The organism is Nonomuraea typhae (genome assembly GCF_009760925.1).
GTDB lineage: Bacteria > Actinomycetota > Actinomycetes > Streptosporangiales > Streptosporangiaceae > Nonomuraea > Nonomuraea typhae.
Genome location: NZ_VRLV01000018.1, coordinates 110,629 through 166,291 on the forward strand (window position 1 = coordinate 110,629; position 55,663 = coordinate 166,291).

A 55,663-nucleotide genomic window follows, 5' to 3' on the forward strand; every position below is an offset into this window, starting at 1 on the left:
CATCGACCGAGAGCTTCACCGGGATGATCCCGGGATCAGTGACCGTCGCCTACGACGGGCCCGGCCACGTCATGTACCTGTCGGGCAAGAAGTGCCCTATCCAACACGCCACCACGTACTTGACCGACCTGAGGCTGCCCAAGCCGGGTACCACCTGCCCTGCCGAATGACAGCCATGAGGAGGCGCGCAGGGTGATCGAGTGACGCAGACAGCTCTCACAAACGAGGGTTTGTGAGAGTGCGGTCAGTGCTCGCGTATGCCTTCGAGCGCGATCGCGAGCAGGAGGCCGGCCTCGGCCGGGCCGTCGACGTCTTGCTCGGTGGCCAGTGCGATGGCGCCGACCAGTTTCAGCAGCCGGCCGATAGCGATCTCGGGTCGCACGGCGCCAATCGCTTGGGCACGGAGAAGGAGGGCTTCTCCGGCGTCAGTGATCATTTCGTGGCAGGTCTTGCCCAGCACGGGATCGGCGTCGCGCATCAGCGAGGCCCCGAGGCCCCGGTTCGCGACGGCGTGCGCGCCCACGGCATGCAGCCAGAGGGACAGCGCCTGGCCCGGATCGGGTTCGGCGAGCAGGTCGCCGGCCTTCGCGCACAGGGCTTCCACCCGGTCCTTGAAGACCGCCTCCAGAAGTGCCTGGCGGGAGGGGAAGTGGCGGTGCAGGGTGGCCGAGCCGACTCCGGCGCGACGGGCGACCTCTTCCAAGGAGGCGTCGGCGCCGTGTTCGGCGATGAGGGCACCGGCGGCGGCCACGATCCGATCGTAGTTACGGCGAGCGTCGGCGCGCATTGGCCGGACCGATCCGGTGGGGTCCTTGGGCATGGCTTCTCCCGACGACTTGCCAAATGGGGTGGTCCCCCATATCGTAGCGGACGCTAACCGGAGGGCCACCCCACTTGTGGGTGGGGAGGCGGCTGTTCCGCATAGACCAGATGGAGAGACTGTGACGCCGAAGAACACGACAGCCGTGGTGGTAGGAGCAACCGGCCTGCAGGGTCGAGCCGTGACGGCGCATCTGCTCGCCGACGGCTGGCGGGTACGCGCACTGACGCGTGACCCCGACACCGCCGGGGCCCGAACACTGACGCAGGCGGGCGCTGAGCTCGTCCGCGCCGACATGGACGACGTCGCCTCGCTGGTGGCGGCGGCCGAGGGCGCCGACGGCCTGTTCAGCGTGCAGCCGACCGTCGGCTCGCCGGGAACCCCTGCGGGTTTCTCCGCCGACGACGAGGTGCGCTGGGGATGCAACGTCGCCGACGCGGCGCACACTGCCGGAGTGCGGCACCTGGTCTACGCCTCACTGGCCGGCGCCGGCCGCCACGACACCGAGACGTTGCCGCAGAACGTGGTGAGCAAATGGCGGGTCGAACAGCACATCACCCGGCTGGGCCTGCCTGCGACCTTCCTGCGCCTGGTCTCGTTCATGGAGAACTACACCGGCGGCTATCACCTGCACGACGGTACGGTGGCCACCGCGTTCGCCGCCGAAGTGCCGCAGCAGATCATGGCCGTCGACGACGTCGGCGCCCTGGCCGCGCTGGCCTTCGCCCGGCCGGGCGAGTGGATCGGGCGTGCGGTGGACGTGGCCGGTGACGAGCTGACCCCGCTCCAGATCGCCGCGGCCATCTCCGAGGCGATCGACCGACCGCTCCCCTACGTCCAGATCCCGATCGAGACACTGGCCGCGCTCGGCGCGGAGTTCGCCGCCGCCTACACCTGGCTCAACCAGCGCGGCTGGCGTGCCGACGTGGCCTTCACCCGCGAACTGCACCCCGGCGTGATGGACCTGCGCACCTGGCTGGAGCGGACCGGAGCAGCCCAGATCACCGCATTCCTGGACTCCGCACGCACCGTCGGGCAGCAGGCGTGAGCGCCCGCATGCCAGTACTGGGACGCGTCGGGATCTGGGCGGGCGACTTCGACACCCTTCCAGCAGCCGGTATCCGCCACGCGGCGGCCACGATCGAGGACCTCGGCTACGGCGCCCTGTGGCTCCCCGAGCTCATGGGACGTGAGGCCATCGCGCAGGCCGCGATCTTGCTGGCGGCCACCCGGAGGATCACCGTGGCCGCCGGCATGACCGACATCTACGCCCGCGATGCGGTCACGGCCGCCGCCGCGCAACGCACCTTGGATGAGGCATTCCCCGGACGGTTCCTGCTCGGACTGTGGGACAGCCACCCGAGTCTGGCCGAGGAGATCCGCGGGCACCGCTTCGGCGCGCCCGTGGCCACCATGCGCTCCTACCTCGGCGCACTCGACGCCGCCCCGTTTGGCCCACCCGCCACGATGGCCTTACCCGACCGCGTCCTGGCCGCTCTGGAGCCCGGCATGCTCGCCCTGGCTGCCGAACGCGCTCAGGGCGCGACCGTGCAAGGCATGCCCGTCGAATACACCCGCACCGCCCGCAAGGCACTCGGCGACGACCGTCTCCTGGCCGTCACCCAGCTGTGCGTGCTGAGCCACGACCGCGAAGCCGCCGCAGAACTGGCCCGCACCACAGCCGCAGCAGCCCTGCCGAACCGCCGTGACCTACTGCGGAGGCTCGGATACGAGGCCCCGGAGGCGCTCGACGCCCGGCTGGTCGACGCACTCGTAGCCCATGGTCGTGCTGAGGACATCGCCCACCGAGTCCAGCAACACCTCGATGCCGGAGCCGACCACGTCAGTCTCCACCTTGTGGCGATACCCGGATCCCCATCCGAACCACAGTGGCGGCAACTCGCCACGCATATCCCCCGTTGACCTTTCACAGCCAGCTCAGTAGCGGCCACGAGGTCGATGTCCCCGCCCTTCTGGGAAGGCGCCCGTCTTCCCAGCACACGTCAGATCAGCTAGTGAAGAAGACTTCGGGAATCGGTGCAGAGGACTTCGGAAAGCGACAGTCTCGGAGGATGGCCGGAGGCTTCGAATTTTTCTCACAACTCGTTCTCACTCAAGTTCCTGATCGAGGTGGTTCTGAGAAATGTTTGTGAGAGGGTTCCGGGGCATGGTCGACTCCCCCAGCCCCGAATGGGCGCCGTATCCGGTACCGCCGACAACGTCACCTGTAACGCTGATGAGGTCGAACGTCACCCTGTCCGCGATGCGACGCCCAGCCCGGATCGCCCTGCCGGTCATGGTCCGGCGCCCGCACCTATCACACCGGCCGCTTCACGGTTCCCCGGCTGGCCAGCATGGTCGCCATGACTCAGCAGACAGCCGCCCCCCTCGACGTGCCACCCCGGCCTGGCCGAGCTCGTCGCGCGCATCCAGCCGCACGCCCGCAGGCCGACATCCTGGTGGCGTCACGGCCGAGCGTGGACCTGCTCACCGCGGCCGAGCGGGCCGGCTCACCCGACGGCTACACCCGCCACACCCTGCACACCGAGGTGACGTTTTCGGTGTCGGCCGTGGTGTGGCGCGGCGAGCGCCTGGTCGAGATCGGCCGGCGGCAGCGGCCCACGGGCTCGGTCAGCGGCGTCGCCCCGCCCGACGACATCCACCGGGTCCGCAACACCCGTGACATGATCGCGATCACGCTGCACGTCTACTGCGCCGGCCTCAGCAACGGCACCAGCGTGCGCCGCGCCTACGAGCAGGGGTCCGCGTAGTCAGGCAGCTTCGGCGGGTGTTTCCTCATCGCCAACGACCCCGACCGGGCAGGGTTCAGGTGCCCGAGTGCCACCGGGATCTGACTGTCTAGTCTTCATGGATCGCTGGAGCGTCGGTCCTCCGGTCGGCGATCAGGGCTTGGATGCCCGCCAGGATCCGCTCCAGCCCGAACTCGACGTCGTTTGCGGGGAGTTCGTCTTCGAGGTAGTCCATGGTGGCCATCAGCCTGGCGGCTCGGGGGAAGCCACGCTCTGTCAGCAGCCTCTGCAGGAACCCGGTCGCCGCCGTCGCCGCGGCGTGCTCGGCCTTGAGCCATTCGGGCGGTGCTGCGGGCGTACCCGTCGAGCAGCAGGGCGCAGCCGAGCGTGTCCTGGTCGTTCAGGCCGGAGTCGGCCATGCCGTCCATGAAGACCTCCAGCCAGCCCACCAGGTGGGGCGTCAGGGGGGCCGCCTGGACGGGTAGGTCCAGCAGCCACGGGTGGACGCGGCAGCGCTCGATCATGGCGTGGGGTCCACTCGGTGGCGGCGGTCCGCCAGGTCGTGGCCTGCCGTACCGATTGCGGGGGCGGACCCCAGCCGGCTTCGGCGAGCAGCACGAGCAGTTCGTCCTTGGAGCGGACGTAGCGGTAGAGGGCGTTGGCGGTGATGTCGAGGCGGGCGGCGATCTTGGGCATCGACAGCCCGGCGAAGCCGTCCTCGTCGGCCACCTCGATCGCGGCCGCGACGATCCGCTCGGCGCTGTGCGCCGGTTTGGGGCCGCGTCGTCGTGTGGCCGGATGGAGGCCCCACGCCAGAGCGAGGCCGGGCGAGCTCTAGCCGTCCTTGGTCGTCGGTCAGCGGCATCGGGCGCCTGGATGGCGGGAGATCTGCGATGACGAGCACCGAGTTCACGCTCGTGGTCGGCCCCGCCGGCGCCACACCCGCGACCCCGGGGAAATCTAGGACAGAAGCGGTGGAGGATGTCGAGAATGCGGTTCCGGCTCCGTCCCCGGGATATCAGCGGCCACGAACCGGCCGCGTAATGAAGGAGAGCCGGCATGACGATCCAGCGAATGGACAGCGTTCTCATCGTTGTCGACGACCTTGACGCCACCATCGAGTTCTTCATCGAGCTCGGCATGGAACTGGAGGGCAGAGCGCCCATCGAGGGCCGGTGGCTGGAGCGTGTCATCGGGCTGGCAGACGTCCGGGAGGAGATCGCGATGTTGCGAACCCCCGATGGCCACAGCCGGATCGAGCTGGCCATGTTCCACACGCCGAAGGCGATCAGCGCCGAGCCGAAGCACGCGCCGGTCAACACGCTGGGCCTGCGCCGCGTCACCTTCGCCGTCGACGACATCGACGACGTCGTGGCCCGCCTGCGCCCCCACGGCGCCGAGCTCGTCGGCGAGGTGGCGCAGTACGAGGACAGCTATCTGTACTGCTACGTCCGCGGCCCCGAAGGCATCATCATCGGGCTGACCCAGCAGCTCAGCTAACGAGGCCGCGGACCGGCCATCGCAGACGGTGAGCTTCGTTCGCACTTTCAGTCACCGCCGTCGAGCACAAGCCGGCGGATCAAGAAACGACCACGGAGATGACCGTGCTCAAGAACGACGTCACCGAGGTTTTGCACCGGCCGCTCTGCCAGGAGTTGCTGGCCCGTGACGTGACCCGCCTGGCCTACGTCGCCAAGGACGGCACGCCCCGCAACATCCCGATCATCTTTCCGAGATCACCTTCGCCGGCGACGTCGCCGACGTGGCGGGGCTGCTGGAGCACCTGGGCCCGGCGCACCTGTACGGCTTCTCCTACGGCGGGCTGATCGCGCAGGCCATCGCCCTGGACCGGCCCGCACCCTCACCCTGGCCAACACCCTGCACAGCCCGGAGATGTGGCAGCTCGACCACGCCAACATCAACCGGGAACTGGCCACGCAGCTGCCCGAGGTGTGGGAGCGCATCCAGACGCTGCGCCGGCGGGGACTGCGCTCCACCGACGAGCGGCTCCGGCAGGAGTTCGCCAAGGCGGCGGCCCTGGTCAGGTTCTACGACCCCGGCAACGCCGCCCTGCTGGCCGATGAGCCCGGCGCCAGGAACCACGAGCTCTACCCAATCTTCTGCGGCGGCGACGTCGACTTCATGATCGGCGGCGAGGCGGCCAGAGTCCCGGACTTCCGGCCCCGCCTCAACGAGATCGACATCCCATGATGGTCCTGGCCGGCCGGGACCGTCCACGCGCTGCTGCGCGACTTCTGGCAGCAGGCACGATAAGCGCCCTGCCGCAGGCCACCGGACCCATCCGGGCGACGGCACGACGCGACTTCGGGCTGCTGTGGGCGGGGCAATCCACGTCATTGGTCGCCGATCACTTCATGACGCTGGCGCTGCCTCTGCTCGCGGTGACGGTCCTGGGCGCGACCCCGACCCAGGCAGCGCTCGTGCCGTTCGCTCTGTTCCTGCCCTTCCTGCTGATCGGTCTGCCGGCAGGGGCCATCGTGGACCGGCTGCCCGCACGCTCATGCTCGCCGCCGCCGTCTCGGTGCTGGGCATCGCGGCCATGCCCATCTTGGGGTCACCCGGCGGGCTTGGAGCCGTCGGCCTGATCATCGGCAGCATCGTGCGCTGCGCGGGCAAGGGCGCGTTCAGCCCCACCTCGCTGACGCTGCGCCAGACCCAGACCCCGCCCGAACTCCTGGCCAGGGTGGCCGCCGTGCAGCGGTTCCTGCTTTGGGGCGCGATCGCCCTGGGATTCCTGCTCGCCGCCGCCATCACCACCCTGGGCGGGGCTGCACACAGCGGTGTGGACCGGCGCCCTCGGCACGATCCTGTGCCTTCCCGCTGTCCTGCGCCGCGGCATCCGCACCGCCGCTCTCGGCCGCACCGGCTGATCAGGGGGCCAAGCTTGCGGCCGATGCGTTTCTCGTGGGGTGACGCGACGTCACCCGCGGTTGTCTTCGACGGGTTGGGTGGTGACGCTGTGTGAGTTCAGGATGGTGGCGAGGTGGTGGATGCCTTCCTCGATGTGGTGGGGCGTGAGCCTGCTGTAGCCCATCACGAGGGCAGGGGCTTGGCCTGGCGCCGCCCTGGATCGGTAGCGGTCCAGGGGCTGTATGAGGATGCCGTGCCGGGCGGCGGTGGCGGCGAGGTGGGTGGCGTTCGTGCCGTCGGGTAGCCGGACCAGGACGTGCAGACCTGCGGAGATGCCGGTCGCACGGTAGGCGGGCAGGTGCCGGCTTAGGGCCCCGATGAGCGCGTCGCGTCGCCGGCGGTAGCTGCGGCGGGTGCGCCGGAGGTGCCGGTCGAGGTCGCCGCGCTGGACGAACTCGGCCACGGCGGCCTGGATGACCGTGGAGGTGAACCGGTCGCTGCGAGCGCGGGCGGCGACCACCTCCTCGCGTAGCCCCGAGGGGACGACCAGCCAGCCGAGCCGCAGCCCGGGAGCCAGGCTCTTGGACAGGCTGCCGGCGTGGACGACGTGATCGGGCGCGACCCCTTGGAGGGCGCCGACGGGCTGGCGGTCGTAGCGGTACTCGGCGTCGTAGTCGTCCTCGATGACGTACGCACTCCGAGAGCGGGCCCAGTCGAGCAGGTCGATCCGCCGGCCGGCCGAGAGCACCGCACCGGTCGGGTACTGGTGGGCGGGCGTGACGAGCACCGCGCCCGCCCCGGACGCGGCCAGCCGATCCACGCGCACCCCCTCGTCGTCGACCTCGATGGGGTGGCAGGCGGCGCCGGCCCATTCGATCTGCTCGCGCCAGTCGGGGTGGCCGGGGTCCTCAACGGCGAGGCCCCGCCCGGCGAGCACCCGGGCCAGCAGGCTCAACCCGTGCGAGAAGCCGTTGCAGACCACGATGGCGTCCGGTTCGCAGGACACGCCGCGGACCCTGCCCAGATAGTCGGCCAGCGTCTCGCGTAGCGCCGGGAGACCGGCCGGGTCGCTGTAGCCGAGTGAGTGCGCGGGCAGAGAACGCATCGCCGTACGGCTCGCGCGGGCCCAGGCCGCGTGCGGGAACAGCCCGGCGTCCGGGGCTCCGGGCCGGAAATCATAGCGGACGGCGGGCGGCGGCGGGCGGTGGCGCTGTGGTCCCTCAAGAGTGGTGATCGCGTTGACGACGGTGCCCCAGCCCTGCCGGGAGGTCAGGTAGCCCTCGGCGGTGAGCTGGTTGTAGGCCGCGATGACGACACCGCGGGTGATGTGGAGGTCCGCGGCGAGCGCCCGGGACGACGGCAGCCGGACGCCGGGGCGCAGCCGACCCGCCCTGATGGCCTCCCGCAGGCTCCGCTCCAGTTGAGCGCGCAGACCGCGGGGACGGGAGCGGTCGAGCTCCACGAACAACTCAGGCGAACTGGTACTCATAACTTGTCCAAGATTGGAACTCTTATCAGCGCCACTCTATTCATACCGTTGGAAACGCGGCACGACGGAGATGCCGCACCGACTGATGAGGCGGCCATGACACTCCTGAAGCAGCCCCTGCCCACCGCGCCCCGGCTGGACCCGCTGGTGAGCGGCATCCGCGCCGCGCTGAACCACCGCGGCGACTGGCAGCGCACCGCCCAGCACGCCGCGAGCGAGCTGCGGCGCTACCTGCCCGCGCCCGAGATGCTGACCGGTATCCCTCCCGGCGAGCTGCTGCACGTCGAGCCGGACGGAACCTTCTCGATCCAGGCCATCGTGTGGCCGGCGGGCCGCATCACACGGATCCACGACCACGTGACCTGGTGCGTATTCGGCGTCATCCAGGGCGTACTGGACGAAGAACTGTTCACGCTCGATGGCAGCGGAGACTGCCTCGTTCCGGTGGGGCGCAGCACGAACGCGACCGGCGCGGTCAACGGCTTCGCCCCGCCCGGCGACATCCACCGGGTCGCCAACAACGCCGGCCGCACGGCCATCTCGATCCACGTGTACGGCACCGACCTGTCCCGCATCGGCTCCAGCGCGCTGCGCTCCTACGACCTTCCCGTCCGGCCATGAACGAAGCCCACACCCAGCAGCACAGCGGCCAGCCGGCGGACCACCACTCGCGAGCAGACCACAGGAGGCGACAGATGAACGACACCGAGCCGCAGACCGCAGGCGGGAAAGTGCTTTTCCACTTCGCGATGTCACTGGACGGGTTCGTGGCCGGACCCGGCCACGCGATGGACTGGATGACCGGAACGACCAGAGCGGGCCTGCAGGATGAATACATTCAGACCACCGGCGCCGTCCTGGGAGGCCGGGACGGGTGGGACGCCATGCCTGACGCTCGCCCCTACGGCGGCGCCTGGAAGGGGCCGATCTTCGTGCTCACCCATCATCCCGAGGACGCCACGCCCGCCGCCGACGTCACATTCCTGAACTGCGGCCCAGCCGAGGCCGTGCGGATCGCACTGAAGGCGGCCGGCGGCAAGAACCTCGAAGTGCTCTCGCCGACCATCGGGCGCCAGCTTCTCGACCTGGGGCTGATCGACGAGATCGATCTCCACATCATGCCGGTCATGCTCGGCCAGGGCATCCGGCTCTACGACGCCCCCGCCAGCGAGCCGATCAACCTGCACCACATCGGCCAAAGCGACCCCGCCACGACCATCAACGTGCGGTACCGGCCCACCACGACGACGAAGATCCCCGCCTGAAGCGGAGCCGGGCAACTGAGCGACAGCAGCCGACGCCGGGCCGCCCGCGCTGCCGAGATCGTCCGGCCTGATATACGCGGGTGATGGCGTCCTGGCGGATCGAAGCACTGTCGCCGGGCACGGTCGGAGTGGCGCTCATCGCTCGTTGATGCTCTGGTCGCGGCCGGCCTGATACACGCGGCTCTGACCTGAAGCGCGGGCGTTCATCTGGATGTTGGCCGCGCCGTCACCGGTAACGATGATCCCGCTGTTGTCCCCGCCGATGGCGACCGACCGCTCCCCCGCCGCCGCGACACCGGGCTGTTCCGCCTGCCCGCCCTCGCCAGCGGACCCGCCGGCGCCCGGATCCGGGTCGGGGGCCGACGCCCTGGTCAGCCGGAAGGTGACCAGCGCGGCTGCCGCGGCCACCGCTACGGCGATGCCGGTCCACGGCCAGCTCCAGCCGTCATCGGTGAGAACCTGGTTACTCGCCACCGCAGTGCCCACACCGAGCGGCACCGACAGCAGGAGCAGGATCCGCCTGCCCCACGCGCTCTTGGCCCTTACCCGTGCTGGTTCGCGCATATGGGCATCTTCGACCTCCACTCGGGATCGCGCAACGTCAACACCGGGCCAGGTCCGGCGGATCAGGTGTCGAGGTTCGCCCCGATGTCACAAAGCCTGTAACCGGCCTCGATCTCTGCGAGACGGGCCTTGAACTGGCCTGCGAGTAGGAGCGGGGGTTAGCGTCACATTCGTTGACAGTGAGTGTCTGAGCAAGCAAGTCTTGCACGATGGCGGAGTCTGGGGCGTGGCGGTCGTCCGAGCGGATGTTGAGCGGTTCTGCGCGGAACTGGTGGAGGTGGCGATCAGGCTGGCGGAGCTGCGGGTGACGCTGGAAGGCGTGGTGGCGGCGGCCCCGGCGCAGGCGATGGCCGATGCACGGGATGGGGGGCTACGGCGGATCGGCCGGCAGGTGGGGATGTCACACGAGCAAGTACGGCGGATGCCGGCCGAGCGGCCGTCCGCTCCGGGGCGTTCCTGAACCCCCGCTGGGGGGAGATCATGAACGCCGCGCCTGGCGCGAGTGCCTGCGCCGTCATGAGGTGTTCGTGCCCGGTGGGGCGGCCCCACCGCCGGGCTGCCGGCTGGCCCGGCGTGGGAGCGGGCCCGTGCCAAGGTGTGCCGCGACCTGGGCTTGCCGGCCGAGCCGGGCGCCGACACGCAACGGTGGGCGCACACCCCGGACTCCGCCTACAAGCAGCTGGCCGCGGGCCTGTCGGGCTCGGAACCGCTGGTAAAGCGCTTTCCCCCGGTTCGGAACAGTCTCGGCGGGAGACCTCTGCCCGCATCACCTCCGACCACGACGACACGGCCGCCGACATCAGGCGAGATACCTGCACCAAGCGGTGTGTTTCTGGCGTACCCCTTCCATGCCGTCAGGGGCGGTGGCTAGGGCGAGCCCCAAGAGGCTGGGGCCCGGTCGGGTGCAGGGCGTGTTCGGGCGCACGGTCCTGCGGGTTCGTGGTAGGTCGAGGGCGGACCGGCCACCAGACGGCCCGGCCGAGCAGTGCGGCGAGTGCGGGGACCAGCACCAGCGACACCACAAGCGCGGAAACCATGATGCCCAGCGTCATCGCGAAGGCGATCTGTTCGTTGCCCGAGGATGTGGCGAGGCTGGCGAAGGAAGCGGCTAGCACCACGCCGGCCGTCGTGATGGCCGGTGTCGTGTGCCGTACGGCACGGGCCACGGCGGCGCGGGCCGGACCTGGTCGCCGCATCTCCTCCCGGATCCGGTCGGTGATCAGGATGTTGTAGTCGGTGCCCAGGGCGACGACGAACAGGAACAATACGAGCGGGAGGGTGAAGCTGACGCCCGGCTTGCCGAGTATGTGCTGGAACAACAGGGTGGCGGCACCGAGGGTGGCGGCGAAGCCGAGCCCGACGGAGAGCATCAGGATCACCGGCGCGAGCAGGCTGCGCAGAAGTAGCAGGAGGATCAGCGCGATCAGCGCGGCCGCGACCGGGAACACGATCGTGAGGTCGTGCTCGACGGCCGTCGAGATGTCGGCGATGATCGCCGGGGTCCCGCCCACGTGTGCCGTCGTCCCGGCGGGCGTGTGCTGGGCGACCGCGGCCCTGATCGGTCCGGAGGCCAGGTCGCGGGCCTGCTGGCTCTGCGGGTCCGCGGTCGGATAGAGGTCGATCCTGGCGGCGCGGTGGTCCTTGTTCAAGACGGTCTTCGCGACCTGGCCCACACCCTTGACCTGGGTGAGCGCTCGCGATAGACCCTCCAGCCGGTCTGCGGTGAGGGTGCCGCCGTCCTTGGAGGTGACGAAGACGCTCGTCGGGTCCGACACGCCGGCCGGCAGCGTACGGGAGATCTCGGCCGCGGTGGCTGCGGCAGGGGTCTGGGTGCTGAGGCTGCCCTGGCCGTAGTCCATGCGGATGCCGATCCCCCCGGCGGCCAGTGCGGCGAGCAGGGCGACAGAGGCGGTCAGCATCATCAGCGGGCGTCGCGTGACCAGCTCACCCAAGCGGCCGGCACGGCCCTCGCGCGTCTCGCGGTGCAAGGCCGTGCTGGAGGGCCAGAACATCTTGCGGCCGGTGGCCGCGAGCAGCGCCGGCAGCAGGGTGAGGCTGCCGAGCAGCATCACCAGGATCGCGACGGCGATCGCGGGGCCCATCGAGCGAAACTGCCCGAAGGTCGCCAGTCCCAGCGTGGCGAAGGCGGCCACGATGGTCAGCGCCGCCGAGGTGATCGCGGTGCCCACCCGGCCGGAGACCTGCCCGGCCACCTCGCGGACTGACTGCTCGGGCCGGGCCCGCAGTGCCTCGCGGAAGCGGAACAGCAGGAACAACAGGTAGTCGATGCCAATGCCGAACAAGACCACGTTGATCAGTCCGGGGGTGCTCGCGTCGAGCTTGAGCCCGGTGATCATCGCGGCGCCGGCGACGGCGCCCGCGGCCACGAAGCCGATCAGGGCGACCGCGAGCAACGGCAGCAGGGCCGCCAGCACGCTGCGAAACACCAGCACGTTGAGCAGGATGATGAGCCCCATGATGAGCCCGCCCCCGACCGTCGTGGCGATCTTGCGGGAATCGACGGTGTCGACGGCGTCGGCGAGAGGCCCGGTGAAACCGGTACGCATCCCCGCCTCTGAGAACTGCGTCCGGGCGGCGTCCCTGAAGGTCCGGTAGACGCCCTGGACGCCCTTGTCCGCACGATTGCCGATCAGCTCGATGGAGAGCAGCTCGAAACTCCGGTCGGGCGCCGTCATCGCCGGGGTGATCGTGGGGGTCTGGGAGCGGTCGGGGACCAGGTACTGCTGCGGACCGTCGTCCTCCCTCGGCATGATCACCCGGCGTTTGGCCAGCTTCGCCGCCTCGGCCTCGATCCGCTTCTGATCAGCGGCGCTGAGGGCCTTGCCGTCGGCGCGGGCGACCAGCACCGTCACCGTGGTCGCGTCGGGATTCACCCCGAACCGCTCCTCGGCGATGTTCAGGGCGGCGGCCGAGTCGTAGCTGCGGGGCAGGAAGTCCCCGGTCTGGTTCTGGGTGACCCGGTCGAACAGGGTCGGGGTCAGGGCGCTCAACGCGACGCCCAGCACCGCCCAGAGGGCGATGACCTTCCATGGGTGCCTGGTGGAGTATCCGGTCAAGGCGCGGATCACGACGTGCTCCGGCGGACGGAATCGGCGCAGAGTGCGTTGTCGATCAGGCGGGCCGTGGCCTGGCCCTGCTCTCGCGTGCCGGGGTAGGTGGTCCGGGAGACGATCACGCTGGTACGGCCGTCCTGGGTGACGGCGTTGTCGGTGATGAACCCGGGGGTGCCGCCGGGGTGCGTCCAGGCCGTGACTCCGCAGCTCAGTCGTTGCTTGGCCATACCCAGCCCGAACTCCCTGCCGGGCACGCCGACGGGGACCGTGGTCATCATCCTCTTCAGCTGTTGCTGCGACAGCACCTGCCCGCCCAGCAGGGCACGCCAGAACCTGGCCAGGTCTTCTGTGGTGGTGACGGCCTCGCCCGCCGCGCCGGCCCAGCCGAGGCTGAGCAAGGTGGAGCGGAACGGGCGCCCGGTTTCGGCGTCCTCGGTGTAGGACTGCACGTGCGGCCTGGGCAGGAGCGGGGAGTCGCCGGGCAGGGTCGTGTTCCGCAGCTTCAGCGGCTTGATGATCCGGCGCGTCACCTCCTCGCGCCAGGAGTTCCTGGCGGCCTTCTCGATGATCATCCCGGCCAAGGTGTAGTTGATGTTGGAATAGCTCCAGCGGGAGCCGGGGGCGAACAGCGGCCGATGGCCGACGCTGAGAGCCACCAGCCGCCGCGGGCTCATGCGCAGGAACCGGTAGGTGCGGTAACCCCGCTCCGTGTGCATCTTCTTCTCGATGTCGCCCACGGAGTCGTGCAGGCCGCTGGTGTGCTGGAGCAGGTGCTTGACGGTGATCGCGCGCCCGTCGTTGCCGTTGCCGCGCACCAGCCCGGGAAGCCAGCGCTCGACGCTGTCGTTGACGGAGAGCCGCCCTTCCGCTTCGAGCTGCAGGATCACGGCGGCGACGAAGGTCTTGGTGTTGCTGCCCATCCGGAAATGCCCGCCGCTCGGGACCGGCGCCTGACGGCCCAGCACCGCCGTACCACTGGATGCGGCCAGATCGGCGCGGGGCGAGCGCACCCGAGCCTGCACGCTCAGCGTGCCGGCGTCGCGGATCGCGTCCAGGTCCGCTTGCAGGGCCGCCCGGTCGTAACCGGGGGAAGACGCGTGCGCCGGGCTCACCGCCAGCACCCCGGCCGACACGGCCACGGCCGCTGTCACCACGCCCGCATGGAATCGACGCCGGCCAACACTCATTTTTGCCTCCTGGCAGATGCACCTGGTGCCGGGGGTTCCCGGCAGGTATCCAGACCATCAGTCAGAAGAGCGGCAAACCTCCTGGCAGCGGATGATCCTGACCGGGGCCCTGAGACCTTCCCCCAGTCCGCCACCAGGACCCTGGTCCTAGTCCAGGTCCGCGCGGTGAGAGCATCGCGACTGCTGTGCAACCCTGGTTCGGGGGCCAAAGGGCCTGATACAGGGGGAAGTCAGACAATGTCCAGGAGCCGATACGTCGGGTCCGGCGATGCCCGGGAGCTGCCGTGGAGCCGTAACGACGCCCTCGTGACCGGCGGCGCCTGCGTGATGAACCTGCTCAGCTACGTGTTCTTCAACGCCTCCGACGGCCAGCACACCGTGAGCGTGACCGGGTTCCTCCTCGTCGCGCTGACAGCACTGCCGCTGCTGGCCCGGCGCCGCCACCCGGTGGCGGCGCTCGCCGCCGTCCTGGCACTCGACGCGACGGCCACCCTGACCGTGCCGCTGCCCCGGCACTTCGGCGCCGTGCTGGTGGTCGCCCTGTACTCGGCGGCCAGGGCCTGCCCCGGCCGCGTGACGGCGCTCGCGGCCGTCGCCACGGTAGCGGTGACGCTGCTGAGCCAGAGCAACGGCCGCATTCCGCCCTGGCAGGACGCGATCACCCCGCCCCTCACCACCCTGATCGTCGTCGGCGCCGCCATGGCGATGAACCGCTGGCAGCGGGAGGTGGACGCCAACCGCAGACTCCTCGCCGACCGTGCGGTGGCCGACGAACGCCGCCGCATCGCACGGGAGTTGCACGACATCGTGGCCCACCACATCACCACCATGCAGCTGATGGCCGGCGGAGCGCGGGCCAACCTCGCAGAACCGGAGGTGGTCAAGGACGCCCTGGTCACCCTGGAGTCCTCTGGGCGGCTCGCGTTGCGCGAGATGCGCCAGCTCCTGGACGTACTGCGGGACGGCGACGAACCGGAGGCCCCGCCGTCCCAGCCCCAGCCGGACGCCGACGACCTCGGCCGCCTGGTGGCCGAATCCCGCTCCGCCGGAGTGCCGACCGAGTTCAGCGTCCACGGGCAGCGGCGCCCGTTGCCCCCGACCGTCGGCCTCACGGTGTTCAGGATCGCCCAGGAGGCCCTCACCAACACCCGCAAGCACGCGGAGGCCGCCCGCGCGTCCGTGGAGCTGACCTACCGCCGGGATCGAGTCACCGTCGAAGTACGCGACGACGGCGGTGACGGCCCGCCGCAGGAGGGGGCGCGCGCCGGCGGATACGGCCTGATCGGCATGCGCGAACGCGTCGCCCTGCACGGCGGCACCCTCACCGCGGGCCCGCAGGCCGACGGGGGGTTCGCCGTGGTGGCCGACCTGCCACTGACCACGGACGAGGCGGCCGTCCAGCACGAAGGGGCGCACCGATGACCGCGCCGCCGATCAGGGTGCTGATCGTGGACGACCAGTTGCTGGTACGGCGCGGCCTGTCGCTGATCCTTTCCCCCGACCCGTCCTTCGAGGTCGTGGGAGAGGCCGAGAACGGCGCGGAGGCCGTCACCCTTGCCCGCCGGCTGCGCCCCGACGTCGTGGTGATGGACATCAGGATGCCCGTCCTCGACGGAGTCGCCGCGACCAGGGAACTCGCCTCCACCCTGCCCGGCAGCCGGGTCCTGGCCCTCAGCACCTTCGACATGGACGAGTACCTCGTGGGCGCCCTGCGCGCCGGAGCCTACGGGTTTCTGCCCAAGGACAGCTCGCCTGAGGACCTGAGCGCGGCGATCCGCACCGTCCACGCCGGCGACGCCGCCGTCGCGCCACGCCTGCTCACCCGGCTGATCTCCACCTACGTACGGGCGCCTCACGCCACCCGGCCGACAGCCACGGGCCTGGACGAACTCACACCCCGCGAGGTCGAGGTGTGGCGGCTGATGGCCACGGGCCTCGACAACACCGAGATCTCCCGCGCCCTCGGCCTCAGCCTCTCTACCGTCAAGAACTACATCACCAGCATCTTCGACAAGCTCTCCGTGCGCGACCGCGCCCAGGCGGTCATCGCGGCCTACGAATCAGGCCTGGTCACCGCCCGCCGGGTAACCGGGAACCCGCCCACCGGATAGCGCGGCCTCGCCCAGGGCACGCGCGTAGCCACTCCTCCGCCACCGGCGGGCGACGACGACTGCTGTCGGCGTTCTCACAAACGATCCATTCCCATGCTCCACTCTCACTCAGGAACTGCAATCCCAGATCGACGCCCCGGCCGCGCACGGCATCAGCCGCGACAAGATCTTCTCTGAGAAGATCAGCACCCGTCTGCGAGTGCGCCCGCAGTTCGAGGCCGCCCTCACCCTGGCCCGCCAGATCAAAGCCCACGCCCCGCACTGCCGCGTCATCCTCACCGTGTACGAGATGAAGCGCCTGCACGGCGCCCGCCCGCCGGTCATCACCGACGACATGCTGCACACCGTGCTGCGCCGCGGTCTTCCTCGTCGCCCTCGTGGTCACCGTCCGGGGCATGCGAGCTCGGAAGCGGCTCAGCGCAGTACGGCCGTCAGCAGGTCGGTACCCAGTGCCGTCAGATCGGGGAGATTGAGGGTGTGACGGACGTAACGACCATGCCGCCGGGCCGTCAGCAGGCCCGCGCGGCGCAGGACGGCCAGGTGGCGGGAAACCTCGGGGGGTGACAGTTCCCAGGCGTGGGCCAGCTCACCGGTGGTGTGCGGGCCGCGGGCCAGGGTGCGCAGCAGGCGCAGCCGTATCGGATGTGCGAGTGCCTCCAGCCGTAGCGTGACCGTTTCCAGCGAGACCGGCTCCGATGGGCTCGGCTCGGCCACGGGGTATTGGACCACCGGCTGCCATCCGGGCGCGTGGATCACCACCAGGTGCGGGCGGCCGAAGACGCTGGGGAGGAAGGTGATCCCGTTGCCGTGGGCGGCGATCGCGGTGTCCTGCAGCTTGTCGACGATGATGCGGTTGCCGTCCGGCGCCAGGGTGACGGCGCCGGAGATCGATGCGAGTGCCGCGCCGATGCCCTGGCGCTTCAGCAGGTCGTTCTTCAGGCGCAGGTCGGTGGCGAGGTGTACGGCGACGCCGGCCCAGGCGTCGTCGAAGAATGCCTCGGCGCACTGTTCGAGGGTGTCGCGCACCCGCGCCCGGACGGCGGCCGGGTCCGCGAGCAGCCGTTCCGCGAAGGCTTCTTGGCGCGCGCCGCGGGCCTGGGCCAGGTCCAGGGCCCGCTCGCGCGCGGTCGCGTCGGCGAGCGGCGACGGCGCGGCGAAGTGGACCCGGTTGCTGCCGCATGTGGTGATGAGCGCGGCGGTCACATAGGTTTCATCGTCGATCCGGTCTACGTCGTCCAGTTCCTCTGCGAGGGTGGGCCGGGGTCGAGCGGGGACCAGGAAGTCGGCTCGTGAGGAACGCCAGAGGAACTCCGCCTCCCTGAGCCGCTCGGCCAGCTCCGGCCGGAGCCCGGTCCAGACGTTCGCGGCCCAGCCGGCGAGCTGCGGGTGATGCCCGGGTTCGGCCAGCACGTGCAGCATCGCGGTCAGCTCGGCCAGCGGCGAGGCGGTGAACCGCAGCCCCTTGGACGGCAGGCCGGCGATGTCGATCCTCAACGTCATCCCTTCATCATCGCCGGACGGACGGCCGGCGGCCGCGTCGATTGACGGTGTCCGTCAACCGACACCGTCGGCCAGGCGGCCGGGCGCACTGTTGACGCCATGGCAACCACCACCAAGATCCGGCCGCGCGACCTCGTCCGTGCCTCCGGTGGCCCCCGCTATGCCGTCGCCCTGGCCGTGGACGCCCTTGGCACCGGCTTGCTGCGGCCCTTTCTGCTGCTCTACGGGGTGATGGTGCTGAGGCTGTCCGCGCCGGCCACCGGGATCGCCATGACGGTCGGCATCGTCATGGGTCTGGTGTGCATGCCCGCGGTCGGCCGATGGCTGGACAGGGGCGCACGCAGCACGGTCGTGGCGGCGTCGATGCTGGTGCGGGTGCTGGGCGTGGCGCTGCTGGTGGCCGCCCCGGCGGGAAACGTCTGGCTGTTCGCCACGGCGGCGCTCTTCCTCGGCATCGGCAACCAGGCGTGGCCGGCCGCCCACGCGGCCCTCGTGGCCACGGTGGCCCACGGCCGCGAACGCGACGCCGCCCTGGCGGCGGGCCGCGCCCTGCGCAACGCCGGCCTGGGCACGGGCGCCCTCCTCGCCACCGCGAGCCTGGCGGGCGGCACCACGGCATTGCAGGCCATGGCGGTCGTCACCGGGTTCGCCTATCTCGTCGCGGCGGCCTTGGCATGGTCGGTCCGCCTGCGCACGGATCCAGCCGCCGTCCCGGTCAAGGACGGCTCCGGCGGGCCCGCACCCCGGATGCGCGCGCTGCTGGCCGCCAACGTGGTCTACGTCTTCTGCCTCAACGTCCCCGAGATCGCCCTCCCCCTGATCCTGGTGACACAGCTGCACGCGTCCCCGGTGTGGTCGGCGGCCATCTTCGTGGCCAACACGGTGCTGGTGGTGACCCTGCAGGTTCCGATCACGGTGCTGATGTCCCGCGTCTCCCGGCGGACCGTGCTGGCTCTCGCCGGCGTGGTGCTCGCCGCCTCCTACCTCGGCTTCCTCGCGGCCACCTCGCTGGGACCCGGCTGGGGTGCTCCGGCGATCGCCGCGGTGTCGGTGCTCTGCACCCTCGGCGAGATCGTCTATGCCGGCAGCGCCACCGCGCTCGTCACCGTCCTCGCCCCGGCCCATCTCCTGGGACGCGCCCTCGCCCGCTTCCAGCTCTCCACGGGCTTCGGCCTGGCCGTCTCCCCGGCGGTCATCACCACTCTCGCCGCCCACGGCTCGGCCGCCCTCTGGGGCGGCCTCGCCGCCGCGACGCTTGTGTCCGCCTCCGCCGTCGCCACCGAGAAGGATCGGGGAACGCGGGTCAGTCCGTGCCGACCTCCATGGCGACCTGGTCGAGCAGTTCGTCGTCCTGCGTGGCCTGCCCGCGTGCCGCGATGGCCTCGGCACCGCCCTCGGTGAGGCTGCCGATGAGCTCGCTGGCCGCCGACTGCCCGGTGAGCGCCGGGTGCGCGTTGCCGACCATGCCGAGCCTGGCGTACTGCTCCAGCTTGGCCCGCGAGTCGGCGATGTCGAGGTTGCGCATCGTGAGCTGGCCGATCCGGTCGACGGGGCCGAAGGCGGGCTCGTCCACGCGCTCCATGGACAGCTTGTCGGGGTGGTAGCTGAAGGCGGGCCCGGTGGTGTCGAGGAGGGAGTAGTCCTCGCCGCGCCGCAGCCGCAGCGTGACCTCGCCGGTGACCGCGGTGCCGACCCAGCGCTGCAGCGCCTCGCGCAGCATGAGCGACTGCGGGTCGAGCCAGCGGCCCTCGTACAGCAGCCGGCCGAGCTTGCGGCCCTCGGTGTGATAGCTGGCCAGGGTGTCCTCGTTGTGGATGGCGTTGACCAGCCGCTCGTAGGCGGCGTGCAGCAGCGCCATGCCGGGCGCCTCGTAGATGCCGCGGCTCTTGGCCTCGATGACGCGGTTCTCGATCTGGTCGGACATGCCCAGGCCGTGCCGTCCGCCGATGGCGTTGGCCTCCAGCACCAGATCGACCGGGGAGGCGAACTCCTTGCCGTTGATCGAGACCGGCCGTCCCTGCTCGAAGGCGATGGTGACGTCCTCGGGGGCGATCTCCACCTCCGGGTCCCAGAACCGCACGCCCATGATCGGGTTGACGATCTCGATCCCGGTGTCGAGGTGCTCCAGGGACTTGGCCTCGTGGGTGGCGCCCCAGATGTTGGCGTCGGTGGAGTACGCCTTCTCCGTGCTGTCCCGGTACGGCAGGCCGCGCTCGAGCAGCCACTCCGACATCTCCTTGCGCCCGCCGAGCTCGCTGACGAAGTCGGCGTCCAGCCACGGCTTGTAGATGCGCAGAGAGGGGTTGGCCAGCAGGCCGTAGCGGTAGAACCGCTCGATGTCGTTGCCCTTGAAGGTGGAGCCGTCGCCCCAGATCTGCACGCCGTCGTCGAGCATGGCGCGCACCAGCAGGGTGCCGGTGACGGCGCGGCCGAGCGGGGTGGTGTTGAAGTAGGTGCGTCCGCCGGTGCGGATGTGGAACGCGCCGCAGGCCAGGGCGGCCAGCCCTTCCTCGACCAGCGCCGCGCGGCAGTCGACCAGCCGGGAGATCTCCGCGCCGTAGGCGGTGGCGCGGCCGGGGACGGATGCGATGTCGGGTTCGTCGTACTGACCGATGTCAGCGGTGTAGGTGCAGGGGATTGCACCCTTTGCGCGCATCCACGCGACCGCTACAGAGGTGTCGAGGCCGCCGGAAAAGGCGATCCCGACTCGTTCGCCGACAGGCAGGGAGGTGAGGACCTTGGACACGAGCAAATATATACACGGCACTGCATGGACATGCAAGGCGTTTCCATGCTCTGAGACGGGAGTGTGGCGGCGATGTCGAGAAATCCGCCGGTGATCCGACTCCCGGGTGACCTCACCAGAGCGAGGGAGCCTCGATGAAGTACCTGATCCTGATCTATTCCGGGCCCGAGACCGGCGAACGCCCCGACCCCTCCGCCGAACCCGGCGAACTCCTCTCCGCTGGCGTGCTGGCCGACCCGGTCAACACCCTGACCGTGCGCGTCGGGCGCGGCTCGGCCCTGGAGGAGCAGCTGACCGGCTATCTGCTGGTGGACTGCGACTCCCGCACCCGTGCCGCCGAGATCGCCGCGCGCATCCCCGGCGCGCGCTCGGCCACCGTCGAGGTGCGCCCGGTGATGGAGGCGGCGGGGCACGAGATGTGACGTGCCCCCCGCATCACGCACGCCGCCGATAGGCCCGTACGGCCAGCGGCGCGAAGACCAGAAGGATCGCGATCCCCCAGGCCAGCGAGGCCAGGACCGGCCCGCCGGCGGGGCCACCGATCATGAGCGCCCGGCTGGCGTCCATGACCTGCTCGACCGGGTTGACGCTCAGCCACACCTGCAGCCAGCCGGGCATCGTCCCCTGGGGCGCGATCATGCTGGTGCCGAACGTCAGCGGGAAGATCACCAGGAAGGAGAGCCCCTGAACCGACCCCGGTGAGCGCGCGATCATCCCGAACAGGACGAACACCCAGCTCACGCAGAAGGCGAAGAACATCGTCAGCAGGCAGGCGGCCACCGCGGACAGGAACCCGGTCTGCACCCGGAAGCCGAGCAGCGTGCCGAAGACCAGCATCGAGGCGGTGGCCACCACGTACCTGATGACGTCACCCAGCACCGAGCCCACCAGCGGCGCCGAGCGGCCGATGGGCAGCGCGCGGAACCGGTCGAAGACGCCCTTGTCGATGTCGGTGTTGAGGTTCACGCCGGTGGCCATGCCGGCGACCATCATGACCTGCACCAGCATCGCCGGCAGCAGGAACTGCAGGTAGGCGCCGGTGGAGCCGGAGACGGCGCCGCCCAGCAGGAATACGAAGATGACCAGGAACATCAGCGGCTGCAGCGTCACGTCGATGAGCTGGTCCGGCGTGCGCAGGGTCTTGGTCAGGCTGCGCCCGGCCAGCGCGAGGCTGTGCCGTAGCAGGCCGAACGGGCGGGGGCGCGTGCCCGTGGTCGTGGCCTTGTCCATGGTGAGCGTCATGCCGCGGCCTCCTTTCCGGTCAGTGTGAAGAACACCTCGTCGAGGCTGGGCAGGTGCAGCGACAGCTCGGTCGCGGCGATGCCGGCGGCCGCCAGCGTGGCGACGATCTCGGTGAAGGCCCGGTCGCCGTCCACGGCCACGCTCACCACGCCGCGGCCGGGGCGCTCGGGATGGCGGCCGGAGACGCGGGCCAGGACGGCCTCGGCCTCGGCCAGCCGCTCCGGGTCGGCCGGGCGCACCAGGACGGTCTGCCCGCCGACGATGCGCTTGAGCTGGGCCGGGCTGCCCTGGGCGATGACCCGGCCGTGGTCGATGACGGAGACGTCGTCGGCCAGCGCGTCGGCCTCCTCCAGGTACTGGGTGGTCAGCAGCACGGTGACGCCGTCCTGGACCAGGCCGCGCACGATGCCCCAGACGTCCTCCCGCTTGGCGGGGTCCAGGCCGGTGGTCGGCTCGTCCAGGAAGATCACGTCGGGGCGGCCGACCAGGCTGGCGGCCAGGTCGAGGCGGCGGCGCATGCCGCCCGAGTAGGTCTTGGCCTTGCGGTCGGCCGCCTCCTCCAGGCCGAACCCGGCCAGCAGCTCTACGGCGCGTACCTTGGCCTCGGCGCCGCGCAGGTCCAGCAGGCGGCCGATCAGCACCAGGTTCTCCCGGCCGGTGAGATCCTCGTCGATCGAGGCGTACTGGCCGGTCAGGCCGATCATCCGGCGTACCCGGGCGGCCTGCCGTACCACGTCGAGACCGGCGACGGTGGCGCGGCCGGCGTCGGCGTGCAGGAGCGTGGCCAGGATCCGTACCGCGGTGGTCTTGCCCGCCCCGTTGGGGCCGAGCACGGACAGCACGGTGCCCTGCCGGGCGGCCAGGTCGATCCCGGCCAGGGCGGTGGTGGTGCCGAAGCGCTTGACCAGCCCTTCGGCTTCGAATGCGTTCATGGCCGCCAGCGTGCCCGGCACCGCTGGCAGATCGAGCACAGAACGCTGTCAGGCGGCGTGCCGAACTGACAGCAGGCCGGCCGGCGGGCCGACGGCGACGACGGCGCCCGAGGGCGAGACCGCCTTTGACGTGCGCTCCGGTGATCGTGTTCTCGCGCTCCACCTTCCCGTCCGGCAGCCCCAGCTCGCGCAGCCGCCCGCCGCCGACCTGGTGCAGGCCGCCAGGGTGGCCAGCGCCAGCGTCCCGGCGAGGAGTTCACCTCGTGTCGTCGTCACACCTGCCCTACACCGTCGGGATGCAGAAGGTTCCAGGCGTTGTCCCGGACGCGGCCGAACTGCGCGTCGCCGAAGTGGATGCCGAACCCGATGGTGTCCGGGGCGGACAGTTCTCCGACCAGGCGCCGCCGGGCGAGGGCCGCCTCGGCGGGGTCGTGGCCGGCGACCGACGACAGCTCGGGGTGGGCGACCTGCACCGGCGAGTGCAGCGCGTCGCCGAAGGCGATCAGCCGCTGCCCGCCGGAGCTCAGCACGTAGGCGGCGTGCCCGGCGGTGTGCCCGGCCGCGAGCCTGACCCGCACCCCGGGGAAGATCTCTTCACCGTCGGCGACGGTCCGCACCTGATCGGCCAGGGAGGGCTCCGCGCCGTGCGCCCATTCCGCCTCCGACAGCAGCACCCGCGTGCCGGCGAAGGGCCGTGCGGCGTCGAGCAGCCAGCCGATGCCGGCCCCGCGTCAAAGGGTTCGTCAGGTCGCCAGAACTTACAACTAGAATCTTTCAAGCTGTAAGCTTTCAAGCTGAAATGATTTTTCTGGTACGGTGACCCGCATGAGCGAAGCCGACGAGGCGGAGCGGCGCGCGGTCGCCGAGCGCAACCTGTGCGGTCTGGTCAGCGGCCTGGCCCGGCGCATCGACGACCAGCTCAGGGAACGCGCCGCCACCCTGGGCCTGACCGCGCCCCAGGCCACCGCGCTGCGCGAGCTGACCGGCCCCATGACCATGCGGGAGCTGGCCGAGCGGATGAGCTGCGAGCCGTCCAACGCCACGTTCATCGCCGACAAGCTGGAAAAGCGGGGCCTGGTCGAGCGGCGGGCCGACGCGCGCGACCGGCGGGTCAAGCGCCTGGTGCTGACCCCGCAGGGCCTCGACCTGCGCGGGCGCCTGCTCGCGCTGCTCACCACCGGCTCACCGCTGTCCGGGCTGAGCACGCAGGAACAGGACCTTCTTCAGGGACTGCTCCAGCGGGCGATCTCCTGATCGCCGGCGGGCAAAGCCCGTCCCTGCTCCAGGCGTTCGGCCCGTTCACCCGGGCCTGCCCGCGCGGCGGAGCTGCCATACTCTTCCATGATCGGCAGCGCTCCCCGGCGTCGCTGACCAGCGTGGATAGCTGTTCCTGCATGACCGGATGACGAATATCGGTCTTGGACATCAGTCGGCATGATCTGGTCTTCTTTGGTGCGACATTTCGGGGAACGGGGAACGAGGGGGCACGAGGTGGGGATGACAGCCGGCCGGAGCGTGGCGAAGCTGGCGGGGGCCGGACTGGCGGCGGGGGTCGTCGCGGCGGGCCTCGCGGTCGCGCCGATCGGCGGCGCCGGGATGGCGATCATGGCGGCCACAGACGAGCTGAAGCCGGTGGAGCTCAAGGAGCCGCCGCTGGCGGAGAAGTCCACCGTGCTGGACGTCTCGGGCAAGCCGCTCGCCCAGTTCTACGAGGTCTACCGGGAGATCGTGCCGCTCACCGGCGTGGCCGAGGTGATGAAGACCGCGATCATCGCCATCGAGGACTTCCGCTTCTACGAGCACGGCCCGGTCGACATCCAGGGCATGGCCAGGGCGCTGGCCAAGAACCTGTCGGCGGGCGGCGTCAGCGAGGGCGGCTCCACCATCACCCAGCAGTACGTCAAGCAGGTCCTGCTCAACACCGCCGAGACGAGCCAGGAGAAGGACAAGGCCATCGAGGCCACCTACGCCCGCAAGCTCAACGAGCTCCGCCACGCGATGTGGGTCGAGGAGAAGTACACCAAAGACCAGATTCTCGAGAAATATCTGAACATCGCCTACTTCGGCGCCGGCGCCAACGGCGTCGAAGCCGCCGCCAAACGGTTCTTCGGCGTCTCGGCCGACGAGCTCACCCTCGTCCAGGCGGCCACGCTGGCGGGAGCCGTACAGTCGCCCAACAGCACCGACCCCGCGGTCGGCAAGGAACAGCGCGCACGGCTCCTCGAGCGCCGCAACCTCGTCCTGGACCGGATGGCCCAGCTCGGCAAGATCAGCCAGGAGGAGGCGGCCGAGGCCAAGGCGAAGAAGCTCGGCTACAAGGGGGTGCCGCTGCCCGGCGGGTGCGAGGCCAGCAAGGCGGCGTACTTCTGCATGTACGTGCGCAACGAGATCCTCAACGACCCCTCCTTCGGCAAGACCAAGACCGCGCGCAAGCAGTTCCTGGAGCGCGGCGGCCTGACCATCGCGACCACCCTCGACCCGCGCATGCAGGCCGCGGCCGACAAGGCGATCAAGAAGCGGGTCTTCGCCACCGACCACCCCGTGGCCGCCCAGGCGCTCGTCCAGCCAGGCACCGGGCAGATCAAGGCGATGGCGGCCAGCCGCGAGTACGGCAGCGACAAGAACGAGATGTCCTACAACCTCGTGGCCGACGTGGCCCACGGCGGCGGCATCGGCTTCCAGCCGGGCTCGACCTACAAGACGTTCACCCTGGTCGCCGCCCTCGAACAGGGCATGCGGGTCAACGACGGCATGACCGTGGGAGCCGGGTACCGGGCCTCCGGGTACTCCTCGTTCAAGAACTGCAAGGGCCAGCCCATCGGCGACCCCACCCACACGGTCACCAACGACGAGGGCTCCGGCGGCTACAAGACGCTCCAGACCGGGACCTGGGGCTCGGTCAACACCTTCTTCCTCGAGTTGGAGGCGCGCGTCGGACTGTGCGAGACCGTCAAGACGGCCAAGAAGCTCGGCAGCAAGCGGGCCGACGGCAAGCCTCTGGGCGAGTTCCAGACGTTCACGCTCGGCATCAACGAGAGCGACCCGGTCACCGTGGCCTCCTCCTACGCGGCGCTGGCCGCCCGGGGCAAGTACTGCGCGCCGATGGCCATCACCGCGATCACCGACCGCGACGGCAAGAAGACCGCCTTCAAGCCGGCCTGCCGCCAGGCCGTCGATCCCGAGGTGGCCGACGCCACCGCGTACGTGCTGTCCGGCGTGTTCACCAAGGGGACGATGCGCGGCGTGGGCGGCATCGGGCGCCCGGCGGCGGGCAAGACCGGGACCACCGACGACTACGCGGCCGCCTGGTTCGCCGGGTTCACCCCCGACCTGGCCTCCGCCGTCAGCATCGGCGACCCGCGCGGCGCCCAGCGGTACAAGCTGACCGGCGTCACGATCGGCGGGCGGTACTACAGCCTGGTGGCCGGGTCCACCATCGCCGGGCCGATCTGGCAGGAGACCATGGTCCAGGCGCTGAAGGGGACCCCGGCCACGCCGTTCACCCCGTTGAACACCGCCCGCTTCGGCGGCGGCGAGCCCCCGCCCGCCCAGGAGGAGACCGGCGAGCCCGAGAGCGAGCCCACGGGCGAGCCGTCGCAGGAGCCTTCCGGCCCGCCGGAGGAGGAGCCGACGGACATCCCGCTCGAAGAGCTGACCGACCTGCCCGAGGAAGGCCGCTGACCGCCTGCGAAGAGGGCCGCAGACCGCCTACGCGGCCGCCGGTTTGCGCCGCCGGGCCACCAGAAGCAGGACGCTCGCGATCACGCCGAGCGCCACGGTGACCAGCCCCGAGCCGCCGAGCGTCGCCTGCGGGCCCAGCGCGGTGGTCAGCGGCCCGCCGAGCGCGGTGCCGAGCGGCGAGGCGGTGAGCAGTACGGCGCTGCGGGCCGCGAGCATCGCGGCCAGGTGCTCCGGCGGCGACTTCGTCTGCATGAGCGTCACCGACAGCGCCACGAACGGCCCGTAGATCGCGCCGCCGAGCGCGAAGCACACGACGGTGACGCCCGTCGGCACGCCGAGCCCGAACGGCATCAGCAACACGCCCCACCCGATCACGATGGCCACCGTCACCGGCCAGAGCGGAAGCCGCTGCAGCGCGCCGACCGCCAGCCCGCCGAGCACCGCCCCGATGCCGAACAACATCCAGTACAGGCCCAGCAGCGTGCCCGGCGCACGCAGGTCCACGGTCACGTGCAGCGGCAGCGCGACCTCGACCGGGCCGTACAGGAAGTTGAAGAACCAGGTGAGTGTCAGCAGCCCGAGCAACTCCGGATGCGAGCGCAGCAGCGCCAGCCCGCCACGGGCCGCCGCCCGGTCGGTGGGAGAGACCCCGCCCGACTCCGGCAGCCTGGTGCGCAGGACGAGCACCGCGAGGAACACATAGGTGAGCGCGTCCAGCCCGAGCACCAGCGCCGAGCTGACATAGGTCACCAGCACCCCGGCGATCGCGGGCCCGGCGATCGTGGCGGCGAAGTTGAGCGAGCTGACCAGGGTGTTGGCCGCGAGCCGCTGCTCGCCGGGCAGCAGCTCGGCCAGCAGCGTGTACTTGCCCGCGCTCCCCCACGCGTGCAGCAGCGACGAGCCCGCCAGCAGCACCACGTACACCGGCGGCGTCAGCCACCCCGCCACCCAGGCGAGCGGCACGACGCCGAGCAACACCCCGCGCACCACGTTGTCGGCCAGCAGCAGCTTCCTGGCCGGAACCCGGCGCAGCCGCCGCCCGAACAGCAACGCCCCGGCCACACCGGGCAGGGTGTAGGCGGCCACCGCGCCACCGACCCACAACCCGGCACTCGCGGGCGGCGCCAGCTCGATGGCCAGCCACGCCACGGCCACAAAGCTCATCCCGTCCCCCAGGTAGGAGACGCCGAAGCCGAGAATCAGCCGCCGGAACACCAGGTTGGCCAGCACCGGCCGGTACGCGGCGGGGATGAGGCGCCTCGCGTGGTTCGTCACATTCATGGCCGATACGGTAGAGCCGTCCGGGGATCGGGCGCTTCTCGGAACCTGATCTATGCTGCCCTCATGGTGATCGCCGACACGACAGTGCCCTGGGTCCCGGTGGCGCATCGGTTCGAGACCGTCGTGTCGGCCGAGATGCCCCAGGCGGAGCAGATCACCACGGCCTTCGTCTTCGTCCAGGATGCCTCCGGCCGTACCCTGCTCACTTACGTGAACAGGCCGGGCCGTGGCTGGGAGGTCCCGGGCGGCCACGTGGACCCCGGCGAGAGCGTCGAGGCCGCCGCCGTGCGTGAGCTGGCCGAGGAGACCGGGTTCGAGCTTGCGCTGGTACGGCTGGGCCTGCTGGGCTTTCACCGGATCACGCTGGAGGAGCCGCCACCGCCGGGCTACCGCTACCCGGCCCTGGCCCATCTGGTCTTCTTCACCGCCACCCTCGACGGCGACGGCCCGGCCACCAGCCCGCCTCCGGGGTCGGAGAGCACCCACGCCGCCTGGCTGACCCCCGGCGAGGTGAAGCGGCACTGCGGGCACCGGACCTGGTTCCCGCTCCACCGGCACCTCGGACGTTAGGCCAAAGCGGGCACGGGATCCGTTGTCGCGCGGGCCAAAGGGCGGGCGCCGATCGGCTGGCGATACTGGCGGCATGGATCTCGAGAACGTCAAGCGCGAGGTGTCCGCGCTGGTCGGCCCCCACTCCCCCGGGCTGGCCGCAGGAGTGTACGTCGACGGGGCCGCGGTGCTCACGGCCGCGGCGGGTGCGGCGTGCGTGGAGTTCGGCGTGCCGGTCGACGAGCACACCCGCTTCGACATCGCCAGCGCCAGCAAGCAGTTCACGGCGGCCTGCGTGCTGCTCCTGGAGCGTGACGGCAAGCTCCGGCTCGACGACGACGTGCGCACGCACGTCCCGGAGCTGAACCTGGACAAGCCGGTGACCCTGCGGCAGTGCCTGCAGCACACCGGCGGGCTGCCCGAGTGGTACGGGCTGCAGGCGCTGACCGGCGTGCCGCTGGCGGAGATGACCGAGCAGCGGCTGCTGGAGGTGCTCGCCGGCCTGCGGCACACGTCCTTCGAGCCGGGTACGGCTTTCGCCTACTCCAACACGGGCTTCGTGCTCGCCGCGGTCGTCGTGGGCCGGGTGGCGGGCTCGTCGCTGGCCGCGTTCGCGCGCGAGCGCGTCTTCGAGCCGCTCGGGATGCGCGATTCGGTCTTCCGTGACGACGCGTCGCTGCCGCTGGCCAGGCTGGCGTACGGCTACGCGAACGCGGAGGGCGAGCCGCGCCGGGCCGACACCGAGGAGAGCGCGGTCGGCGACGGCGGCCTGGTGACCAGCGTGGCGGACCTGGCCCCCTGGTTCGGGTTCCTGGCCGACGGCCGGGTGCTGGGCGTGGACCTGCGTGACCGGCTACTGGAGCGGGGCGTGCTGGCCGACGGGACGGTCCAGCCGTACGCGATGGGGATTTATCACGGCGACGGGTGGATCGGGCATGCGGGCGGCATGCACGGCTACCGCTCGAACCTGCTGTATCTGCGGGAGCAGAACGTCGGCGTGGCCGTGCTGTGCAACCAGATCGCGCTCGACCCGGTCAGCCTGTCGCACCGGCTGGCCCGGGTGCTGCTGGGGCGGCAGGAGCCGGCCAGGCCCGAGCCGGGTCCGCTGCCTCCGCCGCGGCGGCTGCACTGGCACGAGCCGGTCGCGGACGGGACGCTGACGCTGCGCCCGGTGGCGGAGGGCCTCGAGGTCGAGGACCTGGGGACGTTCACGGCCGGCGCCGACGGACGCTGGTACGGGCCGGGCGAGAACCACTGGCTGGAGATCGACGGTGACCGCCTGCACCTGCGCGTCGGCCCGCTCTCGCGCCCGCCGGTCGTCCTGCACGCCACCACGCCGCCCGCCGACGCCCCGTTGCCCGACGGCGTCTACTCCAGTGCGGAGCTCGGCGTCACCGCCACCGTGCGCGACGGCGAGATCCGGATCGGCCGGTCGTTGAAGACGCCGGTGACCCCGGCTCCCGGCGGCGCGTGGACGGCCGGGCCGTTCACGCTGCGCGTCGACGCGGGCGATCTGCTGGTGAGCGGCGGCGGCCTGCGGCGGATGCGCTTCGCGGGCTGATTGGCCGGAAGGACGAGAAGGGCGCCGCCGGTTTTGGCTGCGGCGTCAGTGAACGGCGGCGGTCCGGCTCCTAGCGTCCACCTATCCCAGCCCGAACCCTTTCGAGGTGGCCCCATGAAACACGCGAAGGCCGCGACCGCCGCCGTCGTGCTCGCGCTCACCACCGCCTGTTCGTCCGCCGCAACCCCGGCATCGGCCCCGCGACTCCCTGATCTGGGCCACCGTCAGCCCGCCCAACAGCCTGGACATCGCCCACGGCTTCAACACCTCCTCCACCCTCATCCAGGGCGCGGTCGTGGACACGATGCTCGCCCTCGACGGCCGGGGCGCGCCCGCGCCCCGGCTGGCCACGGAGTGGACGCAGCCCGACCCGGCCAGCTACCTGTTCACCCTGCGCACAGGGGTGCGCTTCTCCGACGGCAGCCCGCTGACGGCCGAGGACGCGGCGTTCTCGCTCCGCCGCCACCTGGACCCGAAGGTCGCCTCGCAGGCGGCCAGCTACTTCACGACGGTCAAGAAGGTCGAGGCGGTGGGCGAGGGCCAGGTCAAGGTCACGCTGAAGCGGCCGAACCCGGCCTTCCTCGCCATGGCCGCCATCGCCTGGCAGGTGACGCCGCGCAAGCTGGCCGAGAAGCACCCCCAAGACCTGGGCAGCCCGGAGGTGGGCACCCTGGGCACCGGCCCGTTCACGGTGGCGAAGTTCTCCCTCACCTCGGGCGTCGTCCTGGAGCGCAACCCGTCCTACTGGGGTGAGCGGCCCGCCCTGCGCAGGGTGGAGTTCAAGACCATCGCCGACCCGGAGACGCTGCGGCTGGCGGTCAAGTCGGGCGAGGTGGACGCCACCAACGACCTCACCGCCCGCGACGCCCGCAAATGGACCGGCCTGCCGGGCGTCAAGACGATCTTCTTCCCGGGCAACAACCTCGCCTACCTCTCCCTGGCGGTGACGTCCGGCCCGCTCGCCGACCTCCACGTACGGCGGGCCATCGCGCACGCGGTCAACCGCCAGGCGGTCGCGGACCTGATGACCTCCGGCCACGGCGCCCCGGCGGCGGCCATGCTGCCGAGCCCGCAGCTCACGGCGTTGTACGGCGACAACCTCCCGGCCCTGCCCGGCTACCCCTACGACGTGGCGGCGGCGAAGGCGGAACTGGCCAAGTCCGGCTACCCGGACGGCTTCGAGCTGACCGCGCGCTACGCCAGCTCCGGTGACACCGGCATCGTCATGCAGGCGGTCGCCGCCGACCTGGCCAAGATCGGGATCAAGCTCACCCTGGAGCCGAACCCGGCCGACCAGTACCGCGCGCGGATGATGGCGCACGAACGCCTGACGATCCACTTCGTCAACCTGTTCTACGGCACCCCCGACCCCCTCGAGGTCCTGCCGGACATGGTCAGCCGTGCCGCCGCCGAGCCGCAGGGCTTCAACTTCGCCGGCTACGGCACCGCGACCACCGACAAGCGGCTGGACACGCTGGCCTCGGCCACCGGCCAGGCCAGGACCGCCGAGGTCACCGCGCTGCTGAGCGAGGTCGCCGAGCAGGTGCCCTACATCCCGCTCTTCCACACCGACAACGCCATCGCGCTGAGCGAGAAGTTCACGGGCACCTTCAGCACCTGGTCCGAGCAGTACTTCACCGCCATCCGCCCGGCCGGCCGCTGACATGGCCGTCCTCAAGCGGCTGGGCGCCGCCGTACTCCTGCTCGGGGTGCTGTCCGTGCTCACCTACGGGCTGCTGGCCGCGGCGCCGGGCGGACCCGAGCAGGTGCTGCTGGGCGGCCGGCCGTCCACGCCGGAGACCAGGGCGGCGATCCGCGAGCAGTACCACCTGGACGATCCCTTCCCGCTGCGCTACGCGCGCTGGCTCGGCGACGCGGTGCGCGGTGACTTCGGCACCTCGATCGCCTCCCGCGAGCCGGTCACCACGATGATCGCCGAACGCCTGCCGGTCACGGCCGGCCTGGCGGGCTACGCGCTGGTGCTGACGGTGGCCGCAGGCGTGCCGGCCGGGCTGGCCGCGGCGCTGCGCCGTGGCGGCCGGCTGGATCAGGGTGTCACGCTGACCTCGCTCGTCGCCTTCTCCGTCCCGCCGTTCGCGCTGAGCATCCTGCTGCTGTACGGCTTCGCCGTCGCGCTGGGCTGGTTCCCGGTCTTCGGCGCCGGCGAGACCGCGATGGAGCGGATCGTGCACCTGACCCTGCCCGCGGTCGCGCTGGCCACCGCGCAGGCCGCGATCGTGGTGCGGCAGATGCGCGCCGCCGCGCTGGACCTGGCCGCGCAGGACTTCCTCACGTTCGCCCGCGCGCGCGGCCTGCCCCGGCGGCGGGTGTGGATCAGCTACGCCCTGCGCAACGCGGCCCTGCCGGTGCTCACCGTGGGCGGGCTGCTGCTGGCGGCCAACCTGACGGGCTCGGTCTTCGTCGAGCAGGCGTTCGGGCTGCACGGCCTGGGCGCGCTGCTGGTCGGCGCGGTCGGCCAGAAGGACATTCCGGTGGTACAGGCGCTGGTGCTGCTCGGCGGCGCCGTCGTGATCGTCGTCAACCTGCTCATCGACCTGGCCTACGTGGCCGTCGACCCCCGGGTGCGGCGCAAGGGGGCGGCGGCATGAGGGTGATCCTGGTGGCCGTGCTGGGCCTGGCGGCCGTGGCCGCGCTGGCCGGGACGTGGCTGGCGCCGTACGACCCGTCCGCGCAGGACCTCGTGCTCGGCGCGGCGGGGCCGAGCGCGGCGCACTGGCTCGGCACCGACGACCTGGGCCGCGACGTGCTGTCCCGGGTGCTGGCCGGCGCCGGTTCCGCGCTGATGTGGCCGGTGCTCGTCACCTGCTGCACGACCGTGCTGAGCACGACGCTCGGCCTGCTGGCCGGTTACCGGCGCGGCTGGGTGGACGCGATCATGATGCGGACGGTCGACCTGGCGATCGCGCTGCCCGGCCTGCTCGTGCTGATCGTGGTGGTGGGCGTGATCGGCGGCGGATACGGCTGGGCGGTGCTGGCCATGGCGGTGCTGTTCACGCCGGGCGACGTCCGGGTGATCCGCAGCCTCACCCTGACCCAGCGCGAGCTGGCCTACGCCGAGGCGGCGCGCACCCTGGGCCTGCGCCCGTCGCGGATCATGTTCCGGCACCTGCTGCCGAACCTCGCGCCCACGGTGGTCGCCAACGCGCTCCTCAGCTTCGTGGCGGCGCTGGTGGCGCTGGCGGGCCTGTCGTTCCTGGGCATCGGGCTGCCCGCGGGCACGCCGGACTGGGGCCTGATGATCGAGGAGAACCGCGGCCTGCTGGATCTGAACCCGTGGGCCTCGATCGCGCCCGCGGCCCTGATCACGGTGGTCGCCTGCGCCGCCACACTGCTGGGCGACCAGGCGTTCGAGTCGCTGTCGAAGGGAGGCCGGCGATGAGGATCGCCGAACTGCGCATCTCCGGTCCCGGGCTCATCGTGGACGGCGTCGACCTGGAGGTCTCCGGCGGCGAGACCGTCGGGCTGGTCGGCGAGTCGGGCAGCGGCAAGTCGCTCACCGCGCGCGCCGCCGCCGGCCTGCTGCCCAAAGGGCTGCGCGCCACCGGCTCGGTCACGCTCGACGGCAGGGAACTGCTCGGCGCCCGCGAGCGGGTGTGGCGCTCGGTGCGCGGCACCCGGGTGAGCCTGCTCATGCAGGACCCGTTCGCCATGCTCAACCCGTTGCGTACGGCGGGCGCCCACGTGGCCGAGTCGCTGCGCGCCCGCCGGGACCGTGCCGAGGTGCTGCGCCGCCTGGCCGAGGTGGGCATCGACGACCCCGCGGTGGCCGAGCGGCACCCCTTCCAGCTCTCGGGCGGCATGCGGCAGCGCGTGGCGCTGGCCGCCGCGCTGGCCGCCGACCCCGAGCTGCTCATCGCCGACGAGCCCACCACCGCCCTGGACGCCACCACCCAGCACGACATCCTCATGCTGATCAAGGGCATCCAGCGGGCGCGCGGCATGGGCGTGCTGCTGATCACCCACGACCTGCGGGTGGCCTTCGAGCTGTGCGACCGGGTGGCGGTCATGTACGCCGGTCGCATCGTCGAGCAGGGTCCGCCCGCCGAGATCGGCAAGGCGCCCGCCCACCCGTACACCGCCGGGCTGCTGGCCGGGGTGCCGACCGTCGAGCGGCGCCTGCCCCGGCTGGTCGGCATCAGGGGCAACGTGCCCGCGGCGGCGGACGTGGCCACCTCGTGCGCGTTCGCCGCACGCTGCGACCAGGCGGCGCCCGAGTGCGGGCAGGCCCGTCCGCCGCTGCGCGCGCTGCCGCCGGACCGGTTCACCGCCTGCCTGCACGAGGTGCGCCCCCGGGCCCGCGCCGAGGAAGGCGCGGCCGCGCCGCGGCACGTCGCCGCCGACGAGGTGCTGCGCGTGACGGGCCTGGGCAAGACCTACGGCGCGCACGTCGCGCTGAGCGGCGTCTCGCTGGAGGTCAGGCGCGGCGAGAGCGTCGGCGTCGTCGGCGGATCCGGCTCGGGCAAGACCACGCTGGCCCGCAGCATCCTCGGCCTGGTCCGCCCGGACACCGGCACGATCGCGCTGGCCGACCCGGACACGCCGCGGCACCACCTGGTCCAGTGCGTCTTCCAGGACCCGACGACCTCGCTCAACCCGGCGCTGACGGTCGGCGCCACGCTGGCGGAGGCGGCGGCGCAAGGCCCGGCCGACGGCCGCCTCACCGTGGCCGAGCTGCTGGAGCTGGTCGGGCTGCCCCCGGCGTACGCACACAGGAAGCCGGTCGGGCTGTCCGGGGGCGAGCGGCAGCGGGTGGCCATCGCCCGCGCGCTGTCGGTACGGCCGGCGCTGCTGATCTGCGACGAGCCGGTGGCCTCGCTGGACGTCTCGGTCCAGGCGCACGTGCTGGAGTTGCTGCGGCAGGTCGGCACCAGCATGCTCTTCATCACCCACGACCTGGCGGTGGTGCGGCAGATGGCCGACCGGCTGGTGGTGCTCTCCCGCGGCAGGGTCGTCGAGAGCGGCGACACGGCACAGGTGCTCGACGCGCCGGAGCACGACTACACCCGCCGGCTTTTGGCCTCCGTCCCCAGCCCCCTCTGAAAGTTTCATCCATCCGTACATAGCACCCGCGAAGGCGGGCAAGGGAGCCTTGCACCATGTATGACCTGCTGCTTCGTTCCGGGACCGTCCACGACGGGCTCGGCGGGCCGTCCCGGCTCGCCGACGTCGCGATCGCCGGTCGCCGCGTGGTCGCCGTCGGGCACGACCTGGGCCCGGCCCGGCGCGTCATCGACGTCACCGGCCTCGTCGTCGCGCCCGGGTTCGTGGATCCGCACAGCCACTCCGACACCGTGCCGTTCCTGGAGGAGCCGCAGCCGTTCAAGCTCCTGCAGGGCGTGACCACCGAGATCGTGGGCAACTGCGGGTTCTCCTGCGGGCCGGCCGTACCGGAGACCAAGGACTTCCTGCCCGCCGAGCTGTCCGGGGCCGCTTTCGCCTCGCTGGGCGAGTACATCGACGCCGCGGAGGCGGCCGGGCCGAGCAACAACCTGGCCGTCCTGGTCGGGCACAACACGTTGCGCGTGGCCGTGGCGGGGATGCGGGCCGAGATCACGGCCAGGGAGCTGACGCGCATGTGCGAGCTGGCCGCGCAGTCGTTCGAGGCGGGCGCGGCCGGCTGGTCCAGCGGCCTGGAGTACGTGCCCGGCGCCTACGCCAACCTCGACGAGCTGATCGCGCTCGGGCTGGTGGCCAAGCGCTGGGACCTGCCGTACGCCACGCACATGCGCAGTGAGAGCGAGGGCCTGGCCGACGCGCTCGACGAGGCGATCGCGGTGGCCAGGCGGGCCGGGATCCGGCTGCAGGTCTCGCACTGCAAGGCTTCGGGGCGGGCGGTGCACGGCTCGGCCGCGATGCTGCTGGACAAACTGGCCCGGGCCCGTCGCGGGGGCGTGGACGTGCGCGGCGACGTCTACCCCTACCTCGCCTTCGGGACCATGCTGGTCGCGGTGCTGCCGCCGATCGCCTGCGAGGGCGGCGAGCAGGCGCTGCTCGAACGGCTGGCCGACCCGGCCGAGCGAGCGGCGCTGCGCGCGCTGGCGGAGAGCCCGGACACCGGCACCGGCGTCGGGTTCTGGCGCGAGCTGACCCCCGAGGACGTGCAGATCCTCACCCACAGCGACCCTGGCATCCAGGGCAAGCGGCTGGCCGACTTCGGGGGCGACCCGTGGGAGGCGCTGTGCGACGTGCTCCGCCTGGACCCGCAGGCATCCGGCGTCTTCCACACCATGCACGAGGACGACCTGACGGCCTTCCTGGCCGATCCGCTCATCTCCATCGGCTCCGACAACGGCCCCCCGGTCGGGCCCAACCACCCCCGCACGTTCGGTACCTTTCCCACCTACCTCGGCACCTACGTGAAGAAGGAGGAGGAGATGCCGGAGGCGATCCGCAAGGTCAGCTCGGCGGTGGCCGCCCAGTTCGGCCTGGCCGGGCGCGGCTGGCTGGGCCCGGGCGCCATCGCCGACCTCTGCGTCTTCGACGCCGGGACGATCGGGCACGCGGGCACCTACGAGCGGCCCGACGTCCGGCCGACCGGCGTGGAGCACGTCTTCCTGGCCGGCCGCCAGGTGGTCGCCGACGGCGAGTTCACCGGCGGCAGGCAGGGGCGGATGCTCAGACGGGGCACTCAGTGACGGCCCGCGGGCGGATCACGCTCGGCGTCCTGATCGACAGTCTCGGCGCCGACGTGGTGCGCCCGCTGGCGCTGCCGCACGGCCGGGAGCCGCTGGCCGGCTCCCCGGTCATCTACGACCCGGAGGAGCCGCAGACCGGGCTCGACGGCGCGGTGCTGCTGGTGAGCGGCCGCCCGTCGGCCGAGATCCTGGCCCGGGCGGGCGAGAGCGGGGTGGCGGTGGTCGTGGTCAAGCCGGGCACCTGCGACGAGCAGGCCCTGGCCACGGCGGCCAAGGCGGCGGGCGTCGCGCTGCTGGCCGCGCCGGCCGACCTGTCCTGGGGTCAGCTCTACACGCTGGTCGACGCCCTGCTCGCGATGGTCGCCCCGGCCGAGGACCCGGGCGCCGGCCGGGCGGCGGACCTGTTCGCCCTGGCCAACGAGGTGGCCGTGCGGGTGGGCGGCGCGGTGGCGATCGAGGATCTGGCGATGCGCGTGCTGGCCTACTCCACGGTCGAGGGCCAGCTCATCGACGACCTGCGCCGGCAGGGCATTCTGGGCCGGCGGGTGCCCGAGCACCCGACCAACCCGGAGGAGTACGCGGCGGTGCTGCGCTCGGACGGGGTGGTGTGGAGCTACGAGCCGCGCGAGTTCTACCCCCGCCTGGCCATCGCGGTGCGCTCGCACGGCGAGGCGCTGGGCACGATCTGGGCGGTCCAGGCCGAGGAGCCGCTGGCCGCCGACGCCGCGCGGGTGCTGGCCGAGGCGGCCGCCGCGGCGGCCCCCCACCTTGCCCGCATCAACCTGGCCGCCGACGAGGCGCGCCGCTTCCGTGACGAGTGCCTGGGCTGGCTGCTGCGCGGCGTCGGCGCCGTCGACGAACTGGCCACCTCCTTCGGCCTGCTGCCCGGCGAGCCGGTGACGGTCGTGACCCTGGGCCCCTATGCGGGCGTGGCCGACGCCTTCGCCGCCAGCCACGTGACCGACCTGCTCCGCACCGCGTACATGGCCTACCGGATCAGGGCCGCGACCGGCGTGGTCAACGGCCGCGCCTACGCGATCGTCGCCGCCGAGGCGAGCGCGCCCCTGCTGCGCAGGATCACCCTGGACGTGCTGGCGCGGGTGAGCGAGCGGCTGGGCGGCTCCTGGCGGGCCGGGATCGGCCGCACCCTCGCCTCCGTGGCCGCCGTGCCCGCCGGCGCCCGCCAGGCGGAGGAGGCGCTGCGCGCGGTCTGCGGGCTGTTCAGCCAGGAGCCGGTCGGCGCGCACGAGGAGCTGTCGGCCGCGTTGTTCCTGATGGACGTGGAGGCCGCGCTGCGCGCCAAGCCGTCCCTGTCCGGTGCGCCGCTGGCGCTGGTCACCGCGCACGACGCCAGACACGGCACCCATTACGTGCACAGCCTGACCGTCTGGATCGGCGCCCACTACGACGTGCCCCGCGCGGCCGAGCTGCTGTCGCTGCACCCCAACACGCTGCGGTACCGGCTGCGCCGGATCGGCGAGCTCATCGCCCTGGACGACCCCGACACCCGGCTCGTGCTCGCCCTGCAGCTGCGGCTGAGCGGCGCCACAAAGCCGGGCGGGTGAAGTTGGGCGTGGACGCCAACGCCCCGGACGAGCCCGGCCGCGATGCTGTGGCCCATGGCCGAACATCTCACCATCCGTTCCCTTCACGGCACCGCGGCGCTGCGGCGGGCCGACCGGCTGCTGCGGGAGGTCTGGGGAACCAGCTGCGGTGAAGACCCGCCGATGCCCCTCGACCTGATGTGCGCCTTCGCCCACACCGGCGGGTACGTGGGCGGGGCCTTCCTTGACGGCGAGCTCGTCGGGGTCTCCGCGGGGTTCCTGGCGGCCGGCCGTACGCTGCACTCGCACGTCGCGGGCGTCAGCGCCCTGGCGCGCGGGCGCGGCGTCGGCCGGGCGCTCAAGGAACACCAGCGGGCCTGGGCCGCCGAGCGCGAGCTGGTCGCGGTGTCCTGGACGTTCGATCCGCTGGTCCGGCGCAACGCCTACTTCAACCTGACCCTGCTCGGCGCCCGGGTCACCGCCTACCTGCCCGACTTCTACGGGCCGATGAGCGACGGCATCAACGACGGCGGACCCTCCGACCGGCTCTTCGTCACCTGGCCGACGCGCGAGAGCACGCCGGCGCCGGCCGGCGGCGAGGAGGGGGCGGTCGCGGTGGACGAGACCGGCGCCGTGCCGGCGGGCGCGGACGGGCCGCTGCTGCGCTGCGCGACCCCGCCCGACATCGAAGCGCTGCGTACGGCCGACCCGCACGCGGCCGGGCAGTGGCGCACGGCACTGGCCGGCGGGCTCGGCGGCGCGCTCGGCCGGGGCTACGAGGTCACCGGTTTCACCCGCTCCGGCTGGTACCTGCTCGCCCGTGGAGGTGCCGCGTGAAGCTGGACGCCGTCGAACTGCGCGAGGTCGCGCTGCCGCTGGTCAGCCCGTTCCGTACCTCGCTCGGCACCCAGACCGTGCGCAACGCGCTGCTGGTGCGGGTGCTGGGTGAGGAGGGCGAGGGCTGGGGCGAGTGCGTGGCCGAGGACGAGCCGAGCTACAGCCCCGAGTACCTGGCCGGGGCCGCGGACGTGATCAAGCGGTTCATGGTCCCGGCCCTGGCCGGCCTCGACCTGGACCCGGCGGCGGTGGGTCCCGCGCTGCGCCACCTGCGCGGGCACCCGATGGCCAAGGCGGCGGTGGAGATGGCGGTGCTCGACTGCTGGCTGCGTGCGCGCGACACCAGCCTGGCCGCCCACCTCGGCGGCGTACGGCGGCGCGTGCGCGTGGGCGTCTCCGTGGGCATCGCCGAGAGCGTGGACGCCCTGCTGACCACGGTCGACCGGCACCTGAGCGCGGGTTATGCCCGGATCAAGCTGAAGATCGAGCCCGGCTGGGACCTCGAACCGGTCCGGGCGGTGCGCGAGACGTTCGGCGACGGCGTGATGCTCACCGTGGACGCCAACACCGCCTACCGCCTCGCCGACCTCAGGCACCTGGCGAAGCTCGACGCCTTCGGGCTGACGCTGGTCGAGCAGCCCTTCGCCCCCGGCGACCTGCACGCCCACGCCGCGCTCGCGGCCCGCATGGACACGCCCATCTGCCTGGACGAGAGCATCACCAGCGCCGAGGACGCGGCCGAGGCCATCAGGCGGGGCGCCTGCTCGATCGTCAACATCAAGCCCGGCCGCGTGGGCGGCTATCTCGAGGCGCGCCGCATCCACGACCTGGCCCGGGCCAACGGGGTGCCGGTCTGGTGCGGCGGCATGCTGGAGACCGGCCTGGGCCGGGCGGCCAACCTGGCTCTGGCCAGCCTGCCCGGGTTCACGCTGCCCGGCGACATCTCCGCGACCGAGCGGTACTACCACCGCGACATCACCCGCCCGTTCGTGCTCGACGGCGGCGAGATGGCGGTCCCGGACACCCCCGGTCTCGGCGTGCTGCCTGAGCCCGCGGACCTGGCGGCGGCCACGACGTCGGTGGAGACGGTGAGCTGCTGACCCGCGCAGGCGAAAAGGGGCGCGTCCTTCCGGACGCGCCCCTTTTCCGCGGGTGTTCAGCGACGGCCGTAGAGAGCCATCCGGCTGATCATGGCGTCGGCGGCGAGGTGGTAGCACACCTGGATGCAGCCCAGCAGCTCTCGGGGGGTGCCGAAGGTGGCGGCGAGCGTCTTGTCGGCGATCCTGCGCACGCCCGGGATCGACATGCCCAGCTCGGCCGCGGGCGTGCTCGGCATGTCGATTTCCAGGTCCAGGGTGCCGGGCAGGGTGAGGGGCGCCAGGTCAGCGGCCTCGGTGACGACGCGGGCCGACGCCTCGCGGATGAGCCTGGTGGCCTCGGACGGGGACAGGCTGTCGGCCGCGGTGTGCCCGCGGGCCTCCTTGACGGCGACCGTACGCACGCCGGGGAACGCCTTCTCGGCGACTCCGCAGATGACGTCGTCCCCGGTGAGCAGGCCGATCGGCACGCCGACCACGGCCGCCTGCAGGGCGTTGATCTCGGCCTCCGACACGAGCTTGCCGTTGAGGCGCACCTCGTAGAAGTGCGAGGAGTAGGTGTGGGCGAGCACGCCCGGCGAGCCGGCCGCCGCGTGGTAGCCGAGGAACATGGCCACGTCGTGCTCGGCCGAGACGCCTTCGGCCATGCAGTCGAGCTTGGGTGAGCCGAAGACCAGCCGGGCGCGCGGGTCCAGCTCCTCGTGCAGGAGGTTGTCCATGGTGCCGTGGCTGTCGTTGACCGTGACGCTCTCCGCCCCGGCCTCGAACGCGCCCTCGATGGCGGCGTTGGCCTCGCCGGTCATCAGGCGCTGCGAGCGTGGATAGCCGTGTCCGCCGCGGACGACCTGGTCCATGGTGGCGATGCCCGCCACGCCCTCCATGTCGATGGAGATGTAGACCCGCACCGGTGTGCTCCTTTCCTGGGTTGCCGTCACAGGGTGTCACCCTGGGCGACGGGGCGCTTTGTCGCGGCGGCAGAAGCCGCGTCGCCGCCTTCGGCCTTCCGCACAGCGCCGGGGATCACCAGCGCGGCGGCCACGGCCAGCAGGCCGAGCACGGCCGAGAGCAGGTAGGTGTTGACGAAGCTGCTCTCGGCGGGCACGCCCGCCACGGCGCCGGCCGCGAGCACCATGCCGCCGAGCTGGGCGCCGAAGGTGCCGCCGACGCTCTTGGCGACGAAGGCCACGCCGGTGACGCCGGCCGCCCGCTGGGCGGGCACGTCGGCGGCCACCACGTTGAGCCCGCAGGTGAGGACGGTGGCACCGCCCACCCCCATGACCGACACACCTGCCACGATCTGCCACGGGGCGGCGTGCCAGAAGGCCAGGCCCGCCGTACCAGCGGAGACGAGCACGCTGCCGAGCACCAGCACGCTGCGCCGCCCGAGCAGCCGGCTCATCGGCGCGACCAGGGGCGCGACGAGCGTGCCCGTGATGCCCAGCGGGAACATGTACAGCCCGATCAGCGTGGTGTCGGCGCCCAGGCCGTAGCCGGTCGCGACGGGCAGCGACAGCATCATCGGCAGTGCGACCAGCAGCCCGAAGGATGCGAAGCCGAACACGAACGAGATCGCGGTCACCCCGGCCGAGGAGCGCCCGGCCAGCAGCCGCAGGTCCACGAGCGGGTCGGCGACGCGCAGCTCGACCACCGCCCACACCACCAGCGCCACCACCGCGGCGGCGAACAGGCCGAGCGTGACCGGCGCGGTCCAGCCCAGGATCGTCGAGGTGGACAGGCCCAGCATGAGCGTGGCCAGTCCGGCGCCGAGCAGCAGCCCGCCGGCCCAGTCCACCCGGTTGGCGCCGGCGCGGGGCGTGGCGGGCACGACCATCCAGGCCCAGGCCGCGGCCGCCAGCGCGCCGGCCAGCGTCAGGATGAACAGCCAGCGGTAGCCGAGGGCCGAGGTGAGCGGTCCGGCCAGGATGAGGCCGAGCGCGCTGGCCAGGGTGGCGACGCCGATGACCAGGCCGTTGCCGGTGGCGCCGCGCTCGGGCGGGAGGGTGTCGCGGAACAGTCCGACGGTCAGCGGCAGGATGCCCAGCCATACTCCCTGCACCGCCTGGCCGGCGATCAGCACGAGCACGTTGGGCGCCAGGACGGAGATGAGCGCGCCCAGGCTGGTGATCGCCATCAGGGTGAGCAGCAGGGTGCGCTTGTTGTAGAGGTCGGCCAGGCGGCCGGCGATCGGGGTGCTGATCGCCGAGCTGATCAGCCCGCCGGTGAAGATCCAGGCGATCTGGCCGGGCGTGGCCTGCAGCTCCCGCTGGATGAGCGGCAGCGCGGGCGAGAGCATCGTCTCCAGGAGCTGGAAGACGCCCATAAACAACACCGGCGCGCCGATGATGCCGAAGCCGGATCTGGTCATGGTGGTGCCTTTCGGGTGGGGGTGATGGACGGCCGCGCGTTCCCCCGAACCCGCGGCCTGGCTAGGCCGGGCCGAGCACTCCGGCGGTGACCAGGGCTCGTGCGACGTCGGCGAAGTACTCCTCGGTGCTGCCGTGGACGCCGAGGACGACGGCCTGCCCGAGCCCGGACAGCAGTGCCTTGAGCGCGCGGGCCAGGCGGACGGCCTGCTCGGGCGTCACGGCGGCGCCGCCGTGCTCACGGCCGGTGAGATGCGCGGCCAGCCGGGCCTCGGCGGCGTTGACCGCCGCGTTGAGCTTGGCCAGCAGGCCGGGGTCGTTGAGCACGAGTTCCATCACGCGGATTTCGAACAGCAGTTGCCCGGCGGCCTCGGGGGTGGCCGACATCCGCCAGTACTGCCGGGCGATGGCGGCGACCACCTCCTCCAGCGGCGTCCCGGGCGCGACCTCCTCCACGGGCCGCAGGTCGAGCGGGCCGGCGTAGTCGTCGACCATCGCGATCAGCAGCCCGTTCTTGCCGCCGAACAGCGAGTAGACGGCCCCGGTCGTCAGCCCGGCCAGCTCGGCGATGTCCTCCAGCCGGGCCCTCGCGCCGTCTCGCCCGACGACCTCGTAGGCCGCCTCGATCAGCGCGCGCTTGTTGGCTGCCTTGCTTTCCGCCCTGGTCAATCGCATTGCTCTCCTAGAGGGTTGCCAGAACGATAATCGAGATTATTAGAATAATCCAGGTTACGAGTTAACGAACTGGAGGCGACGATGGACGTCGAGGGGTACATGAGCCGCGTTCCCGGCCACACCGCGTTCCCGGCCGTGGATGAGATGCACGCCGAGCTCGACGAGCTCGCCGCCGCCCACCCGGAGCTGGTACGGCTGCGCCGCATCGGCACCTCCCGGCTGGGCGAGCCGCTCCGCGTGGCCACGATCGGCACCGGCCCCCGCAACGCCGTCGTCATCGGCGGCCCGCACCCCAACGAGCCCATCGGCGCCCTCACCGTCAGCAACCTGATGCGCCTGCTCGTCGAGGACACCTGGCTGCGCGAGGACTTCGGCTACCGCTGGCACCTCATCCCCTGCGTCGACCCCGACGGCGCCCGCCTCAACGAGGGCTGGTACGGCCGGCCCAGCGACCGCCGCGCCTACGCCGAGCACTTCTACCGCCCCGCCGAAGCCGACCAGGTCGAATGGACGTTCCCGCTGACCGGCGGGGACTACTTCTTCGACCGCACGCTCCCCGAGACCGAGGCGGTCATGCGGCTGATGGACGAGGTCAGGCCCGACTTCGTCTACTCGCTGCACAACGGCGAGTCCCAGGGCGCCTTCTACTACCTCAGCCGCAACGACCCCGCCCTGGCCGCCCGGCTCACCGCGATCGCCTCCGGGCAGGGCCTGCCGCTGCACATGGGCCCGCCGGAGATCCCGAGCGCGGTGCGGATCGGCCCGGCGGCGTACATGACGCCGCGTGGCGCCGACCTGGCCGCGGTGTACGGCATCGGCGGCGGCAGCATCGACTACGCCGAGCGCTTCGGCGCGCTGCATCTGGTGACCGAGCTGCCGTACTGGGCCGATCCCCGGATCGGCGACGAGACCCCGACCGCCAGGCCGTACGGTGAGGTGATCGCGACCTTCCTGGCCGAGCAGCGCGAGCTCGTCGCCGAGCTGAGCCGGTCGCTCGCCGTGGTGCGCCCGGACCTGCGCGTGGCGTCGCCGTTCCGGAGCGCGGTCGAGGACTTCGCCGGCGCCCACGACGAGTTCGTCGCCGAATGGGAGGACTTCCCCGGCGCCGGCCGCCCGGCCACCGTGGCCGAGGTCAGCGGCAAGCAGCAGCTCACCCACAGCATGCGGCTGCGCTATGGCGGCATGTACCTGCGCATGCTGAACGCCGAGCTGGCCGCGGGCAACGCCACCCCGGTCATCAGGGCTGAGAACGGCCGCGTGCGGGAGCTGTTCGACGGCTGGTTCGCCGCGGCGGAGGCGGCCTTCGAGGGCACGCCGATCCCGGTCCAGACCCTCGTGGCGGTGCAGCTCGGCGCCGCGCTGGTGGCGGCGGAGGCGGCCAAGAGCTGATCACCGGCCAGGGCCTCGTCACAGCAGGGACGCGAGCCTGCGCAGCGACCGCCGGGCCAGCAGGACGCTCGCCGCGTGCGCCAGCGGCCAGGCGGGCAGGGCCCACCACGGCACCTCCAGCCGCTCGGCCCAGATCACCCGGCAGGCCGCCGGTCCCCGCGGCGTCACCCTGACCGCCCCGGCCCCGCGCACCAGCGCCCCGGTGTGGTCCACCTCGACCACGTGCGGCGGCTCGAACCGGGTGATCGTCATCGTGTCGAGGAAGCCGAACGGCCGGATCCCGGTGTAGGCCGCGATCTGGCCGGGGGCCGTCTCGCGGGCGTCGGTCATGAACATCCACTCGCGGTGCCGGGGCCAGTCGGTGATCAGCGCGAAGGCGGCCTCGGCGGGCGCCGCCAGGTCCATCGACACGGCCGCGTACCTGATGCTCATGCCGGTCAGCCTAGAGGCCGTACGGTGTGGGGGTGCCGCCACACCGTCTTCCCGCGCCGCCCGGCTTCAGAGGGTTCCTGCTGTGCTGCACCGGGCTGAGCGTGGGCGTGGCCTGGGACGCCCTGACCGGCGTCTACCCGTCGGCCTGGATCGGGTGGCTCGCGCTGGCGGTCGCGCTCGGCCTGTACATGCTGCAGGTCTCGCTCGCCTACGGCGATCGTCCGGCGCGCGGACGCTGGGTGCTGGGCGCGCTGGCCGTGCTGGTAACCGGCATGGGCCTGGCCTACGGCAGCGGGTGGCTCTACATGTTCCCGCTGGTCGCGGTGGCCTGCGCGCTGGTCGTCCCGTTCGGCAGAGCGCTCCAGGCCGCCCTGCTGGCCCTGGCCGCGGTGACGGCGTTCGTCGTCTGGTTCACCGGTGACGGGATCAGCCCGATCATGGCCTTCTCGTGGGGGTCGTTCAGCGCCGGCGTGGTGGTGGGGTTCATCGTGCACCTGCACACGGTCATCGCCGAGCTGGAACACACCCGGCGCCGCCTGGCCGAGGCGGCCGTGGCCGAGGAGCGGCTGCGTTTCTCCCGCGACCTGCACGACCTGCTGGGGCACACGCTGTCGGTGATCGTGGTGAAGGCGGAGGCGGTGCGCCGCCTGGCCGTCCGCGACCCCGAGCGCGCCGCCGGGCAGGCGGCCGACATCGAGAGCGTGGGCCGGCAGGCGCTGACGGAGGTGCGCGAGGCGGTCACCGGCTACCGCGAGGGCAGCCTGGCCACGGAGCTGGAGCGGGCCCGCGAGACGCTGGCGGCCGCGGGCGTGGCGGTGGTGGTACGGCGGGCGGGCGAGCCGCCGTCCGCCCGTGCCGAGGCGTTGCTGTGCTGGGTGGTGCGGGAGGCGGCCACGAACATCCTGCGCCACAGCACGGCCGGCGAAGCGGTCTTCACGGTGGAGGCGACAGCGGAGGGCACGGTGCTGACCGTCCGCGACGACGGCGTGCCCAAGAATTCCGCCCGCCCGCCCGGCAGCGGCCTGCGCGGCCTGTCGGAGCGCCTGGCGGGGGTGGGCGGGAGCGTCACCGCCGGGCCGCTGCCGGAGGGCGGCTTCGAGGTGCGGGCGGTGCTCAGGTCTGCAGGAAGCTGAGCACCGCGAGCACCCGGCGGCTGTAGCCGCTGGTGTGCGAGAGGCCGAGCTTGTCGAAGACGGCGTTGACGTGCTTCTCCACGGCGCTCTGCGAGACGTGCAGCGCCTGGGCGATCGAGGCGTTGGTCAGCCCCTGGGCCATGTGTTCCAAGACCTCGCGCTCACGCCCGGTCAGCCGCGAGAGCGGGTCGGTCTGCGTGGTGCGGGCCAGCAGTTGCCTGACCACCTCCGGGTCGAAGGCGGCCCCGCCCTCCCCCACCCGCTCCAGCGCGTCGAGGAAGTCGGCGACCTGCGCCACCCGGTCCTTCAGCAGGTAGCCGACGCCGTCCACGCTCCCGGTCATGAGCTCCGTGGCGTACTTCTTCTCCACGTACTGCGACAACACCAGCACCTTGACTGAGGGCCACCGCTTACGGATCTCCAGCGCCGCCCGCAGCCCCTCGTCGGTGTGGGTGGGCGGCATCCGCACGTCCACCACGACGATCTCGGGTTCGTGCGCCGCCACGGCCTCGATGAGCGCCTGCCCGTCCCCGACGGCGGCGGGAACCTCGTGCCCCTCCTCGAGCAGCAGCCGGACCAGCCCTTCGCGCAGCAGCGTGGAGTCCTCGGCCAGGATCACCCGCACGGCAGCTCCGCGGTGATCACGGTCGGCCCGCCGTGCGGGCTGTCCACGCCGAGCCTGCCGTCGAGCGCCGCAACGCGCCGCGCCAGCCCGGACAGTCCCCCACCTGTGGGTACGGCGCCGCCGCACCCGTCGTCTTCGATCCGCACAACGATCATTGTCCCTTCTCGCCGGATCTCCACCGACACGCCGGTGGCGGCGGCGTGCTTGGCGGCGTTGGTCACCGACTCCGACACCACGAAGTAGGCCGCGGTCTCCACGGCCATGGGCGGCCGCTCGGCCAGGTCGCAGCGTACGTGCACCGGCACGCTGGAGCGTTCCGCGACCCCGGCCAGGGCGTCGGCCAGGCCGAGGGTGTCCAGGCCGCTGGGGTAGGCCCGCCAGGCCACCTCGCGCAGTTCGGCCAGGGCGCGCTGGGCGTCCTCGTGCGCCTGGGCCAGCAGTTCGGTCCTGCCGCCGCGCCGGGCCCGGCCGATCAGCATGGACAGCGCTACCAGGCGCTGCTGGAGGCCGTCGTGCAGGTCGCGCTCGATGCGCCGGCGCTCGGCGTCCACGGCGGCGACGATGCCCGCCCGGGTCTCGGCGAGCTCTTCGATGCGCCGCCGGAGCGCGACGGTGGGGTCGGGAGCGAGCATCCTGCGGGCCAGCCCCCGCTCAACCGCCCGCACACCCACCAGCCCCGAAATTTCGAGGAAAAGCAGGACGATACCGATGAGCCCGATGTACGCGATCAGCGGCGGCGTCGGCAGCATCCCGTCGAACGGCTCGTTGCGCACCCACGCCCAGCCGAGCCTGATCCCGTTCGCCGCTCCGAGCTCCAGCAGCGAGAGCACCAGCCCGCCGAGCACGCCGAGCGGGATCCGGGCGGCCAGGTAGGCCGTCGCCCGCCCCGCGTCGGCGCCCTCGTCCATGTCCACCCGCAGCCGCCGCGCCTCGAACCGCGCCATGCGCACCGCCAGTGCCCCTGCCTTCGAGGTGCCGGAGCCGCCGCCCGGCCGCGCCTGCCAGGCCAGCACCGGCCCGCACGTCACCAGGAACACCAGCCCCGCCAGCGCGCTCAGGGTACCGAGCAGGACTTCCCACAGCAGGAGCGGAAATCTAACGATGTGTCCCACGCTTGCCCTTGCGCCGTTCGCTCAGCCGTACCACCACGAAGACCACCACGGCCACGCCCACGAGCCCGAGCACGACCCTGCTGCCGATGCCCACGTACGCCTCCACCAGGTGCCAGCTCTCCCCGAGGTAGTAGCCGGCCAGCACGAAGATGGAGTTCCAGATGGCGCTTCCGGCCAGGGTGAGCAGCGTGAAGGTGGGCAGCGGCATCCGATCCACGCCCGCCGGGACCGAGATGAGGCTACGGAAGATCGGGATCATCCGCCCGAAGAACACCGTCTTCTTGCCGTGCCGCTGGAAGAACGCCTCGGTCTTCTCGATGTCGGAGATCTTGACCAGCGGCAGCTTGCCCGCCAGGCGCAGGGTGCGCTCGCGGCCGAGCAGCGCCCCCACCCAGTACAGCGCCAGCGCGCCGACCACCGAGCCGATCGTCGTCCACACCAGCGCGTCGATGAGATCCATCTCGCCGCGGCTGGCGGTGAAGCCGGACAACGGCAGGATCACCTCGCTCGGCAGCGGAGGAAAAAGATTCTCCAGCGCGATCGCGAGACCCGCCCCGGGCGCGCCCAGGGTCTCCATGAGGTTTACCACCCAGTCCGTCATGCCCTGAAGGCTAGGCAAGATCTGGCCAAAGTGAGAATGCGGCCTATGGCCGTTTTCTTGGTGGGGTAAACCTCAGGGTCTATGTACCGTACCCTGTACGGTTGTGACTTCCTTGGTACGGCATGCCGCTGTCTTCGAACCGGGCGACCCGCCCCGAACAGGCACGATGGCCTTTCTCGACCCAGAGGGCGAGGCCCTCGCCACCGTCGCGCACGAAGACGGCACCCGGGAGGTCCCGGTCACCAGAATCCCCGTCGCCGACGCCGTTTCTCATCTGGCCCGGGCCAGGACCGACGCGAGCGCCCACCCGGCGGCCCGGTTCTGGGGCGCCGCCGCGCTGGTCGCGCTCCAGCTCGTGACCAGGGGGCGGATCCTGCCCGGCGTCTCGAAAGGCGACTACGACGCCTGGCGGGCCGGGCCGTTCGACGCCGCCGACGCCGCGCGCATCAGGGAACTGGCCGACGCCATGCCCGCGGCGGCGCGTGCCGTACCCCTGAGTGACGGCCCGGACGGGCCGCTCCTGCCCGACGCAGAAACACTCGTGCGGGCCTTCCTCGACGCGGTCGCCGACGCGATGCCGCGCTCGCCCGGCGCCGTGCGCGCGACGGGAACCACCGCGTTCGCCGCGCTGCGCCCGGTGAAGGTGCCGCAGCTGCGCCCGTGGGCGGAGGAGGTGTCCGCGGGCCTCGACTCCGGCGTACGGCTGTCGCTGCGGCTGGAGTGCGACGACCCGGTGGGCGGGGAGTTCCGCGCGGTGGTCCAGCTGCACAGCCTGGCCGATCCGTCCCTGGTGGTGGACGCGGCCGATTTGTGGGAGGGGCGCGATCCCGGGTTCGGGGCCCGTGCCAGGATCGAGACGATCATCGCCATCCGCCGTGCCGCACGCTCCTGGGCGCGGCTGGAGCGGCTGCTGGAGAGCCCGGTTCCCGACGAGCTGACGCTGAGCGACGGCGACGTCGAGGACCTGCTGGCCGGGGCGGCGACCCGGCTGTCCGCGGCGGGCGTGGACGTGCACTGGCCCAGGTCGATGGTGCGCGGCCTGAGCGCCCGCGCGGTGCTCGGCGACAACGAGCCGGCGCCCTCCGACCTGCCCTCCTATCTCGGCGGCGACCGGCTGACGAGCTTCAACTGGCAGCTCGCGCTCGGCGGGCAGCGCCTGACCGCGGCCGAGATGGATCAGCTCGCCGAGGCGCACCGGCCGATGGTGCGGCTGCGCGACCAGTGGGTGCTCATCGACCCCGGCCTGGCGCTCAAGGCGCGCCAGCGCGAGCTCAAGCCGCTGAGCGGCCTCGATGCGCTCGGCGCCGCGCTGACCGGCACGGTCGAGGTGGACGGCGAGCAGGTCGAGGTGGAGCCGAGCGCCTGGTTGCGGGAGCTGCGCGACCGGCTGGCCGAGCCCGAGGAGATCGGCGTGCCGGACGGGCTGGCGGCGACCCTGCGCGACTACCAGCTGCGCGGGCTGCGCTGGCTGGCCAGGATGACCTCGCTCGGGCTGGGCGCCTGCCTGGCCGACGACATGGGCCTGGGCAAGACGATCACGCTGATCGCGCTGCACCTGCACCGCGCGGGCGGCCCGACGCTGGTGGTCTGCCCGGCCTCGCTGCTGGGCAACTGGGAGCGGGAGATCGGCAGGTTCGCGCCGGGCGTGCCCGTGCGCCGCTATCACGGCACAAATCGCGATTTGTCGGACGAAGGTTTTGTTCTGACGACTTATGGCACCATGCGGTTGGACGCGGAGAAGCTGGCCGCGCACCCGTGGGGCATGGTCGTCGCCGACGAGGCCCAGCACGTCAAGAATCCCGCCTCCAGCACCGCCAAGGCGCTGCGCGAGATCCCGGCCGCCGCCCGCGTCGCCCTCACCGGCACGCCCGTCGAGAACAACCTGTCGGAGCTGTGGGCCATCCTCGACTGGACCACGCCCGGCCTGCTCGGCTCGCTGGCCCGCTTCCGCGCCCGCTGGGCCAAGCCCGTCGAGTCCGGCGACGCCGAGACGGCCGGGCGGCTGGCCCGCCTGGTCGGCCCGTTCCTGCTGCGCCGCCGTAAATCCGACCCCGGCATCGCGCCCGAGCTGCCGCCCAAGACCGAGACCGACCGGCCGGTCGCGCTCACCACCGAACAGGCCGGGCTCTACGAGGCGGTCGTGCGCGAGATCATGACCCAGATCGAGGGCGCCCAGGGCATGGCCAGGCGCGGCCTGATCGTCAAACTGCTGACCGGGCTCAAGCAGATCTGCAACCACCCCGCCCAATACCTGCACGAGGCCACGCCCCAGCTGCCCGGCCGCTCCGGCAAGCTCGAACTCCTCGACGAACTGCTCGACACCATCATCGCCGAGGACGGCGCCGTCCTGGTCTTCACCCAGTACGTCGCCATGGCCAGGCTGCTGGAGAAACACCTGGCCGCCCGCGGCGTGACCAGCCGGCTCCTGCACGGCGGCACCCCGGTGGCCAAGCGCGAGGAGATGGTCCGCTGCTTCCAGGACGGCGAGGTCCCCGTCTTCCTGCTCTCGCTCAAGGCCGCCGGCACCGGCCTCAACCTCACCCGCGCCGACCACGTCATCCACTACGACCGCTGGTGGAACCCCGCCGTCGAGGACCAGGCCACCGACCGCGCCTACCGCATCGGCCAGACCCGTCCCGTGCAGGTCCACCGGCTCATCGCCGAAGGCACGATCGAGGACCGCATCGCCGAGATGCTGGCCGGCAAGCGCTCCCTGGCCGAGGCGGTCCTGGCCGGCGGCGAGGCCGCCTTCACCGAACTCACCGATGCCGAACTCGCACACCTGGTGGAGCTGAGATGACCGCCGTCAAGGGCTTCCCCGCCTTCCCGCCGCAGCGCGCAGGCGCCCGCTTCGCCACGTCGTGGTGGGGTGGGGCCTGGATCAAGGCCATGGAGGACACCTCCCTGGACCACACGCTGCTGAAGAAGGGCCGCGCCTACGCCAAGACCGGCCAGGTCGGGCCCATCACCGTCTCCCCCGGACGGCTGGCGGCCATCACCGAGGGCGACTACGACACGGTCGTGCGCGTCTCCCACCTGAGCGACGCCGAATGGAACCGCTTCCTCGACCAGGTGGCCGCCCAGTCCGGCCACATCGCCGCCCTCCTCGACGGCGAGGTGCCCCACGACCTGGTCGAGGCGGCCGAGGACGCCGGCGTTCCGCTGCTGCCGACCGTCGGCGACCTGGAGCCCGAGTGCACCTGCCCCGACTGGGGCCATCCGTGCAAGCACGCCGCCGCCCTGTGCTACCAGGCGTCCTGGCTGCTGGACGCCGACCCGTTCGTGCTGCTCCTGCTGCGCGGCCGGGGCCGCGACGACCTCCTGGCCGCCCTGCAGCTACGCGACGTGCCCGCCCCGGCCGAGACCGGCACCCCGGCCCGCGCCGCCTACGCCCTCGGGGTGCCGCCGCTGCCCGCGCCGCCACCCTCCGCCGCCGAGTACGTCCCGCTGGAGCTGCAGGAGGCGCCCGGGGTGGACACGGGGGCGCTGAAGGTCCTGGCCGCCTCCGCCGCCGGGCGGGCCCGCGAGCTCCTGTCCGGGGGGACGCCCGCCGTACTGACCGAACGGCAGGACCGCGTGCGGCTGGCCGCCGAGTACGGCCTCGACATCGGCGCCGAGTCCGCCGTCCTGGCCTGGCAGTACGGCGGCGCCACCGGCCTGGACACGCTGGAGCACGCCTGGAACCCCGGCAAGCAGGAGCTGGCCAGGGCGGAGGCGGCCTGGCGGCGCGAGGACCTGCCGCCGGTCGAGGCCGCGCGCAACCGCTGGACGCTCGGCACGCTGCAGCTCCGGCTCGGGAAAGACGGGCGCTGGTACCCGTACAGGCTGCGCGAGGACGGGCAGTGGTGGCCGTCCGGGCCGCCGGAACGCGACCCGGCGGCCCTGGCCGATCAGATGTGAGCCCGGTGAGCCGGTCCCGGCCTCGGCCGGGACCGGTCTTTCACGTGCCGAAGCGCTTGACGGCCGCGTAGTAGACGTGGGCCAGTGCGATGCACTTGACCTTGTGGTGAGAGACCTGCGCGTCGCAGGCGGCGATCATGTCCCGGTAGAACATCCTGTCGATGCGGACCTTCTGCCTGTAGTCGAAGGCACGCATGACCTTGTAGTTGCGGTAGCCGAAGTCGTGACGCTCGCACTGCCTGCGCCAGTCGACCCGCTCGAACGGGACAAGCCCGACGACTGGCTGGCTCGGGCTGTGCGAGCATTGGTCACTCTCGAGGTCCCAGTCGTAGCCATAGGTGTAATAGTCGTATTCGTAGCCATCTTTGAGTGCCTTCCAGCGGGCCCACCCCGCAGTCGTGACCTCCGTGAGCAGGGCCAGCATGTGGGCTTTCGACGGCTTCAGATGGACCGTGGCCATGGGGCCGGGCGCGCTTTCGCCGCGCAGGTTGACGGCGGTGAACCGGACGTCGTACTTACCGGGCGGCAGGTACTTCAGCCTGATCTCCGTCCCGCCGATGGGATAGCGGGCGCGAGTCCAGGAGCCGTTGCCCGACTTGCGGAAGTACATCCAGTACATGACATCGGGAGTCGAGCTCCCCCACCGGATCCATGCCGAGCCGGGTTCGTTCTCGTGATGGAAGATTTCGGGCGGTTGGGGCTTGGGGTAGTCCGGCGCGGCGGAGACGAAGGCGCTCGGCGGGCTGTCGCCGTCGCGGTTGACCGCGATCACCCGGAAGTCGTAGTAGTACCCTCGCCACAACGGCGCGACGATATGGGCCTCGTTCCAGGTGGCCGGCCAGGGGAGCCGGTACCACGTGCCGGTCAGGCTCGGCCTGAACTCCACCCAGTAGAAGTCCTCGTCAGCGGTCTGCGTCCAGGCCAGGTTGACGCCGTTCGCGGTGCTGACGACGTCGAGGCCGGTGGGTCTCGGCGGCGGCGAGCCGCCCAGTGCCGAGCGGACCGTGTTCGTCGGGCTGGAGGCGCCCGTCCTGTTCTCGGCCACGACGCGGAACTCGTACTGGAAGCCGGGCCACAAGGGCTTGCCGACGGTGTAGGTGGTGTTGAGCGTCGGGTAGGTCAGGTTGTACCACTCGGAGCGACCCACCGACCGGAACTGAACCCAGTAGAAGACGCTGCTGTAGTCGGGGCTGGGATCCCACTCCAGTGCGACGAAGTCACGGGTGCGCTCGGTGACCCGCAGGTTCGTCGGCGGACGCGGGAGATCCGCAGCGGCCTTCACCGATGAGGCCGCGGCCGGCCTGGGCAGCGACACCTTGCCCTGGGTCGCGCCGCCGAGGACGGTGACGCGGACCGGGTCGGACGGCGGGCCGTCGCCGCCCGGGTTGGTGGCCGTGACCAGGAAGTCGTAGGCGTGGCCGCCGGTGAACGGCCCGATGGCAGCGGTGTTCGTCGTGGCCGGGTACTCCAGCCGCGTGTAGGACGTCTGGCCCGCGGTCACGTCCCGGTACGACAGCCAGTAGAAGGCGCCGCTCACCGCCGTCCAGGCCAGCTTGACGGTGCCGTCCTGCTGCGGCTGGGCGCTCACGCCGGTGACCTTGGGCGGGGCGGGCGGCTTGGGGACGGCGCTCACGACGCCGCTCGCCGGGCCTTCGCCCGCGTCGTTGACCCCGGTGACCTTGTACTCGTAGGCGTGACCGTTGACCAGTCCGCCGAGGTCGGCGGAGGACTGCCCGGCCGGGTAGGCGAGCCGGGTGAAGGCGCTCTCCCCCGCGGTGACGTCGCGCTGGTAGACCCAGTACATGCTGGCGCCGACGGGCGCAGTCCAGCTCAGCCGTACCTTGCCGTCGCCCGGTTCGGCGCGCAGGCCGGTGGGGGCCTGCGGCGGCGTGACGCGCGAGACGGCGCTGACGACGGCGCTCGCCGGGCCTTCGCCGCCGTCGCCCACGCCGGTCACCTTGAACTCGTAGGTGTTGCCGTGGAACAGGTCGGCGATGACGGCGTCGGTGCCCGCGGCGGGCAGGTGGTAGCGGGAGAACTGGGTGTGGCCGAAGGTGACGTCGCGGCGGTGGATCCAGTAGGTCTTGGCCCGTGCCGCCGCGGTCCAGGTGAGCTTGACCGAGCCGTCGGCCTGCGCGGTGGCGCGGAGCCCGGTGGGCGCGTCGGGCAGGGCGACCTTGGCGGTGGCCTTGGCCACGTTGGAGGCCGGGCCCTCGCCGCCGCCGTTGCCCGCGGTGACCTTGAACTCGTAGGTGTTGCCGCTCAGCAACTGCGTGAGCGTGGTCGTGGTGCCGTGGACCGGCAGGTCGATCTTGGTGAACTCGGTGGCGCCCGAGGTCACGTCGCGCAGCCGTACCCAGTAGCGTTCCGCGCCCGCGACCGCGGCCCAGGTGAGCTTGACCGAGCCGTCGGCCTGCGCGCTCGCGGCCAGATTGCCCGGCGCGCCCGGCGGGGTGAACACCGCGGTGACCCGCGCCAGGTTCGACGGCGGGCTCTCGCCGATGTCGTTGACCGCGGTCACCTTGAACTCGTAGACGTGGGTGGCGACCAGGTCCTTCACCGTGGCCGTCTGGACGTACGGGTCGTCGGTCACGCTCTCGGTGAACAGCGTCTCGCCCGCGCTCACGTCACGCTGGTAGAGGCGGTAGGTGACGCCGGGATCGGAGGCGTCCCAGGTCAGCTTCACGTCACCGGCGACGCCCGCCGTCGCGACCAGGCCGGCCGGCGCGGGCGGGACGGTCTTGCGGGTCTCGGTGCTGACCGTGTTCGACGGCGGGCCCTCGTCCCCGGCGGTGGTGACGGCCCTGACCTGGAAGGCGTAGGCGTGCCCCTCCTTGAGGAACGGGTCGGCGTAGCGCGGCTCCGCGGTCGGGTGGCCGGTCCTGGTGAAGTGCGTCTGCCCGGCCGTCAGGTCCTTCTTGTAGACCCAGTAGTTGAGGTTGGCGCCCGGCGGCGCCGTCCAGGCGAGGTGCGCGACCCCGTCGCCGGCCATGCGCGCGGTCAGGTTCGCCGGCGCGCCCGGCAGTTTCGCCGGGTCGGGTACGGCCGGCGGCCAGCCGACCTCCTCGAAGCGGGGCCGGTAGATGCGCGCGTCCTTGTACAGGTCCTCGGGGTTCCAGGCGTTGACGTCGTAGGTGATGAGCAGTTTGCCGGGGTCGGACAGCTCGGGGTGGTGGCGGCCGACGTAGATGAACTGCGTCCAGTTGCTCATCTCCGGCTCCGGCGCCTCGAACAGGTAGACCGGCCCGGTGAACGGCCCGGTCGGCGCGCCGGCGACGTAGGACACGATCCAGCCGCTGAACAGGTCGCTGTTCTCCTGCGTGACCATCACGTACTGGTTGCCGACCTTGCTGACCGACATGCCCTCGCCGACGCCGCTGAGCATGCGGGCCGAGTCGCCTTCCGTGTCCGACCAGCCGCTGCCGGTCCAGAACTCCCATGGGCCGCCGAGGTCACCCGCCTTGGCCCTGGCCAGGTGGACGAACTTGGCGCCGCCGGCGAACTCGCTGCCGTAGATGTAACTGTAGGCGCCGTCCTCCAGCAGGGCCGAGCCCCAGGTCATGGAGTCGGCGACGGGCAGCGGCCGTACCGAGGTCAGTCGCAGGTCGGGCAGGCTGAACGTGGCCAGTGCGGTGCCCTGGCGCTTGAATCCGAGCGGCGTGCCGTCGCCGGTGCC

General features: G+C 71.9%; 53 protein-coding genes and 1 pseudogene (2 of these 54 running past the window's edge). 32 read left to right on the plus strand and 22 right to left on the minus strand.

Going from position 1 to position 55,663, the window contains the following annotated elements; all coding sequences use genetic code 11:
- A protein-coding gene (locus tag FVE25_RS45225; protein ID WP_157253702.1) for an alpha/beta fold hydrolase crosses the window boundary here: on the plus strand, positions 1–170 show its final stretch. It extends 1,300 nt beyond the left edge of the window; only the last 170 of its 1,470 coding nucleotides appear in the window; the start codon falls outside the window, past its left edge; the stop codon is at positions 168–170.
- Between the two features lie 74 nt (positions 171–244).
- On the opposite strand, the gene FVE25_RS45230 is transcribed toward FVE25_RS45225, so the two are convergent.
- Entirely contained in the window at positions 245–820 is a 576-nt protein-coding gene (locus tag FVE25_RS45230; RefSeq protein ID WP_246268467.1) for a TetR/AcrR family transcriptional regulator, read from the minus strand.
- 148 nt (positions 821–968) lie between these two features.
- On the opposite strand from FVE25_RS45230, the gene FVE25_RS45235 reads away from it, so the two are divergent.
- The 4 genes and pseudogenes from FVE25_RS45235 (at position 969) to FVE25_RS45245 (ending at position 3,591) form a co-directional block, all read left to right on the plus strand.
- On the plus strand, positions 969–1,868 hold the full coding sequence (locus FVE25_RS45235) for an NmrA/HSCARG family protein (RefSeq protein ID WP_425489528.1): 900 nt from the start codon (positions 969–971) through the stop codon (positions 1,866–1,868).
- 8 nt (positions 1,869–1,876) lie between these two features.
- The gene (locus tag FVE25_RS45240; protein ID WP_157253704.1) at positions 1,877–2,743 is read left to right on the plus strand and encodes a TIGR03620 family F420-dependent LLM class oxidoreductase; all 867 of its coding nucleotides are present in this window, start codon (positions 1,877–1,879) and stop codon (positions 2,741–2,743) included.
- Between the two features lie 341 nt (positions 2,744–3,084).
- Positions 3,085–3,165 (plus strand): annotated as a pseudogene (locus tag FVE25_RS57225) (zinc finger domain-containing protein); the annotation flags it as partial.
- 18 nt (positions 3,166–3,183) lie between these two features.
- The gene (locus FVE25_RS45245; protein WP_181019926.1) at positions 3,184–3,591 is read left to right on the plus strand and encodes a cupin domain-containing protein; all 408 of its coding nucleotides are present in this window, start codon (positions 3,184–3,186) and stop codon (positions 3,589–3,591) included.
- A gap of 88 nt (positions 3,592–3,679) precedes the next feature.
- Here the strand turns inward: FVE25_RS45245 and FVE25_RS56615 are convergent, their stop codons facing one another.
- Both FVE25_RS56615 and FVE25_RS57230 read right to left on the minus strand, forming a co-directional pair.
- Complete coding sequence (locus tag FVE25_RS56615; RefSeq protein WP_281367973.1) at positions 3,680–3,805, minus strand: hypothetical protein; 126 nt, start codon at positions 3,803–3,805, stop codon at positions 3,680–3,682.
- A 41-nt stretch (positions 3,806–3,846) separates the two neighbouring features.
- The gene (locus FVE25_RS57230; protein WP_425489529.1) at positions 3,847–4,386 is read right to left on the minus strand and encodes a TetR/AcrR family transcriptional regulator; all 540 of its coding nucleotides are present in this window, start codon (positions 4,384–4,386) and stop codon (positions 3,847–3,849) included.
- A 243-nt stretch (positions 4,387–4,629) separates the two neighbouring features.
- Between FVE25_RS57230 and FVE25_RS45255 the strand changes: the two genes are divergently transcribed.
- The 4 genes from FVE25_RS45255 to FVE25_RS54105 all read left to right on the plus strand — a co-directional run bounded on the left by FVE25_RS45255 (position 4,630) and on the right by FVE25_RS54105 (position 6,556).
- Positions 4,630–5,070, plus strand: coding sequence for a VOC family protein (locus tag FVE25_RS45255; protein ID WP_157253705.1), 441 nt, complete (start codon positions 4,630–4,632; stop codon positions 5,068–5,070).
- A gap of 98 nt (positions 5,071–5,168) precedes the next feature.
- Complete coding sequence (locus FVE25_RS54725) at positions 5,169–5,396, plus strand: hypothetical protein (protein ID WP_219825941.1); 228 nt, start codon at positions 5,169–5,171, stop codon at positions 5,394–5,396.
- A 67-nt stretch (positions 5,397–5,463) separates the two neighbouring features.
- Positions 5,464–5,781, plus strand: coding sequence for a hypothetical protein (locus tag FVE25_RS45265; protein WP_157253706.1), 318 nt, complete (start codon positions 5,464–5,466; stop codon positions 5,779–5,781).
- Positions 5,782–6,091: 310 nt separating this feature from the next.
- Positions 6,092–6,556, plus strand: coding sequence for an MFS transporter (locus FVE25_RS54105; RefSeq protein ID WP_181019921.1), 465 nt, complete (start codon positions 6,092–6,094; stop codon positions 6,554–6,556).
- Here FVE25_RS54105 and pdxR read toward each other — a convergent pair.
- Positions 6,512–7,930, minus strand: coding sequence for a MocR-like pyridoxine biosynthesis transcription factor PdxR (gene pdxR / locus FVE25_RS45275; protein ID WP_157253707.1), 1,419 nt, complete (start codon positions 7,928–7,930; stop codon positions 6,512–6,514). The genes FVE25_RS54105 and pdxR overlap by 45 nt on opposite strands.
- 96 nt (positions 7,931–8,026) lie before the next feature.
- On the opposite strand from pdxR, the gene FVE25_RS45280 reads away from it, so the two are divergent.
- Together FVE25_RS45280 and FVE25_RS45285 are read left to right on the plus strand one after the other, a co-directional pair.
- Entirely contained in the window at positions 8,027–8,551 is a 525-nt protein-coding gene (locus tag FVE25_RS45280; protein ID WP_157253708.1) for a cysteine dioxygenase family protein, read from the plus strand.
- Positions 8,552–8,625: 74 nt separating this feature from the next.
- The gene (locus FVE25_RS45285; RefSeq protein ID WP_157253709.1) at positions 8,626–9,195 is read left to right on the plus strand and encodes a dihydrofolate reductase family protein; all 570 of its coding nucleotides are present in this window, start codon (positions 8,626–8,628) and stop codon (positions 9,193–9,195) included.
- 135 nt (positions 9,196–9,330) lie between these two features.
- Here the strand turns inward: FVE25_RS45285 and FVE25_RS45290 are convergent, their stop codons facing one another.
- The gene (locus FVE25_RS45290) at positions 9,331–9,759 is read right to left on the minus strand and encodes a hypothetical protein (RefSeq protein WP_157253710.1); all 429 of its coding nucleotides are present in this window, start codon (positions 9,757–9,759) and stop codon (positions 9,331–9,333) included.
- A 226-nt stretch (positions 9,760–9,985) separates the two neighbouring features.
- Between FVE25_RS45290 and FVE25_RS45295 the strand changes: the two genes are divergently transcribed.
- Positions 9,986–10,219: a hypothetical protein gene (locus FVE25_RS45295; protein ID WP_157253711.1), complete on the plus strand. Its 234-nt coding sequence runs from the start codon at positions 9,986–9,988 to the stop codon at positions 10,217–10,219.
- A gap of 394 nt (positions 10,220–10,613) precedes the next feature.
- On the opposite strand, the gene FVE25_RS45300 is transcribed toward FVE25_RS45295, so the two are convergent.
- Positions 10,614–12,848, minus strand: a complete 2,235-nt coding sequence (locus FVE25_RS45300) for an MMPL family transporter (protein ID WP_157253712.1) — start codon at positions 12,846–12,848, stop codon at positions 10,614–10,616.
- A complete protein-coding gene (locus FVE25_RS45305) occupies positions 12,845–13,987 on the minus strand; it encodes a serine hydrolase domain-containing protein (protein ID WP_246268469.1) in 1,143 nt (380 codons plus the stop codon). The genes FVE25_RS45300 and FVE25_RS45305 overlap by 4 nt, the downstream gene beginning before the upstream one ends.
- A 270-nt stretch (positions 13,988–14,257) precedes the next feature.
- Here FVE25_RS45305 and FVE25_RS45310 point away from each other — a divergent pair, with 270 nt between their 5' ends.
- A complete protein-coding gene (locus tag FVE25_RS45310) occupies positions 14,258–15,442 on the plus strand; it encodes a sensor histidine kinase (protein WP_157253714.1) in 1,185 nt (394 codons plus the stop codon).
- Positions 15,439–16,131, plus strand: a complete 693-nt coding sequence (locus tag FVE25_RS45315) for a response regulator (protein WP_157253715.1) — start codon at positions 15,439–15,441, stop codon at positions 16,129–16,131. Before FVE25_RS45310 ends, FVE25_RS45315 begins: the two co-directional genes overlap by 4 nt.
- 414 nt (positions 16,132–16,545) lie before the next feature.
- Here FVE25_RS45315 and FVE25_RS45325 read toward each other — a convergent pair whose 3' ends face one another.
- Positions 16,546–17,631: a helix-turn-helix domain-containing protein gene (locus FVE25_RS45325; protein WP_157253716.1), complete on the minus strand. Its 1,086-nt coding sequence runs from the start codon at positions 17,629–17,631 to the stop codon at positions 16,546–16,548.
- Positions 17,632–17,730: 99 nt separating this feature from the next.
- Between FVE25_RS45325 and FVE25_RS45330 the strand changes: the two genes are divergently transcribed.
- Entirely contained in the window at positions 17,731–19,032 is a 1,302-nt protein-coding gene (locus tag FVE25_RS45330) for an MFS transporter (protein ID WP_157253717.1), read from the plus strand.
- Here FVE25_RS45330 and argG read toward each other — a convergent pair.
- Positions 18,935–20,377, minus strand: a complete 1,443-nt coding sequence (gene argG, locus FVE25_RS45335; protein ID WP_157253718.1) for an argininosuccinate synthase — start codon at positions 20,375–20,377, stop codon at positions 18,935–18,937. The genes FVE25_RS45330 and argG overlap by 98 nt on opposite strands.
- A 134-nt stretch (positions 20,378–20,511) precedes the next feature.
- Between argG and FVE25_RS45340 the strand changes: the two genes are divergently transcribed.
- Positions 20,512–20,799 (plus strand): YciI family protein, encoded by a 288-nt coding sequence (locus tag FVE25_RS45340; RefSeq protein WP_157253719.1) that lies wholly within the window; start codon positions 20,512–20,514, stop codon positions 20,797–20,799.
- 13 nt (positions 20,800–20,812) lie between these two features.
- Here FVE25_RS45340 and FVE25_RS45345 read toward each other — a convergent pair whose 3' ends face one another.
- Genes FVE25_RS45345 through FVE25_RS45360 form a run of 4 tightly spaced genes read right to left on the minus strand, consistent with a single transcriptional unit; the run spans position 20,813 to position 23,225 of the window.
- On the minus strand, positions 20,813–21,619 hold the full coding sequence (locus FVE25_RS45345) for an ABC transporter permease (RefSeq protein ID WP_157253720.1): 807 nt from the start codon (positions 21,617–21,619) through the stop codon (positions 20,813–20,815).
- Positions 21,616–22,551: an ATP-binding cassette domain-containing protein gene (locus FVE25_RS45350; protein WP_157253721.1), complete on the minus strand. Its 936-nt coding sequence runs from the start codon at positions 22,549–22,551 to the stop codon at positions 21,616–21,618. Before FVE25_RS45350 ends, FVE25_RS45345 begins: the two co-directional genes overlap by 4 nt.
- A gap of 48 nt (positions 22,552–22,599) precedes the next feature.
- Entirely contained in the window at positions 22,600–22,827 is a 228-nt protein-coding gene (locus FVE25_RS45355) for a hypothetical protein (protein WP_157253722.1), read from the minus strand.
- Entirely contained in the window at positions 22,824–23,225 is a 402-nt protein-coding gene (locus tag FVE25_RS45360) for an MBL fold metallo-hydrolase (protein ID WP_219825942.1), read from the minus strand. Before FVE25_RS45360 ends, FVE25_RS45355 begins: the two co-directional genes overlap by 4 nt.
- 151 nt (positions 23,226–23,376) lie before the next feature.
- Here FVE25_RS45360 and FVE25_RS45365 point away from each other — a divergent pair, with 151 nt between their 5' ends.
- Positions 23,377–23,805 carry a MarR family winged helix-turn-helix transcriptional regulator gene (locus tag FVE25_RS45365; protein ID WP_157253723.1) on the plus strand — a complete coding sequence of 143 codons (429 nt, stop codon included), beginning with the start codon at positions 23,377–23,379 and terminating at the stop codon, positions 23,803–23,805.
- Between the two features lie 243 nt (positions 23,806–24,048).
- Positions 24,049–26,232, plus strand: a complete 2,184-nt coding sequence (locus tag FVE25_RS45370) for a transglycosylase domain-containing protein (RefSeq protein ID WP_157253724.1) — start codon at positions 24,049–24,051, stop codon at positions 26,230–26,232.
- A gap of 27 nt (positions 26,233–26,259) precedes the next feature.
- Here the strand turns inward: FVE25_RS45370 and FVE25_RS45375 are convergent, their stop codons facing one another.
- Complete coding sequence (locus FVE25_RS45375; protein WP_157253725.1) at positions 26,260–27,513, minus strand: MFS transporter; 1,254 nt, start codon at positions 27,511–27,513, stop codon at positions 26,260–26,262.
- A 63-nt stretch (positions 27,514–27,576) separates the two neighbouring features.
- Here FVE25_RS45375 and FVE25_RS45380 point away from each other — a divergent pair, with 63 nt between their 5' ends.
- The 10 genes from FVE25_RS45380 (at position 27,577) to menC (ending at position 39,760) form a co-directional block, all read left to right on the plus strand.
- Positions 27,577–28,083: an NUDIX hydrolase gene (locus FVE25_RS45380; protein ID WP_219825943.1), complete on the plus strand. Its 507-nt coding sequence runs from the start codon at positions 27,577–27,579 to the stop codon at positions 28,081–28,083.
- Positions 28,084–28,156: 73 nt separating this feature from the next.
- Positions 28,157–29,623: a serine hydrolase gene (locus FVE25_RS45385; protein ID WP_157253726.1), complete on the plus strand. Its 1,467-nt coding sequence runs from the start codon at positions 28,157–28,159 to the stop codon at positions 29,621–29,623.
- 304 nt (positions 29,624–29,927) lie between these two features.
- Complete coding sequence (locus FVE25_RS45390) at positions 29,928–31,286, plus strand: ABC transporter substrate-binding protein (protein WP_246268505.1); 1,359 nt, start codon at positions 29,928–29,930, stop codon at positions 31,284–31,286.
- A 1-nt stretch (position 31,287) separates the two neighbouring features.
- Entirely contained in the window at positions 31,288–32,232 is a 945-nt protein-coding gene (locus FVE25_RS45395) for an ABC transporter permease (RefSeq protein ID WP_157253728.1), read from the plus strand.
- The gene (locus FVE25_RS45400) at positions 32,229–33,023 is read left to right on the plus strand and encodes an ABC transporter permease (protein WP_157253729.1); all 795 of its coding nucleotides are present in this window, start codon (positions 32,229–32,231) and stop codon (positions 33,021–33,023) included. Before FVE25_RS45395 ends, FVE25_RS45400 begins: the two co-directional genes overlap by 4 nt.
- Complete coding sequence (locus FVE25_RS45405) at positions 33,020–34,684, plus strand: oligopeptide/dipeptide ABC transporter ATP-binding protein (RefSeq protein WP_157253730.1); 1,665 nt, start codon at positions 33,020–33,022, stop codon at positions 34,682–34,684. Before FVE25_RS45400 ends, FVE25_RS45405 begins: the two co-directional genes overlap by 4 nt.
- A gap of 56 nt (positions 34,685–34,740) precedes the next feature.
- Positions 34,741–36,279 carry an N-acyl-D-amino-acid deacylase family protein gene (locus FVE25_RS45410; RefSeq protein ID WP_157253731.1) on the plus strand — a complete coding sequence of 513 codons (1,539 nt, stop codon included), beginning with the start codon at positions 34,741–34,743 and terminating at the stop codon, positions 36,277–36,279.
- On the plus strand, positions 36,276–37,844 hold the full coding sequence (locus tag FVE25_RS45415) for a PucR family transcriptional regulator (RefSeq protein WP_157253732.1): 1,569 nt from the start codon (positions 36,276–36,278) through the stop codon (positions 37,842–37,844). Before FVE25_RS45410 ends, FVE25_RS45415 begins: the two co-directional genes overlap by 4 nt.
- 54 nt (positions 37,845–37,898) lie before the next feature.
- Positions 37,899–38,660 carry a GNAT family N-acetyltransferase gene (locus tag FVE25_RS45420; protein ID WP_246268471.1) on the plus strand — a complete coding sequence of 254 codons (762 nt, stop codon included), beginning with the start codon at positions 37,899–37,901 and terminating at the stop codon, positions 38,658–38,660.
- On the plus strand, positions 38,657–39,760 hold the full coding sequence (gene menC, locus FVE25_RS45425; RefSeq protein WP_157253734.1) for an o-succinylbenzoate synthase: 1,104 nt from the start codon (positions 38,657–38,659) through the stop codon (positions 39,758–39,760). The genes FVE25_RS45420 and menC overlap by 4 nt, the downstream gene beginning before the upstream one ends.
- Positions 39,761–39,816: 56 nt before the next feature.
- Here the strand turns inward: menC and FVE25_RS45430 are convergent, their stop codons facing one another.
- The 3 genes from FVE25_RS45430 to FVE25_RS45440 all read right to left on the minus strand — a co-directional run bounded on the left by FVE25_RS45430 (position 39,817) and on the right by FVE25_RS45440 (position 42,795).
- Positions 39,817–40,662 (minus strand): M55 family metallopeptidase, encoded by an 846-nt coding sequence (locus tag FVE25_RS45430; protein WP_157253735.1) that lies wholly within the window; start codon positions 40,660–40,662, stop codon positions 39,817–39,819.
- A 26-nt stretch (positions 40,663–40,688) separates the two neighbouring features.
- Entirely contained in the window at positions 40,689–42,122 is a 1,434-nt protein-coding gene (locus tag FVE25_RS45435) for an MFS transporter (RefSeq protein WP_157253736.1), read from the minus strand.
- Between the two features lie 61 nt (positions 42,123–42,183).
- Positions 42,184–42,795, minus strand: coding sequence for a TetR/AcrR family transcriptional regulator (locus FVE25_RS45440; protein ID WP_157253737.1), 612 nt, complete (start codon positions 42,793–42,795; stop codon positions 42,184–42,186).
- An 81-nt stretch (positions 42,796–42,876) separates the two neighbouring features.
- On the opposite strand from FVE25_RS45440, the gene FVE25_RS45445 reads away from it, so the two are divergent.
- On the plus strand, positions 42,877–44,184 hold the full coding sequence (locus tag FVE25_RS45445; RefSeq protein WP_157253738.1) for a M14 family zinc carboxypeptidase: 1,308 nt from the start codon (positions 42,877–42,879) through the stop codon (positions 44,182–44,184).
- A gap of 18 nt (positions 44,185–44,202) precedes the next feature.
- Here FVE25_RS45445 and FVE25_RS45450 read toward each other — a convergent pair whose 3' ends face one another.
- Positions 44,203–44,616 carry an SRPBCC family protein gene (locus FVE25_RS45450; protein ID WP_157253739.1) on the minus strand — a complete coding sequence of 138 codons (414 nt, stop codon included), beginning with the start codon at positions 44,614–44,616 and terminating at the stop codon, positions 44,203–44,205.
- A gap of 32 nt (positions 44,617–44,648) precedes the next feature.
- Between FVE25_RS45450 and FVE25_RS45455 the strand changes: the two genes are divergently transcribed.
- Positions 44,649–45,749 carry a sensor histidine kinase gene (locus FVE25_RS45455; protein ID WP_157253740.1) on the plus strand — a complete coding sequence of 367 codons (1,101 nt, stop codon included), beginning with the start codon at positions 44,649–44,651 and terminating at the stop codon, positions 45,747–45,749.
- Here FVE25_RS45455 and FVE25_RS45460 read toward each other — a convergent pair.
- The 3 genes from FVE25_RS45460 to FVE25_RS45470 are packed head-to-tail and all read right to left on the minus strand — an operon-like array spanning position 45,730 to position 48,087.
- Positions 45,730–46,374, minus strand: a complete 645-nt coding sequence (locus FVE25_RS45460) for a response regulator (RefSeq protein WP_157253741.1) — start codon at positions 46,372–46,374, stop codon at positions 45,730–45,732. The genes FVE25_RS45455 and FVE25_RS45460 overlap by 20 nt on opposite strands.
- Positions 46,365–47,486, minus strand: a complete 1,122-nt coding sequence (locus tag FVE25_RS45465; protein WP_219825944.1) for a sensor histidine kinase — start codon at positions 47,484–47,486, stop codon at positions 46,365–46,367. Before FVE25_RS45465 ends, FVE25_RS45460 begins: the two co-directional genes overlap by 10 nt.
- Entirely contained in the window at positions 47,470–48,087 is a 618-nt protein-coding gene (locus FVE25_RS45470) for a DedA family protein (protein WP_246268473.1), read from the minus strand. Before FVE25_RS45470 ends, FVE25_RS45465 begins: the two co-directional genes overlap by 17 nt.
- A gap of 166 nt (positions 48,088–48,253) precedes the next feature.
- Here FVE25_RS45470 and FVE25_RS45475 point away from each other — a divergent pair, with 166 nt between their 5' ends.
- A complete protein-coding gene (locus tag FVE25_RS45475; protein ID WP_157253742.1) occupies positions 48,254–50,887 on the plus strand; it encodes a DEAD/DEAH box helicase in 2,634 nt (877 codons plus the stop codon).
- A complete protein-coding gene (locus FVE25_RS45480) occupies positions 50,884–51,987 on the plus strand; it encodes an SWIM zinc finger family protein (protein WP_157253743.1) in 1,104 nt (367 codons plus the stop codon). Before FVE25_RS45475 ends, FVE25_RS45480 begins: the two co-directional genes overlap by 4 nt.
- 40 nt (positions 51,988–52,027) lie before the next feature.
- Here the strand turns inward: FVE25_RS45480 and FVE25_RS45485 are convergent, their stop codons facing one another.
- A protein-coding gene (locus FVE25_RS45485; RefSeq protein WP_157253744.1) for a phospholipase A2 crosses the window boundary here: on the minus strand, positions 52,028–55,663 show its 3' portion. It continues 465 nt past the right edge of the window; only the last 3,636 of its 4,101 coding nucleotides appear in the window; its start codon lies beyond the right edge, outside the window — the gene reads right to left on this strand; it ends in the stop codon at positions 52,028–52,030.

What these genes read in the sequence shown, in the direction of transcription:
- FVE25_RS45405 (WP_157253730.1), top strand. Translation starts at nt 33,020, where the DNA reads ATGAGGATCGCCGAACTGCGCATCTCCGGTCCCGGGCTCATCGTGGAC.
- FVE25_RS45450 (WP_157253739.1), bottom strand. Translation starts at nt 44,616, where the DNA reads ATGAGCATCAGGTACGCGGCCGTGTCGATGGACCTGGCGGCGCCCGCC.
- FVE25_RS45315 (WP_157253715.1), top strand. Translation starts at nt 15,439, where the DNA reads ATGACCGCGCCGCCGATCAGGGTGCTGATCGTGGACGACCAGTTGCTG.
- FVE25_RS45445 (WP_157253738.1), top strand. Translation starts at nt 42,877, where the DNA reads ATGGACGTCGAGGGGTACATGAGCCGCGTTCCCGGCCACACCGCGTTC.
- FVE25_RS45410 (WP_157253731.1), top strand. Translation starts at nt 34,741, where the DNA reads ATGTATGACCTGCTGCTTCGTTCCGGGACCGTCCACGACGGGCTCGGC.
- FVE25_RS45475 (WP_157253742.1), top strand. Translation starts at nt 48,254, where the DNA reads ATGGCCTTTCTCGACCCAGAGGGCGAGGCCCTCGCCACCGTCGCGCAC.
- FVE25_RS45380 (WP_219825943.1), top strand. Translation starts at nt 27,577, where the DNA reads ATGGTGATCGCCGACACGACAGTGCCCTGGGTCCCGGTGGCGCATCGG.
- pdxR (WP_157253707.1), bottom strand. Translation starts at nt 7,930, where the DNA reads ATGAGTACCAGTTCGCCTGAGTTGTTCGTGGAGCTCGACCGCTCCCGT.
- FVE25_RS45230 (WP_246268467.1), bottom strand. Translation starts at nt 820, where the DNA reads ATGCCCAAGGACCCCACCGGATCGGTCCGGCCAATGCGCGCCGACGCT.
- FVE25_RS45400 (WP_157253729.1), top strand. Translation starts at nt 32,229, where the DNA reads ATGAGGGTGATCCTGGTGGCCGTGCTGGGCCTGGCGGCCGTGGCCGCG.
- FVE25_RS45385 (WP_157253726.1), top strand. Translation starts at nt 28,157, where the DNA reads ATGGATCTCGAGAACGTCAAGCGCGAGGTGTCCGCGCTGGTCGGCCCC.
- FVE25_RS56615 (WP_281367973.1), bottom strand. Translation starts at nt 3,805, where the DNA reads ATGGACTACCTCGAAGACGAACTCCCCGCAAACGACGTCGAGTTCGGG.
- FVE25_RS45240 (WP_157253704.1), top strand. Translation starts at nt 1,877, where the DNA reads ATGCCAGTACTGGGACGCGTCGGGATCTGGGCGGGCGACTTCGACACC.
- FVE25_RS45330 (WP_157253717.1), top strand. Translation starts at nt 17,731, where the DNA reads ATGGCAACCACCACCAAGATCCGGCCGCGCGACCTCGTCCGTGCCTCC.
- FVE25_RS45470 (WP_246268473.1), bottom strand. Translation starts at nt 48,087, where the DNA reads ATGACGGACTGGGTGGTAAACCTCATGGAGACCCTGGGCGCGCCCGGG.
- FVE25_RS45245 (WP_181019926.1), top strand. Translation starts at nt 3,184, where the DNA reads ATGACTCAGCAGACAGCCGCCCCCCTCGACGTGCCACCCCGGCCTGGC.
- FVE25_RS45365 (WP_157253723.1), top strand. Translation starts at nt 23,377, where the DNA reads ATGAGCGAAGCCGACGAGGCGGAGCGGCGCGCGGTCGCCGAGCGCAAC.
- FVE25_RS45285 (WP_157253709.1), top strand. Translation starts at nt 8,626, where the DNA reads ATGAACGACACCGAGCCGCAGACCGCAGGCGGGAAAGTGCTTTTCCAC.
- FVE25_RS45325 (WP_157253716.1), bottom strand. Translation starts at nt 17,631, where the DNA reads ATGACGTTGAGGATCGACATCGCCGGCCTGCCGTCCAAGGGGCTGCGG.
- FVE25_RS45290 (WP_157253710.1), bottom strand. Translation starts at nt 9,759, where the DNA reads ATGCGCGAACCAGCACGGGTAAGGGCCAAGAGCGCGTGGGGCAGGCGG.
- FVE25_RS54725 (WP_219825941.1), top strand. Translation starts at nt 5,169, where the DNA reads ATGACCGTGCTCAAGAACGACGTCACCGAGGTTTTGCACCGGCCGCTC.
- FVE25_RS45310 (WP_157253714.1), top strand. Translation starts at nt 14,258, where the DNA reads ATGTCCAGGAGCCGATACGTCGGGTCCGGCGATGCCCGGGAGCTGCCG.
- FVE25_RS45440 (WP_157253737.1), bottom strand. Translation starts at nt 42,795, where the DNA reads ATGCGATTGACCAGGGCGGAAAGCAAGGCAGCCAACAAGCGCGCGCTG.
- FVE25_RS45340 (WP_157253719.1), top strand. Translation starts at nt 20,512, where the DNA reads ATGAAGTACCTGATCCTGATCTATTCCGGGCCCGAGACCGGCGAACGC.
- FVE25_RS45345 (WP_157253720.1), bottom strand. Translation starts at nt 21,619, where the DNA reads ATGACGCTCACCATGGACAAGGCCACGACCACGGGCACGCGCCCCCGC.
- FVE25_RS54105 (WP_181019921.1), top strand. Translation starts at nt 6,092, where the DNA reads ATGCTCGCCGCCGCCGTCTCGGTGCTGGGCATCGCGGCCATGCCCATC.
- FVE25_RS45265 (WP_157253706.1), top strand. Translation starts at nt 5,464, where the DNA reads ATGTGGCAGCTCGACCACGCCAACATCAACCGGGAACTGGCCACGCAG.
- FVE25_RS45375 (WP_157253725.1), bottom strand. Translation starts at nt 27,513, where the DNA reads ATGAATGTGACGAACCACGCGAGGCGCCTCATCCCCGCCGCGTACCGG.
- FVE25_RS45395 (WP_157253728.1), top strand. Translation starts at nt 31,288, where the DNA reads ATGGCCGTCCTCAAGCGGCTGGGCGCCGCCGTACTCCTGCTCGGGGTG.
- FVE25_RS45435 (WP_157253736.1), bottom strand. Translation starts at nt 42,122, where the DNA reads ATGACCAGATCCGGCTTCGGCATCATCGGCGCGCCGGTGTTGTTTATG.
- FVE25_RS45370 (WP_157253724.1), top strand. Translation starts at nt 24,049, where the DNA reads ATGACAGCCGGCCGGAGCGTGGCGAAGCTGGCGGGGGCCGGACTGGCG.
- FVE25_RS45280 (WP_157253708.1), top strand. Translation starts at nt 8,027, where the DNA reads ATGACACTCCTGAAGCAGCCCCTGCCCACCGCGCCCCGGCTGGACCCG.
- FVE25_RS45350 (WP_157253721.1), bottom strand. Translation starts at nt 22,551, where the DNA reads ATGAACGCATTCGAAGCCGAAGGGCTGGTCAAGCGCTTCGGCACCACC.
- FVE25_RS45390 (WP_246268505.1), top strand. Translation starts at nt 29,928, where the DNA reads ATGCTCGCCCTCGACGGCCGGGGCGCGCCCGCGCCCCGGCTGGCCACG.
- FVE25_RS45420 (WP_246268471.1), top strand. Translation starts at nt 37,899, where the DNA reads ATGGCCGAACATCTCACCATCCGTTCCCTTCACGGCACCGCGGCGCTG.
- FVE25_RS45480 (WP_157253743.1), top strand. Translation starts at nt 50,884, where the DNA reads ATGACCGCCGTCAAGGGCTTCCCCGCCTTCCCGCCGCAGCGCGCAGGC.
- FVE25_RS45255 (WP_157253705.1), top strand. Translation starts at nt 4,630, where the DNA reads ATGACGATCCAGCGAATGGACAGCGTTCTCATCGTTGTCGACGACCTT.